The 49,701-nt window shown below is 64.3% G+C and carries 89 protein-coding genes (1 of these 89 cut by a window edge); 78 read left to right on the top strand and 11 right to left on the bottom strand.

Annotation, left to right across the window (positions count from 1 at the left end):
- The first annotated feature begins 37 nt into the window (after positions 1–37).
- On the top strand, positions 38–817 hold the full coding sequence (locus tag HMI59_RS23875) for a hypothetical protein (protein ID WP_227471688.1): 780 nt from the start codon (positions 38–40) through the stop codon (positions 815–817).
- Positions 814–969, top strand: coding sequence for a hypothetical protein (locus HMI59_RS23870; protein WP_193594070.1), 156 nt, complete (start codon positions 814–816; stop codon positions 967–969). The genes HMI59_RS23875 and HMI59_RS23870 overlap by 4 nt, the downstream gene beginning before the upstream one ends.
- 4 nt (positions 970–973) lie before the next feature.
- Here the strand turns inward: HMI59_RS23870 and HMI59_RS23865 are convergent, their stop codons facing one another.
- Complete coding sequence (locus tag HMI59_RS23865) at positions 974–1,300, bottom strand: hypothetical protein (protein ID WP_193594069.1); 327 nt, start codon at positions 1,298–1,300, stop codon at positions 974–976.
- Between the two features lie 70 nt (positions 1,301–1,370).
- Positions 1,371–2,153, bottom strand: a complete 783-nt coding sequence (locus HMI59_RS23860) for an MBL fold metallo-hydrolase (RefSeq protein WP_193594068.1) — start codon at positions 2,151–2,153, stop codon at positions 1,371–1,373.
- A 314-nt stretch (positions 2,154–2,467) separates the two neighbouring features.
- On the opposite strand from HMI59_RS23860, the gene HMI59_RS23855 reads away from it, so the two are divergent.
- Together HMI59_RS23855 and HMI59_RS23850 are read left to right on the top strand one after the other, a co-directional pair.
- Positions 2,468–3,544, top strand: coding sequence for a hypothetical protein (locus HMI59_RS23855; RefSeq protein WP_193594067.1), 1,077 nt, complete (start codon positions 2,468–2,470; stop codon positions 3,542–3,544).
- 89 nt (positions 3,545–3,633) lie between these two features.
- Positions 3,634–3,876, top strand: a complete 243-nt coding sequence (locus tag HMI59_RS23850; RefSeq protein WP_193594066.1) for a hypothetical protein — start codon at positions 3,634–3,636, stop codon at positions 3,874–3,876.
- A gap of 77 nt (positions 3,877–3,953) precedes the next feature.
- On the opposite strand, the gene HMI59_RS23845 is transcribed toward HMI59_RS23850, so the two are convergent.
- Positions 3,954–4,304 (bottom strand): hypothetical protein, encoded by a 351-nt coding sequence (locus tag HMI59_RS23845; protein WP_193594065.1) that lies wholly within the window; start codon positions 4,302–4,304, stop codon positions 3,954–3,956.
- 172 nt (positions 4,305–4,476) lie between these two features.
- On the opposite strand from HMI59_RS23845, the gene HMI59_RS23840 reads away from it, so the two are divergent.
- From HMI59_RS23840 to HMI59_RS23745, 20 genes are all read left to right on the top strand, one after another.
- Positions 4,477–6,792 carry a penicillin-binding protein gene (locus HMI59_RS23840; RefSeq protein ID WP_193594064.1) on the top strand — a complete coding sequence of 772 codons (2,316 nt, stop codon included), beginning with the start codon at positions 4,477–4,479 and terminating at the stop codon, positions 6,790–6,792.
- A 4-nt stretch (positions 6,793–6,796) separates the two neighbouring features.
- Entirely contained in the window at positions 6,797–8,404 is a 1,608-nt protein-coding gene (locus tag HMI59_RS23835; RefSeq protein ID WP_193594063.1) for a hypothetical protein, read from the top strand.
- 64 nt (positions 8,405–8,468) lie between these two features.
- Complete coding sequence (locus HMI59_RS23830; RefSeq protein ID WP_193594062.1) at positions 8,469–9,017, top strand: hypothetical protein; 549 nt, start codon at positions 8,469–8,471, stop codon at positions 9,015–9,017.
- Between the two features lie 39 nt (positions 9,018–9,056).
- A complete protein-coding gene (locus HMI59_RS23825; protein ID WP_227471687.1) occupies positions 9,057–9,563 on the top strand; it encodes a hypothetical protein in 507 nt (168 codons plus the stop codon).
- A complete protein-coding gene (locus HMI59_RS23820; RefSeq protein ID WP_193594060.1) occupies positions 9,560–9,904 on the top strand; it encodes a hypothetical protein in 345 nt (114 codons plus the stop codon). The genes HMI59_RS23825 and HMI59_RS23820 overlap by 4 nt, the downstream gene beginning before the upstream one ends.
- Before the next feature lie 28 nt (positions 9,905–9,932).
- The gene (locus HMI59_RS23815; protein ID WP_193594059.1) at positions 9,933–10,334 is read left to right on the top strand and encodes a hypothetical protein; all 402 of its coding nucleotides are present in this window, start codon (positions 9,933–9,935) and stop codon (positions 10,332–10,334) included.
- Between the two features lie 325 nt (positions 10,335–10,659).
- Positions 10,660–10,893, top strand: coding sequence for a hypothetical protein (locus HMI59_RS23810; RefSeq protein WP_193594058.1), 234 nt, complete (start codon positions 10,660–10,662; stop codon positions 10,891–10,893).
- Positions 10,890–11,093, top strand: coding sequence for a hypothetical protein (locus HMI59_RS23805; protein WP_193594057.1), 204 nt, complete (start codon positions 10,890–10,892; stop codon positions 11,091–11,093). The genes HMI59_RS23810 and HMI59_RS23805 overlap by 4 nt, the downstream gene beginning before the upstream one ends.
- Before the next feature lie 131 nt (positions 11,094–11,224).
- Entirely contained in the window at positions 11,225–11,734 is a 510-nt protein-coding gene (locus tag HMI59_RS23800; RefSeq protein ID WP_193594056.1) for a hypothetical protein, read from the top strand.
- 97 nt (positions 11,735–11,831) lie between these two features.
- Positions 11,832–12,227 (top strand): hypothetical protein, encoded by a 396-nt coding sequence (locus HMI59_RS23795; protein ID WP_193594055.1) that lies wholly within the window; start codon positions 11,832–11,834, stop codon positions 12,225–12,227.
- A gap of 39 nt (positions 12,228–12,266) precedes the next feature.
- Entirely contained in the window at positions 12,267–12,626 is a 360-nt protein-coding gene (locus tag HMI59_RS23790; protein WP_193594054.1) for a hypothetical protein, read from the top strand.
- Positions 12,623–13,213 carry a metallophosphoesterase gene (locus HMI59_RS23785; protein ID WP_193594053.1) on the top strand — a complete coding sequence of 197 codons (591 nt, stop codon included), beginning with the start codon at positions 12,623–12,625 and terminating at the stop codon, positions 13,211–13,213. The genes HMI59_RS23790 and HMI59_RS23785 overlap by 4 nt, the downstream gene beginning before the upstream one ends.
- Complete coding sequence (locus HMI59_RS23780) at positions 13,210–13,860, top strand: hypothetical protein (protein WP_193594052.1); 651 nt, start codon at positions 13,210–13,212, stop codon at positions 13,858–13,860. The genes HMI59_RS23785 and HMI59_RS23780 overlap by 4 nt, the downstream gene beginning before the upstream one ends.
- Positions 13,853–13,990 carry a hypothetical protein gene (locus tag HMI59_RS23775; protein ID WP_193594051.1) on the top strand — a complete coding sequence of 46 codons (138 nt, stop codon included), beginning with the start codon at positions 13,853–13,855 and terminating at the stop codon, positions 13,988–13,990. Before HMI59_RS23780 ends, HMI59_RS23775 begins: the two co-directional genes overlap by 8 nt.
- A complete protein-coding gene (locus HMI59_RS23770; RefSeq protein ID WP_193594050.1) occupies positions 13,983–14,363 on the top strand; it encodes a hypothetical protein in 381 nt (126 codons plus the stop codon). The genes HMI59_RS23775 and HMI59_RS23770 overlap by 8 nt, the downstream gene beginning before the upstream one ends.
- A gap of 40 nt (positions 14,364–14,403) precedes the next feature.
- The gene (locus tag HMI59_RS23765; RefSeq protein ID WP_227471686.1) at positions 14,404–14,712 is read left to right on the top strand and encodes a hypothetical protein; all 309 of its coding nucleotides are present in this window, start codon (positions 14,404–14,406) and stop codon (positions 14,710–14,712) included.
- A 25-nt stretch (positions 14,713–14,737) separates the two neighbouring features.
- Complete coding sequence (locus tag HMI59_RS23760; protein WP_193594049.1) at positions 14,738–15,244, top strand: hypothetical protein; 507 nt, start codon at positions 14,738–14,740, stop codon at positions 15,242–15,244.
- Between the two features lie 30 nt (positions 15,245–15,274).
- On the top strand, positions 15,275–15,595 hold the full coding sequence (locus tag HMI59_RS23755; protein WP_193594387.1) for a hypothetical protein: 321 nt from the start codon (positions 15,275–15,277) through the stop codon (positions 15,593–15,595).
- Between the two features lie 3 nt (positions 15,596–15,598).
- Entirely contained in the window at positions 15,599–15,889 is a 291-nt protein-coding gene (locus HMI59_RS23750) for a hypothetical protein (protein WP_193594048.1), read from the top strand.
- A 28-nt stretch (positions 15,890–15,917) separates the two neighbouring features.
- Positions 15,918–16,187, top strand: coding sequence for a hypothetical protein (locus tag HMI59_RS23745; protein ID WP_193594047.1), 270 nt, complete (start codon positions 15,918–15,920; stop codon positions 16,185–16,187).
- A gap of 63 nt (positions 16,188–16,250) precedes the next feature.
- Here HMI59_RS23745 and HMI59_RS23740 read toward each other — a convergent pair whose 3' ends face one another.
- Positions 16,251–16,751, bottom strand: a complete 501-nt coding sequence (locus HMI59_RS23740; protein ID WP_193594046.1) for a hypothetical protein — start codon at positions 16,749–16,751, stop codon at positions 16,251–16,253.
- Between the two features lie 200 nt (positions 16,752–16,951).
- Here HMI59_RS23740 and HMI59_RS23735 point away from each other — a divergent pair, with 200 nt between their 5' ends.
- Positions 16,952–17,089: a hypothetical protein gene (locus tag HMI59_RS23735; RefSeq protein WP_193594045.1), complete on the top strand. Its 138-nt coding sequence runs from the start codon at positions 16,952–16,954 to the stop codon at positions 17,087–17,089.
- 2 nt (positions 17,090–17,091) lie between these two features.
- Here the strand turns inward: HMI59_RS23735 and HMI59_RS23730 are convergent, their stop codons facing one another.
- On the bottom strand, positions 17,092–17,568 hold the full coding sequence (locus tag HMI59_RS23730; protein WP_193594044.1) for a hypothetical protein: 477 nt from the start codon (positions 17,566–17,568) through the stop codon (positions 17,092–17,094).
- 81 nt (positions 17,569–17,649) lie between these two features.
- Here HMI59_RS23730 and HMI59_RS23725 point away from each other — a divergent pair, with 81 nt between their 5' ends.
- The 4 genes from HMI59_RS23725 to HMI59_RS23710 all read left to right on the top strand — a co-directional run bounded on the left by HMI59_RS23725 (position 17,650) and on the right by HMI59_RS23710 (position 19,676).
- Positions 17,650–18,354 carry a hypothetical protein gene (locus HMI59_RS23725; RefSeq protein WP_193594043.1) on the top strand — a complete coding sequence of 235 codons (705 nt, stop codon included), beginning with the start codon at positions 17,650–17,652 and terminating at the stop codon, positions 18,352–18,354.
- Positions 18,355–18,439: 85 nt separating this feature from the next.
- Complete coding sequence (locus HMI59_RS23720; protein WP_193594042.1) at positions 18,440–18,715, top strand: hypothetical protein; 276 nt, start codon at positions 18,440–18,442, stop codon at positions 18,713–18,715.
- Between the two features lie 7 nt (positions 18,716–18,722).
- Positions 18,723–19,067, top strand: a complete 345-nt coding sequence (locus tag HMI59_RS23715) for a hypothetical protein (protein WP_193594041.1) — start codon at positions 18,723–18,725, stop codon at positions 19,065–19,067.
- Between the two features lie 114 nt (positions 19,068–19,181).
- Positions 19,182–19,676: a hypothetical protein gene (locus HMI59_RS23710; protein WP_193594040.1), complete on the top strand. Its 495-nt coding sequence runs from the start codon at positions 19,182–19,184 to the stop codon at positions 19,674–19,676.
- 64 nt (positions 19,677–19,740) lie between these two features.
- Here HMI59_RS23710 and HMI59_RS23705 read toward each other — a convergent pair whose 3' ends face one another.
- Entirely contained in the window at positions 19,741–20,700 is a 960-nt protein-coding gene (locus HMI59_RS23705; RefSeq protein ID WP_193594039.1) for a cation diffusion facilitator family transporter, read from the bottom strand.
- Between the two features lie 209 nt (positions 20,701–20,909).
- Here HMI59_RS23705 and ligA point away from each other — a divergent pair, with 209 nt between their 5' ends.
- Positions 20,910–23,018, top strand: a complete 2,109-nt coding sequence (gene ligA / locus HMI59_RS23700) for an NAD-dependent DNA ligase LigA (protein ID WP_193594038.1) — start codon at positions 20,910–20,912, stop codon at positions 23,016–23,018.
- A 128-nt stretch (positions 23,019–23,146) separates the two neighbouring features.
- Here ligA and HMI59_RS23695 read toward each other — a convergent pair whose 3' ends face one another.
- Positions 23,147–23,677, bottom strand: a complete 531-nt coding sequence (locus HMI59_RS23695) for a hypothetical protein (RefSeq protein ID WP_193594037.1) — start codon at positions 23,675–23,677, stop codon at positions 23,147–23,149.
- Positions 23,678–24,200: 523 nt separating this feature from the next.
- On the opposite strand from HMI59_RS23695, the gene HMI59_RS23690 reads away from it, so the two are divergent.
- Positions 24,201–24,632: a hypothetical protein gene (locus HMI59_RS23690; protein ID WP_193594036.1), complete on the top strand. Its 432-nt coding sequence runs from the start codon at positions 24,201–24,203 to the stop codon at positions 24,630–24,632.
- Complete coding sequence (locus HMI59_RS23685; RefSeq protein WP_193594035.1) at positions 24,629–25,309, top strand: hypothetical protein; 681 nt, start codon at positions 24,629–24,631, stop codon at positions 25,307–25,309. The genes HMI59_RS23690 and HMI59_RS23685 overlap by 4 nt, the downstream gene beginning before the upstream one ends.
- A 37-nt stretch (positions 25,310–25,346) precedes the next feature.
- Here the strand turns inward: HMI59_RS23685 and HMI59_RS23680 are convergent, their stop codons facing one another.
- Positions 25,347–26,291 (bottom strand): hypothetical protein, encoded by a 945-nt coding sequence (locus HMI59_RS23680; protein ID WP_193594034.1) that lies wholly within the window; start codon positions 26,289–26,291, stop codon positions 25,347–25,349.
- Positions 26,292–26,478: 187 nt separating this feature from the next.
- On the opposite strand from HMI59_RS23680, the gene HMI59_RS23675 reads away from it, so the two are divergent.
- The 20 genes from HMI59_RS23675 (at position 26,479) to HMI59_RS23580 (ending at position 34,707) form a co-directional block, all read left to right on the top strand.
- Entirely contained in the window at positions 26,479–27,027 is a 549-nt protein-coding gene (locus HMI59_RS23675; protein WP_193594033.1) for a hypothetical protein, read from the top strand.
- Positions 27,028–27,114: 87 nt separating this feature from the next.
- Positions 27,115–27,354, top strand: coding sequence for a hypothetical protein (locus tag HMI59_RS23670; RefSeq protein ID WP_193594032.1), 240 nt, complete (start codon positions 27,115–27,117; stop codon positions 27,352–27,354).
- 52 nt (positions 27,355–27,406) lie between these two features.
- Entirely contained in the window at positions 27,407–27,652 is a 246-nt protein-coding gene (locus tag HMI59_RS23665) for a hypothetical protein (protein ID WP_193594031.1), read from the top strand.
- Positions 27,653–27,663: 11 nt separating this feature from the next.
- Positions 27,664–28,344, top strand: a complete 681-nt coding sequence (locus HMI59_RS23660) for a Panacea domain-containing protein (protein WP_227471685.1) — start codon at positions 27,664–27,666, stop codon at positions 28,342–28,344.
- Between the two features lie 43 nt (positions 28,345–28,387).
- Positions 28,388–29,425: an RNA ligase family protein gene (locus HMI59_RS23650; protein ID WP_227471684.1), complete on the top strand. Its 1,038-nt coding sequence runs from the start codon at positions 28,388–28,390 to the stop codon at positions 29,423–29,425.
- Between the two features lie 32 nt (positions 29,426–29,457).
- Positions 29,458–29,589, top strand: a complete 132-nt coding sequence (locus HMI59_RS26010; protein ID WP_255527686.1) for a hypothetical protein — start codon at positions 29,458–29,460, stop codon at positions 29,587–29,589.
- Positions 29,582–29,956: a hypothetical protein gene (locus HMI59_RS23645; RefSeq protein WP_193594030.1), complete on the top strand. Its 375-nt coding sequence runs from the start codon at positions 29,582–29,584 to the stop codon at positions 29,954–29,956. The genes HMI59_RS26010 and HMI59_RS23645 overlap by 8 nt, the downstream gene beginning before the upstream one ends.
- Positions 29,957–29,970: 14 nt before the next feature.
- Positions 29,971–30,207 carry a hypothetical protein gene (locus tag HMI59_RS23640; RefSeq protein ID WP_193594029.1) on the top strand — a complete coding sequence of 79 codons (237 nt, stop codon included), beginning with the start codon at positions 29,971–29,973 and terminating at the stop codon, positions 30,205–30,207.
- A gap of 77 nt (positions 30,208–30,284) precedes the next feature.
- On the top strand, positions 30,285–30,500 hold the full coding sequence (locus HMI59_RS23635) for a hypothetical protein (protein WP_193594028.1): 216 nt from the start codon (positions 30,285–30,287) through the stop codon (positions 30,498–30,500).
- Positions 30,497–30,751, top strand: coding sequence for a hypothetical protein (locus HMI59_RS23630; RefSeq protein ID WP_193594027.1), 255 nt, complete (start codon positions 30,497–30,499; stop codon positions 30,749–30,751). The genes HMI59_RS23635 and HMI59_RS23630 overlap by 4 nt, the downstream gene beginning before the upstream one ends.
- Positions 30,748–30,960: a hypothetical protein gene (locus tag HMI59_RS23625; protein WP_193594026.1), complete on the top strand. Its 213-nt coding sequence runs from the start codon at positions 30,748–30,750 to the stop codon at positions 30,958–30,960. Before HMI59_RS23630 ends, HMI59_RS23625 begins: the two co-directional genes overlap by 4 nt.
- Before the next feature lie 32 nt (positions 30,961–30,992).
- Positions 30,993–31,217: a hypothetical protein gene (locus HMI59_RS23620; protein ID WP_193594025.1), complete on the top strand. Its 225-nt coding sequence runs from the start codon at positions 30,993–30,995 to the stop codon at positions 31,215–31,217.
- A complete protein-coding gene (locus HMI59_RS23615; RefSeq protein WP_193594024.1) occupies positions 31,214–31,609 on the top strand; it encodes a hypothetical protein in 396 nt (131 codons plus the stop codon). Before HMI59_RS23620 ends, HMI59_RS23615 begins: the two co-directional genes overlap by 4 nt.
- Positions 31,606–32,034 (top strand): hypothetical protein, encoded by a 429-nt coding sequence (locus tag HMI59_RS23610; RefSeq protein WP_193594023.1) that lies wholly within the window; start codon positions 31,606–31,608, stop codon positions 32,032–32,034. Before HMI59_RS23615 ends, HMI59_RS23610 begins: the two co-directional genes overlap by 4 nt.
- Before the next feature lie 59 nt (positions 32,035–32,093).
- On the top strand, positions 32,094–32,378 hold the full coding sequence (locus HMI59_RS23605; protein WP_227471683.1) for a hypothetical protein: 285 nt from the start codon (positions 32,094–32,096) through the stop codon (positions 32,376–32,378).
- Complete coding sequence (locus HMI59_RS23600; protein WP_193594022.1) at positions 32,371–32,565, top strand: hypothetical protein; 195 nt, start codon at positions 32,371–32,373, stop codon at positions 32,563–32,565. Before HMI59_RS23605 ends, HMI59_RS23600 begins: the two co-directional genes overlap by 8 nt.
- 9 nt (positions 32,566–32,574) lie before the next feature.
- Complete coding sequence (gene orn, locus HMI59_RS23595) at positions 32,575–33,174, top strand: oligoribonuclease (RefSeq protein WP_193594021.1); 600 nt, start codon at positions 32,575–32,577, stop codon at positions 33,172–33,174.
- Positions 33,175–33,255: 81 nt separating this feature from the next.
- Positions 33,256–33,969, top strand: coding sequence for a hypothetical protein (locus HMI59_RS23590; RefSeq protein ID WP_227471682.1), 714 nt, complete (start codon positions 33,256–33,258; stop codon positions 33,967–33,969).
- Positions 33,959–34,468, top strand: coding sequence for a hypothetical protein (locus HMI59_RS23585; protein WP_193594020.1), 510 nt, complete (start codon positions 33,959–33,961; stop codon positions 34,466–34,468). Before HMI59_RS23590 ends, HMI59_RS23585 begins: the two co-directional genes overlap by 11 nt.
- 68 nt (positions 34,469–34,536) lie before the next feature.
- Positions 34,537–34,707, top strand: a complete 171-nt coding sequence (locus HMI59_RS23580; protein WP_193594019.1) for a hypothetical protein — start codon at positions 34,537–34,539, stop codon at positions 34,705–34,707.
- Positions 34,708–34,718: 11 nt separating this feature from the next.
- Here the strand turns inward: HMI59_RS23580 and HMI59_RS23575 are convergent, their stop codons facing one another.
- From HMI59_RS23575 to HMI59_RS23565, 3 genes are all read right to left on the bottom strand, one after another.
- Positions 34,719–35,276 (bottom strand): hypothetical protein, encoded by a 558-nt coding sequence (locus HMI59_RS23575; RefSeq protein ID WP_193594018.1) that lies wholly within the window; start codon positions 35,274–35,276, stop codon positions 34,719–34,721.
- 95 nt (positions 35,277–35,371) lie between these two features.
- Positions 35,372–36,664 carry a Y-family DNA polymerase gene (locus HMI59_RS23570; protein WP_193594017.1) on the bottom strand — a complete coding sequence of 431 codons (1,293 nt, stop codon included), beginning with the start codon at positions 36,662–36,664 and terminating at the stop codon, positions 35,372–35,374.
- Positions 36,657–37,094 carry a LexA family transcriptional regulator gene (locus tag HMI59_RS23565; protein ID WP_193594016.1) on the bottom strand — a complete coding sequence of 146 codons (438 nt, stop codon included), beginning with the start codon at positions 37,092–37,094 and terminating at the stop codon, positions 36,657–36,659. The genes HMI59_RS23570 and HMI59_RS23565 overlap by 8 nt, the downstream gene beginning before the upstream one ends.
- A gap of 117 nt (positions 37,095–37,211) precedes the next feature.
- On the opposite strand from HMI59_RS23565, the gene HMI59_RS23560 reads away from it, so the two are divergent.
- The 26 genes from HMI59_RS23560 to HMI59_RS23435 all read left to right on the top strand — a co-directional run.
- Entirely contained in the window at positions 37,212–37,508 is a 297-nt protein-coding gene (locus HMI59_RS23560; RefSeq protein WP_193594015.1) for a hypothetical protein, read from the top strand.
- 58 nt (positions 37,509–37,566) lie between these two features.
- Positions 37,567–37,782, top strand: coding sequence for a hypothetical protein (locus HMI59_RS23555; RefSeq protein WP_193594014.1), 216 nt, complete (start codon positions 37,567–37,569; stop codon positions 37,780–37,782).
- A gap of 38 nt (positions 37,783–37,820) precedes the next feature.
- A complete protein-coding gene (locus HMI59_RS23550; RefSeq protein WP_227471681.1) occupies positions 37,821–38,099 on the top strand; it encodes a hypothetical protein in 279 nt (92 codons plus the stop codon).
- Positions 38,096–38,266 (top strand): hypothetical protein, encoded by a 171-nt coding sequence (locus HMI59_RS23545; protein ID WP_193594012.1) that lies wholly within the window; start codon positions 38,096–38,098, stop codon positions 38,264–38,266. The genes HMI59_RS23550 and HMI59_RS23545 overlap by 4 nt, the downstream gene beginning before the upstream one ends.
- The gene (locus tag HMI59_RS23540) at positions 38,263–39,117 is read left to right on the top strand and encodes an ATP-grasp domain-containing protein (protein ID WP_193594011.1); all 855 of its coding nucleotides are present in this window, start codon (positions 38,263–38,265) and stop codon (positions 39,115–39,117) included. The genes HMI59_RS23545 and HMI59_RS23540 overlap by 4 nt, the downstream gene beginning before the upstream one ends.
- Positions 39,118–39,273: 156 nt before the next feature.
- Positions 39,274–40,467: a Fic family protein gene (locus HMI59_RS23535; protein ID WP_193594010.1), complete on the top strand. Its 1,194-nt coding sequence runs from the start codon at positions 39,274–39,276 to the stop codon at positions 40,465–40,467.
- A 308-nt stretch (positions 40,468–40,775) separates the two neighbouring features.
- Complete coding sequence (locus HMI59_RS25855; RefSeq protein ID WP_227471680.1) at positions 40,776–41,348, top strand: hypothetical protein; 573 nt, start codon at positions 40,776–40,778, stop codon at positions 41,346–41,348.
- Positions 41,345–41,590, top strand: a complete 246-nt coding sequence (locus HMI59_RS23525) for a hypothetical protein (protein ID WP_193594009.1) — start codon at positions 41,345–41,347, stop codon at positions 41,588–41,590. Before HMI59_RS25855 ends, HMI59_RS23525 begins: the two co-directional genes overlap by 4 nt.
- A gap of 46 nt (positions 41,591–41,636) precedes the next feature.
- Complete coding sequence (locus tag HMI59_RS23520) at positions 41,637–41,927, top strand: hypothetical protein (protein WP_227471679.1); 291 nt, start codon at positions 41,637–41,639, stop codon at positions 41,925–41,927.
- Complete coding sequence (locus HMI59_RS23515) at positions 41,920–42,405, top strand: hypothetical protein (protein WP_193594007.1); 486 nt, start codon at positions 41,920–41,922, stop codon at positions 42,403–42,405. Before HMI59_RS23520 ends, HMI59_RS23515 begins: the two co-directional genes overlap by 8 nt.
- A 220-nt stretch (positions 42,406–42,625) precedes the next feature.
- A complete protein-coding gene (locus HMI59_RS23510) occupies positions 42,626–42,871 on the top strand; it encodes a hypothetical protein (protein ID WP_193594006.1) in 246 nt (81 codons plus the stop codon).
- A gap of 53 nt (positions 42,872–42,924) precedes the next feature.
- Positions 42,925–43,458, top strand: a complete 534-nt coding sequence (locus HMI59_RS23505; protein ID WP_193594005.1) for a hypothetical protein — start codon at positions 42,925–42,927, stop codon at positions 43,456–43,458.
- A complete protein-coding gene (locus HMI59_RS23500) occupies positions 43,451–43,897 on the top strand; it encodes a hypothetical protein (protein WP_227471678.1) in 447 nt (148 codons plus the stop codon). Before HMI59_RS23505 ends, HMI59_RS23500 begins: the two co-directional genes overlap by 8 nt.
- A gap of 82 nt (positions 43,898–43,979) precedes the next feature.
- On the top strand, positions 43,980–44,297 hold the full coding sequence (locus HMI59_RS23495; RefSeq protein ID WP_193594004.1) for a hypothetical protein: 318 nt from the start codon (positions 43,980–43,982) through the stop codon (positions 44,295–44,297).
- 89 nt (positions 44,298–44,386) lie between these two features.
- Positions 44,387–45,112: a hypothetical protein gene (locus HMI59_RS23490; RefSeq protein WP_227471677.1), complete on the top strand. Its 726-nt coding sequence runs from the start codon at positions 44,387–44,389 to the stop codon at positions 45,110–45,112.
- 39 nt (positions 45,113–45,151) lie between these two features.
- Positions 45,152–45,862 carry a hypothetical protein gene (locus HMI59_RS23485; RefSeq protein WP_227471676.1) on the top strand — a complete coding sequence of 237 codons (711 nt, stop codon included), beginning with the start codon at positions 45,152–45,154 and terminating at the stop codon, positions 45,860–45,862.
- Between the two features lie 39 nt (positions 45,863–45,901).
- A complete protein-coding gene (locus HMI59_RS23480) occupies positions 45,902–46,102 on the top strand; it encodes a hypothetical protein (RefSeq protein ID WP_193594002.1) in 201 nt (66 codons plus the stop codon).
- On the top strand, positions 46,095–46,274 hold the full coding sequence (locus HMI59_RS23475; RefSeq protein WP_193594001.1) for a hypothetical protein: 180 nt from the start codon (positions 46,095–46,097) through the stop codon (positions 46,272–46,274). The genes HMI59_RS23480 and HMI59_RS23475 overlap by 8 nt, the downstream gene beginning before the upstream one ends.
- Positions 46,265–46,669: a hypothetical protein gene (locus HMI59_RS23470; protein ID WP_193594000.1), complete on the top strand. Its 405-nt coding sequence runs from the start codon at positions 46,265–46,267 to the stop codon at positions 46,667–46,669. Before HMI59_RS23475 ends, HMI59_RS23470 begins: the two co-directional genes overlap by 10 nt.
- A 32-nt stretch (positions 46,670–46,701) precedes the next feature.
- Positions 46,702–46,854: a hypothetical protein gene (locus HMI59_RS23465; RefSeq protein ID WP_193593999.1), complete on the top strand. Its 153-nt coding sequence runs from the start codon at positions 46,702–46,704 to the stop codon at positions 46,852–46,854.
- Positions 46,851–47,609 carry a hypothetical protein gene (locus tag HMI59_RS23460; RefSeq protein WP_193593998.1) on the top strand — a complete coding sequence of 253 codons (759 nt, stop codon included), beginning with the start codon at positions 46,851–46,853 and terminating at the stop codon, positions 47,607–47,609. Before HMI59_RS23465 ends, HMI59_RS23460 begins: the two co-directional genes overlap by 4 nt.
- On the top strand, positions 47,609–48,001 hold the full coding sequence (locus HMI59_RS23455) for a hypothetical protein (RefSeq protein ID WP_193593997.1): 393 nt from the start codon (positions 47,609–47,611) through the stop codon (positions 47,999–48,001). The genes HMI59_RS23460 and HMI59_RS23455 overlap by 1 nt, the downstream gene beginning before the upstream one ends.
- Before the next feature lie 158 nt (positions 48,002–48,159).
- On the top strand, positions 48,160–48,468 hold the full coding sequence (locus HMI59_RS23450) for a hypothetical protein (protein ID WP_193593996.1): 309 nt from the start codon (positions 48,160–48,162) through the stop codon (positions 48,466–48,468).
- An 81-nt stretch (positions 48,469–48,549) separates the two neighbouring features.
- The gene (locus tag HMI59_RS23445; RefSeq protein WP_193593995.1) at positions 48,550–48,759 is read left to right on the top strand and encodes a hypothetical protein; all 210 of its coding nucleotides are present in this window, start codon (positions 48,550–48,552) and stop codon (positions 48,757–48,759) included.
- Entirely contained in the window at positions 48,749–49,366 is a 618-nt protein-coding gene (locus HMI59_RS23440; protein ID WP_193593994.1) for a hypothetical protein, read from the top strand. The genes HMI59_RS23445 and HMI59_RS23440 overlap by 11 nt, the downstream gene beginning before the upstream one ends.
- Positions 49,363–49,701 carry the 5' portion of a hypothetical protein gene (locus tag HMI59_RS23435; RefSeq protein WP_193593993.1) on the top strand. The gene runs 72 nt beyond the window's last position, so only the first 339 of its 411 coding nucleotides appear in the window; its start codon is at positions 49,363–49,365; the stop codon falls past the right edge of the window. Before HMI59_RS23440 ends, HMI59_RS23435 begins: the two co-directional genes overlap by 4 nt.

Genomic DNA, 49,701 nt, shown 5'->3' with positions numbered 1-49,701 from the left:
GGTGACGTGGTGCCCGATGTCCGTACACATAGCCGGCATGACGACCACACTCTTTGCCAGAGTCCCGCTCAAGGACATGGACCCCTCTGCCCTGACAATGGCCATTTTCGCCGAGATCAAGGACATGCCCGACATCGACGGGGTCAAGGTGTCGACAGCGATCTCGGCCGCTTCGTTCTTCCACCTGAACCAGACCCGGGCCAACCGCAAGGGCTTTTCCAGGACCTCCTACATCGAGCATCCGCTGAGGAACGCGCTTCGCGTGCTGCGGTGGGGTGTCGCCTCCGAAGCCATCCTCATCTCCGTCATTCTGCACGACACTGTGGAGGATTGCCTGGACAGGATTTTGGCGTCCTTCGTTCCGGGCTGCCATGCCGGAATCGGTGTGGCAACGCAGCGGGAGCTGGCCTTCGAATGGATCGCGCGGGAGTTCGGAGAGGAAGCCTCCAGCCTCGTCAGGTCATTGACCAACCCTGTGTCCACGGGAACACAACTCACCAAGGCGCAGAAGCGCGAGAAGTATGCTGCGGACGTCGCCGGGAAGATTCGGGGCAACGCCTCCGCCTTCATCGGCAAGTTCACCGACTTCATGGATAACGCCGGCGGCCTGCACCACAACGCCGTCGGCGGGAATGAACGGATGGTCGCCCACCTGGCCGCCAAGTACCACCCGGTGGTGGCCATCTTTCAGGACGAGCTCGCCGCGAACTACGAAGCGATCCGCGTGCTGGTCTCCGACGCAGGCATGGCCGAAATCGAACTCAAGCTCTCCCTGCTGTCGGACCGCCTGGGTGCCCTGGCCGGGGCGACGGCATGAACACGGGAGCCGGGCCCCTTGGGTCGGGCACCTTGGTCGGTGTGGACGGCTCCGCTGCCGTGACCGACCTGACGCCCATGGACCGGCTCGTCATTGCCCGGCTCCAGGACATCGAGGACCACCCGGACCTTCTCCGGGACGAGGCGGCCTGACGGCTCAGGCGTAAGCAGGTGTCCGGCGGCGCTCGGCGTTGACCTGGGCGCACCAGGTCGACGCGCCTGCGCCCGCCTCGAGCACCATCACCGCAGGAACGGTATCGGCGAAACGGACTTCCGGCGCGGCCGGCTCCGGCTCATCAGCCACCGGCAGTTTGCTGCATTCCGGGCACAACGTTTCGAGCCACACGGTCCAGCCGGACTGCTTGGCGAGCCGGATCGCAACGGACTGTGGGTGCTGATATTCGATGGTGGTGCTGTCGGGGCATCCGGCGCCGTCGCGTCCGTCGCATTCGATAGTGGTTACAACTATGGCAAGGATTGGCACTTTTTGGTCTTTCGAAAGGGGTGGCACCTGGGCGTGGTACCGGTGTCAAGAAAGAGAGGGGTGCTGAAGTTTAGGAGCTTCGCAGGGACGCCAGCGCGTCTTTGAGCGACATCTGCAGTGCCGGGCCGTGGCCGGGCAGGATGATGGACGCATCAACGTCATCGAGGGTGTGGGTAGCAGCCAGGGCCTCGTCGGCGTCTGTATGGTACATACGGTCAAGCATCTGCGGACCGGTGTGACGGCTGAGCGAATGCCCGGTGATGAGGGCGTCACCGGTGACGACCGCATCTGCATCCTGAAGGAGGATGACGGCGTGCCCGGGGGTATGACCGGGAACATTGATTGCCTTGGGACGTCCGGGCAGGGCTTCCAGGCGCCCGGCTGTCCAGGCTTCCGCTGACGGCACAGGGTTCGGGGACAAGGCCCCGGCAGAGATGGCGTGCTTGAGCCATGAGAAAACCCCCGGGCGCCATGCATTGAGAACGCAGGTTGCCAAGGTGACCTGGTGCTTCACTTCGCCCTGCACATGGGAGAGCTCTTCGGGGCTGGTCAGGACAGGAGTCCCGAATGCCTCAACAAACCGTGAGGCCGAACCCAGGTGGTCGACGTGCCCATGCGTAATGAGGACCGCTTTGGCGTCACCGGGCTTGAGGCCGACGTGCCAGATGGAGTCCAGGACGATGGAAACGTCCTTTGGGTACCCGCTGTCGATCAGAATGTAGCCACTGTCGTCGCTGACGATAATCCAGTTGGATGCAGGGCCCTCTACGAAGAAAACACCGGGCTTCGGCTCGCTGACTCGCGAGGAAAAGTCGAACGGATTTTTTTCGGGACGCGCTGAAATGGGTGACAAAAGGCTGTACTCCTGAAGTGGATCAGATGATGATTCGTACAGCCTGCCGGGCGTCCGCCAGTCGGGCTTAGGATGCACACTCTATCCATCAAGATTGCCTCAAGGCAAATTGGAAGTTCGCTGAGAGTGCCGCCCGGAGATCAAGTCATATGACAGGGAAGAATGTGTTTCATGACACATGTGACAAACTCTGTTGAAGGGTGACAAAATGTCCGAGTCCCATAGGGGGGGGCTTGCCCTGTTGGGGGGTGCTTGGGGGGGCTACGAGTTGGGGGCAGAAGGTCTGCCGCCACAAAGTTTTATGGGGCTCAGACATGAACGCAGGCAGTGAAACACGCAGCAACACGGAGAACCGTTGGGTGCTGGTTGATTTTCTCAACAGCGAGCAGCCGGGCCTCCTGAGTATCGGCGCAGTCAACTACTCCGGCGCAAGCGTTCGCAAAAACCTCGACGTGGTCGGACGCGAGCTTCTTGTGGACAGGATCCGCCTCGTGGCCGAAACCGGCCAGGAAACCGATGAAGTCGTCAACCTCCGCGGCATCGACTACCGCGTCCTGACGATGCCGCTGCGCGGACCGGCCACAAATACCGTCCTTGCAGTCACTGCGATCTACAAAAGGGTCGAGGACGAACTGCCGGAACGGCCGCCAATCGGGGTCCTGGAGTGGAAGATTTCCTTCGACGGCCACATCGAAACCGCCTGGAACGACGACCTGTTCCGGATCTACGAGATCGAGCGGACCGGCACCTCCACCAGTCCTACCGGGGACATGAACCAGTGGGTCAGCGAGCTCATCTCCCCGGAGGACCGGACCCGGATGAAGGTGACCATCGACGCGGCAATCAGGTCGGGAAACGCCCAGCGGTATCTTGTCCCCTACAAGGTCATCACCCGGTCAAACACGGACAACCCTGGCGTCAAGAACCTGGAAGTTTCCGGCCGGGTTCTTCCCGACGAGACCTTCGAGGGCAAGTGGCTGCGCGCCATCACGCGTGAGGTGCAGGAGATCACGCCGTCCCCGATCACCCCGGGCTTCGGTGACTTCCAGTCCAGCAGCCTCCTGCGGGCGGTTTTCGACCTCGCCTCGGACCAGGTTCTGATGGCCGTCGACACGAGCTGCTGGCAGACGTTCATGACGTCCCCCACGTGGCACAAGTTCGGCATCCGGACGCCACGGTTCGGCTACCTGCCGCACGTCGTCCACCCCGATGACTACCGTGCCTTCAGGGAAATCGTTGAGGAATCACGTCCGGCCACCGCTGCGATCGTACGTTTGCAGCACACCGACGGCAGCTACAACCCCTATAACGTGGCTGCCAGCAGCGCCCCTGACGATAACGGCACCACCGGCAGGTACTCGGTCGTCAGGATGTCGCCGGCACCGGTGTGACAGCGGCGGGGAAGGAACGCAGCGGCTCCGCACACATGTGAGGCATCGGGCCCGGATACACCGGGCCGACGACCACGCAGGAGCTTTCCGTGAACCTTTACACCCTCTTCCCTGGCGACACCCTTCTGGTGATCGCGATCGCCGCCTTCATCATCGGCGGCGGCCTGCTGCTCTCCCTTTTCCTCCGGGCCGGAGCCAGACGTCAGGACCCGGCGCTTGCCTCGATCCTGAACCAGGTTGCCTCCGCTCCTTCCGGCCCGCTGCGTGAAAGCTACATCGCCGACATCGTGGATGCACCGTCGTCGGCGGGACCACGGGCCCTGACCCGCTGACCGAAACCACAGCCGAAACAGACGCAAAAGAGCCGGTGCGGACCTACCGCACCGGCTCTTTTGCTGCGCCCGGGCGTCTAATGCACGCCGGAGATCCCGGCCGCGATGATGACAAACAGGAACGCCACCAGGCCCATCGCCGAGAGAATTGTGGAGATCCACCCCAGGACCTTGCCGGCGGTGGCCGGGTGGCCCATCCGTTCGGCCTTGTTCGCGTTGATGATGGCCAGCGGCCCGAAGACGAGCCCCAGGATGAACAGGCCAATAATGCCGAAGATCAAGGCGGTGTCACTAGCCTTCTTGCCTTCGATGTTTTCCGGCGAGTAGCCCATGGCGTGCATCGGCGGGTAGGCCGGAGTGCTGCACTGCTGCGGGGCTGCCGCGTATGGCTGCTGGTACTGGGTGGGGTCGTATCCTGGCTGGCTCATGGTGCCTTTCGGTCTGATCTTGCTGTCACCGTAAACCATGCGTAGACCGGCTCTGCTGCGGCGCGGCAGGGCCCGGCGGGCACGGTTTTTGCCTTCTCCGCACACATGCCTTGCATTGTCGATCCACCGCGACCCCCGGGCCGCCCCCATGCACCGCCAGGAGATTCCACCCTTGAGACGCGCACACACCGAGCTGGCCAGCGTCGAGCAACTGCTCGAAACGTCCATGCACGAAGAGCAGCCCGACAACCGCCCGTTCTCGGTCCGCCTCACCGGCTTCGTCGCCTCCGTGCTCCTGGTGTCCCTTACCGGCCTCCTCGCGGCCCCGGTCGGCATGTTCGCCGCCGGCGGCGTCGGCACTGCCATTGACTACTGGGACAAACTCCCTTCGGAGATCCCTCTGGACGTTGCGCTTCCCCAGCACACCGTCCTGCTGGACAAGAACGGCAAGGAATTCGCCCGCTTCTTCAGCGAGAACCGCATCGACGTCAAACTCGCTGACATCTCCCCGACGTTCACGGACGCCCTGCTGGCCACCGAGGACGCCCGGTTCTACACGAACGGGCCCATTGACCTTGTCGGCACTGTCCGGGCCACGATCAACAACGCCCGCTCATCCCAGGCCCAGGGGGCTTCGGGCATCACCCAGCAGCTGGTCAAAAACCTTCTCGTCGCCCAGTCCGGCGAGACCGCACCCCCGTCCCGCGACCTGGGCACCAAACTCCAGGAACTCAAGTATGCCGCCGGGCTGGAGCAAAAGCTCACCAAGGACCAAATCCTTGAGATGTACTCGAACACCGTCTACTTCGGCAACGGGGCCTACGGCATCCAGGCCGCCGCCAAGGTGTACTTCGACACGACAGCCAAGAACCTCACCCGCGCCCAGGGTGCCACCCTGGCAGGCATCCTCAAGGGCCCGGCCCTCTACGATCCGTTCACCAACCCCGACGGCGCCCGCGGCCGCCGCGACACCGCGCTGTCCCGATTGGAAGTCACCGGCAAGATCACCGAAGCTGAGGCGTCTGCTGCCGCGGCCGAACCCATTGGCATCAAGAAGGGGACCCTCGCCAATGGCTGCGCCAGCTCTGCCTACCCTTACTACTGCTCGCTGGTCCGCGACGAGATCCTCACCGACCCCGCATTCGGTGCCACCGCAGAGGCCCGCGCCGAAAAGCTCTCCCGCGGCGGCATGACCCTGACGACTGCTCTGGACCCGGAGGCGATGGCGGCGACGCAGAACGCTGTCACCGGCGCCCTCGGCAACGACAACCGGGCTGCCCTGGCCACCGCGGTGATCAGGCCCGGCACCGGCCAGATCGCTGCCATCGCCCAGAACCGCACCTGGGGCAACGGCCCCGGACAGACCGAGATGCTCTACGCGAAGTCCCCGTTCCAGGTCGGTTCTTCCATGAAGCCGATCACCCTCGCGACCGCGCTCGAACAGGGAATCCCGGCGACCACCCGGTTCAACGCCGACAGCCCGTACACGTCCCCGACGCTCGACTCCCCGCAGGGCGGCTTCATCAACTACGGCAACGTCAGCTGGGGCACCGTGGACGCCCGCCGCGCCATCCAGCTGTCCCTGAACGTCTACTTCATCCGGCTCATCGAACGCACCGGGGTCCTGCCCGTGGCTGACATGGCCGCGCGCCTCGGTATCACCTCGCTGCCGCGGACCGGCCCCAACGCGATCAAAGGCCAGGAGGCGTCCCTGACCCTGGGCGCTTACGAGGTCTCCCCACTGGAAATGGCGAACGCCTATGCCGTGTTCGCCGGCGACGGTGTCGCCTGCCGCCCGGTTGCCATCACCGCCGGGACCCGCGCCGACACGGGCGCCAAGATCGCCGTTCCCAATCCGGACTGCCACCAGGCCATCGCCCCGGCGGTAGCGCACACGGTCGCGGACGTCCTCAAGATGCCATTCAGCGGGCCCGACGGAACCCTGTCCCAGATGGGTGGCCTGCCTGGCCGCGAGGCGGGCGCCAAGACCGGTACGACCAATGACTTCGCCGCCAACTGGATTGTCGGTCTCGTTCCCCAGTACGCCACTGCCGTGTGGCTTGGTGATCCGCGTGGCGGCACCCAGTACCCGCTGAACATGGTCCGCGCCTACGGCCGCGACTACTTCAACCTCACGGGTTCCGAGGTTGCCGGCCCGGTCTGGAAGGACATCATGACCCACCTGACCGCCGGGCTGCCCGCGGTCCCGCTGCCCAAGGCCGACGATGTCGCCACCAGCTCCAGCACCGCCCGGACCGTCCCGGACGTCCGGGGGCTCCCTGTCAGCGAGGCGGCAACCCTGCTGCTGCAGAACAACCTGACCCCGGACATTGCCGAGAAGACCGCGGAGGCGAACCCGCTGCTCGCCAAGGACATCGTTACCGCCCAGACCCCTGCCGCCGGGAGCACCTTCTCCTACCGGGAAAAGGTCACCATCACCCTCAGCCAGGGCAGCGACACCACCATCAAGCTCCCGGAACAGAAGTAGGACCATGGGAATCAAGCGACTCACCGAGAAATCGTCGACGGCCGTCCTGGCCGGCACCGGCATCGTCACCGCAATCGCCGGCCTGACCACCCTGGCGATGGTGCTGATCGGCATGCCGCCGGCGGCTGATCCGACCCCACGGGCGGCAGCGGATCCGACCATCATCACTGCCGACTGGAAGCAGTCCCCCGCCACCGGGGTGCTCACCGATGCGCTGAACAACCCGCCGTCGGGCTGGTCCAAGCAGGGCGACCTGCAGCAGCTCGTCACCGCGCCGCTGCCGTACTCGTGCCCGCAGCCAGGGCTGGCTCCGTCCGTCTCCTTGGCCAGGACCTACACCTCCGGCAGCTCACGCTTCCAGGTCGTCACCCTCGCCTACACGGCGGGGATCGGCGCCGAAGCCATGAACCGACAGGGGGCAAACGCGTACATCTGCGCCGGCCCGGAGACAGGCCTGAGCCTGTGGGGAGTGGACGGACCCGGATCCGACGCGAAACAGGCGGTCACGACCCGCGGAGGAGTCCGGGCCTCCGTGCTCTCGTTTCGCCGCGGAGACGTCATCACCTACGTCACCGGCTCCCCGAACGACCCGCTGCAGAACCTCGCGAAAGCCTTCGATGACAACCTGACCCGCAGGCTCGGACCGGTTTGCGCAAACCCGGAGTCCACCGTTGCTGACGCCGCCCGCTCCCCGTGGTCAGCGGGCGGTTACAAACCGTACACCGAGGATGCCACGGTGGCGATCGCCGACGTTCCCCTCCCATCCACAGAGCCGACAACCGCACCGACAGGCCCGGCCCCGTCTCCCCCAGCAACCCCCGCCCCGTCCCCGGCGGCGACCCTCGAGCGGGTATCCCTGCCGGCACCGGACCTCGTGGACCACACAGCTGCACCGATGTCCCGTCCGGCGTTCCCGGTGGCCCCTGCCATGCCAGCTCCCGTCACTGAACCGGAGCCGCCGGCCGCTCCCGCGCCCAAGGCCACCCTCGGCACAACAGTCCAGGTGGCTGCCAACGACACCACAGGTCCCGGATGCGGCTGGGCATTCACCGGCATGAAGCCCTTGGCCTTTGACGACGAGGCGGCAGCTAAAACCAGGACGGCGCTCCTGGCCGAGACGAAAGCGAGGCTGGAGTCGGATGCCAAGGCTTGGCAGGCCAGCGTACTGGCCTACTGGAGGTCCTACGCCACGTACAAGGACCAGGCCAAGGCCTACAACGCCTACGCGGCCAGGGTTGACGAGGTCAACAAGGCATGGACCGTCATCGCCGATTCCTGGGACAGGTACGACCAGGCAGTGAGGGACCGGGACCGGAAGGTTGCGCAGCGGGCAGACTTCATCGCCCGGCAGGACACTGCCCGGAAGGACTATGAGGCGAAGATGGCCCAGTGCGCGGCTGTTCCGGCTCCGTCGCCGTCTGCAAGTCCTACACCTTCGCCCACGCCTGTGCCCACTCCGTCTCCGACGCCATCACCGTCACCCTCCGCGACACCGTCCCCGAGCCCCAGTGTCCCGCCGGGGTGCCCGCCGGAACGGCCCGCCATCCTGGATCAGCAGGCCCCGGACGTTCCGTCCGAACCGGCCAAACCAGCCCCGCCTGGCCAGGGCTAGGGCGGGGAGGGAATTCGCATCATCTACGCATGTGTCCGGTTGAACGACTAGGAGAAAACGGACCATGAGCCTACCCACCGCACAGGACCCCTCAAAGGCCTTCGATTACGCCAGCCTGACAGAGGTTCACAACACCGCGTACGACAGCCTTGGCGGGATCATCCTCTCCGGCGGGTGGTTCCTGGCACTGGCCGCCGGCATCGTCATCCTGGTGGTCCGGCGGGTGGACAAGTCAAAGCTTTCCGCGGTCTGGGCGACTCGCTCCTTCTGGGCTGCGGCATTGCTGCTCATCTTGCCGGTCCTGGGTTCGGGCGTCATGGAGTTCACGTCCCGGTCCGGGGACACGGTGCCCAACTTTATCGGCCTGGCCAAGGGTGCAACCGTCTCTGACAAGAACGGCGAATTTACCGCCTGGGCGAAGGACCGCTACAACGTCGAACTGTCCGGCGTCCAGGCCACCGAACTGCAGAAACTGACGAACAAGGGCTTCATGGTGACCTCAAACGAGACCAACCCGGTCATCTTCAACGGCTCCCTGATCCATGGGACGTCTGCTGCCGGCCAGATCATCCTGGTCGACAAGGACTCCAAGGAAATGCCTGTCCGGAAGTAAACGGAGAGCGGCGCCGCCGTTTCCGCACACATGAGGCTCATGACTGAGCAGCCTCCTGTACTGGCCGTCACCGGCATCGGTGCTTACCGCATCCGGGTCCGGCTGGAACCCGTACCCCACCTGCGGCACGGACGCGGCTGGCCCGAGGCCATCAGCGCGGCCACCCTGACCGGGGCGGACTTCAACGCAGACCATGACCGCGGCCTCTCCCGTTTCGAGGCCAGGATTTACGCTCCGCCCGGCTTCGAGGACTCGGACAGGGACCGTTGCACGCTGGCGAGCTTCGAGTTCCACCACATGGTCCTGGACTCCGCCCGCGGCGGCATCATGGATTTCACCGGAGTTCTCGTCGGCGCCCTCGCCTACCCGCAGAATGTCTACGACCGCTTGGCGGCGGGAACACCGCTGACCGACATCGACGAAGCCCGCGGCAACTGGCCGGGCGATGTCCGCTACCTTCCGCACCCCCACACAAACCTGGAGAGGTACCTCGGGTGGCGGGCGAAGCTCACCATCTCTCCTCTCCGCAGGCAGGACGACCAGTGACAAACAGCGAGCTGCTTCCATACGCGACCGAATTCGTCTTCACCCCGGCCGGCACGGACCGAAAAGACCCCGACACCCGGCACTTCAGGGTCACCGTTACTTGGCGAGGTGAAGACACCTGGGCGGTGACATGGATGGGCGAATGCTGGAACGGCACCGAGTGGGAGTGGGAGCCCTCCCCGTCCAGCCGGGAAGAAGACTTCCTGGCCCGCTGCCGCTTCACCCTCGAAGAAGCCTGCACCCACGCCCGGGCCCTAGCGGACACCGTCATGCCGAATGGCGCCACCTTCGCGCAATGGCAGGCCCGCCGCGCCGCGATGCAAGAAGCCGGCGGGCAGTAGCACCGGCTCTGCCGCACACATGAGGCGCATGACTGAAAATGCCGCGGCTCCCGTTGCCCCACGTCTTGACCTGGACGCCCTCGAAGCGACCGCCCGGGCCGCCGCCACATTGGCCCCTGGGGACTGGTTCTGGCGCGGGAACACCGATTACGAAGAGCCGTCTCTGAACTGCATGGTGTCATCCAAAGGCCGGGTGGAAATTCTCGGCCATATCCCCGTGGACCGTGAAGCCGATTCCTTTGAAGCCGACCTGCACCTGCGCCAGTTCAAAGACCTCTTCTCGCTCTCGACGACGGATGAGGACGCCAGGCGGCACATGGACGAGTGGCTGTGGGCTGACCAGGCCTACGAGGTGCCGAACACCGATTCACGGCTGTCCATCACGGATGAGCGCAACGTCAAGCAGCCGGTCAGAGACCTCGCCGTTTAAGAGGTTGCCCGCCACCGCGGCCTGCCAGACGACACCCCCAGAACACACGAAGGGATCCACCGGGGCGAGATCGTTGACGTCCGCAACCCCGTAGCACGGCATCTTGCCGCCGCCAGCGCAGACACCGTCCTGGCCCTGATCGGCCGGATCCGGCAGCTGTCCTCAGCCACCGAGAAGGTCCTGAAGCTGCACGACACCATTTGGTACGACCAGTGGAAGCACGAGTTCCACTCCGACCAGGGCTACGGCGGCCGTTGCTGCCTGTGTTTGGTATTCGACGGCGCAGCCTGCGACACCGTCCTCTCCCTGGGAGGGTTCCCCGACGATGAATAGCCGCCTCCCGTCAACCGGCGGCAACCCCATGCTGGACAATCGCCGCCGCCTCCAGGAGCGGAAACTGGACCGGCTCGCCGTGATCCGCGTCAGGACTCCCCGCGGCCGCCGGCGAAAGAAGTACATCACGAAAGTCGAGACGGCCAGATACAAGGACCTGATCATCGCCGTCGCCCTCGAGCTGAGGAACCGGAACCAGGTCACGACAGAAAGCAGAACTACATGAACCCGCCCCTCGTCTCCATCTTCTGCGGCGCCGCGTGGCTTATCGCGGCCTTCTTCGCTTGGGCGTTTGTTCACGGCGCCCAGATCCTCCGCAGGCAAGAAGTAGCTGACATCGCGGACTCCGCACGCGGGCTTGAACCAGGCCTCGACACCGTCCAGCCAAACGAACCGGCAACTGGCCAGCTTCCGGCTGCTGCCTGAGGACCCGGCTGTACCGGAGTCCCAAGATTCCCAGCACATTTTCAGCCTTCGGGCGCCGATTGATGCTAGATGTGTGAGTAGTCCGGCGCTGCCGGAACCGGGACCACCCACGGCTACAAGGAGACGATTCGTTGTCACGCAGGAAGAACATCACGCTGGCCGCCTCGGCCACGGCACTGGCATTGGCGCTCGGCATTGGCGCCACGACCATGGCATCGGCAACCACTACGCCGACGCCGTCTCCCAGCAACGTCGCAGGTGATGCAACTGATGGCCACCAAGACAGGGGCGGCCACGGCAAGGGTGGCGACCGGATCGCCGCGGACCTCGCCGCCAAGCTCGGTGTCGACCAGGCGAAGGTGGCCGATGCGCTGAAGAGCTTCCGTGACGCGAGGAAAGCGGACCGGTCCTCTAAGGAGGCAGCGCTGGCGAAGTCCCTGGCGGACTCGCTAGGCATCGACGAAGCGAAGGTCACTGCCGCCATCAACGAGCTGCGCTCCAACCAGCAGAAGCCCGACCGCGGCGAGGTGTTGAAGTCGAGGCTGGACAAGGCTGTTGCTGCCGGGACGCTGACCCAGGCTGAAGCGGATGCCGTGACGAAGGCCGTCGAAAAAGGCGTCCTCGGCGGAGGCAAGCACTAACATCGCGCCGCATAACCAATGAAACTCCCCGGAGGCCGTCTCCGGGGAGTTTCGTTTGCCGGGCAAGGGGATCCCCTGTTCCGCACACATTGTGCCCATGGATATTGATTTCTGGACGCGCTTCGCAGACACACCGCTTAAGTCCGGCCTGGGCTGGGCCATTGCCTTGGTCTACGTCGTCTATGCCATCAACCTCTCCTTCAACCGGCGTGCGGTGTCAGGGACCTACCGCTCCTACCGCAGCGCCACGATCATCAAGACGCTGATCTGGCCGCTCTTCGCCGGGTATTTCTTCTTCGCCGCGATAGACCTGCTCACCCGCGAATGGTTCGGGGCCCTCCTTGACGCCACCATCTGCGTGTTCCTGCTGCGGGACTGGGAACGGTACAAGGACAGCGATGACTGGTGGAAGGGCAAAGGCAAGAAGCTGAAGAAGAAGCTGCGGTCCATGTTCACCGCGTCGTCTCCAGCCATGGCCGGCGCCGGGGCCTGACCGGGCAGGGAAAGCTCCCGATCCGCACACATGAGGGCCATGAGCGACTCCCTGCAGACCATCATCGACCTCCATGCCGCGGCCACCCCTGGCCCGCACCAGGTTGAGGTCATCGACGACCATTCAGGCCGCCACGACAGCAAAAACTGGGTGATCACCGGACTTGCCCGGGAACGGTACGGCAACAACTCCGTCAGCTTCGGTGAAGACGAGAGGACCGCCCGCTTCGTCGCCGCCGCGTTCACCGACGTCCCGGCCATGGCCGCACGGCTGCAGAAGGCAGAGCAGGTCCTCGCCTACATGGAGAACCTCATTGCCCGCTCCGCTGTCATCCCTGGCGACCTCGCCCTCGTGGCTGAAGACTTGCGGGAGGCTTTGACGCTGGACCGTGCCGAATGACGGCCGTCCTAACAACGAGCGACCCCCACGTCGGACACGCCCTGGTGGCCGCGGATCGGGGTTTCTCCAGCACGAACGACCACGACGATTTCTTCGCCCAGCAATGGGTGGAGAACGTGACCAAGAAGGACTCTGTCTGGGTCCTGGGCGATCTCGCCTCGTCCAACCCGAAGCCTGCCTTGGAGCTGCTCAAAAAGCTGCCCGGCACCAAGCACCTGGTCGCCGGCAACCATGACCCCGTCCACCCGCTCTACCCGGATGCGCACCGGCAGTTCCGCAAATACCTCGACGTCTTCGCCTCCGTGCAGATGGCGGCCAGCCGGCGCATCGGGGATCGCACCGTGATGCTCTCGCACTTCCCCTATGAGGGGGACGGCGTCGACCGGGCGGACCGCTACAGCCAGTGGCGTTTGCGGGACGAAGGTCTCTGGCTGGTCCACGGGCACGTCCACAAAGCCTGGAAGGTGAAGGGCCGCCAGCTCAACGCCGGCTTCGACGCCTGGCAGCGCCCGGTGTCCTTCGATGAGCTGGGCAGCTTCATCGACGCATGTGAAGAAGTAGACCTCGAAATGATCGGAGCACAATGACCGACAGCCCCTCCGCTGCCCTACACACCACCCTGCCCTGCGGCGTCTGCCGCCAGCCGCTGGAGCGCGTCGACGGGGAACCGAACGTCCCTTACGACGCCAACATCTTCGCCACCCACGGCCACTACGGATCCACCTCCTTCGACCCGGTGTTCGGAGGCGAGCACCTCGCGCTGCATATCTGCACGGGCTGCCTGACGACCATGCGGGAGAATGCCACCATCCACCGAGTCCTCACTGCGACCGAGGCAACCCCAGAGCAGACGGTCATCTGGGGCTCACCGGAGGACCCCCAGGACGACAACCCCTGGAACAAGCAGCGGCTGCGGAACGACTTCGCCATGGAGGACTTCTTCGAGAAGGCGCCAGGGATGACGCAGGAGGGGGCGAAGCTGATCTTTGACGCCTGCCAGGCAGCGTCCAGGGCCGGGAAGATCTTCGACCCGGCAGCCGTCCCGGCACCTGACCAGACGGACAGTGCCAGGATCATCGCCGCGGCCCAGGCGAAAGTCGACTTCTACGACGACCTTCGCGGCCACCCCTCCGAATGGACCGAGATCGACTACGCCGAAGCGGAGGCCGCATTGAAGGCAGCCGACGCACACGACGCAGCGAACGGTATCTGCAGGGTCCGCGCCGATGCTTGAGTTGCTGGCCGTTTACCTCAGCGTCGACCACCTCGGTTCCGTCCTGCTGCTTCTGATCGTGGGCGCTGTCTTTGCAGCCGTCCGGCATTCCGAGCGGATCAAGCCCGTCAGGGTTCCCCGCGATGGGTAGACCCGGCCCGCGGGAGCGCCGCGCGGGGTACCACCGCGCCCGGCCAACCCCGGAGCCCATCGTCTTCACCTTGAACGGCCACGTCTTCGAGACGGACGGCAAGCACCTCTGGGTTACTCCCCCGGGCTCAGAGCGGCTCGACCGCATCAAGGTCAGCCGCTACTCCGGCGACCGCTCCGCCCGCCGCGGCTATCCCCGTGAACTCATTCGCCCCGAACCCCTGACCGACGACTGGGTGCACACGGCTGCAGCTTTCTGGCTGGACTGGTCAGTGACGGCCGACGCGGCGGCATTCCCCCCTGTGTTCCTGGACCATTACGTTCGCCAGCTGGAGGCGGGCACCGTGCTTGCTGCTGCCGCACACATGGCGTGAAGAAACCGGCGGCCGCCGGCCCGAGCAGGAGGAAAATCCGTTGAACACCACTCCCGACAAGCCACTGGGCTACGTCACCATCCGCATCCCGATCCGCTCCGTCACCGAGCGAGAGTCCTGGGAGATCCCCGAGGAGTACACCTACCTGGAACCCGGCGAGGCCGAACTGATCTCGCACGACATGCCCGCCGGCTGGCACGAGAGCCTCCGCGAACAGCTGATCGAATCAGGCATTTACCTGGCCCAGTGGACAGCTGAGGAAGTCGCCGCTGCCTGCACCCGGCCGGCCGAACCGCCGAAACCGGTTCGAACCCTGGACTTGTTCGGTTTCCAGACCGCCGCCAAGTAATGGGCACGCCGCACACACCAGAAGCATGAGCACATCGACAACGCGTCAGCCCAAGGGCATTCCCGCTGGCGGCCAGTTCGCCGCCACCATCCATACAGAACCTGACACCGTCCACCTCCTCGGCAGACCGGATGACGACTTCGAGGACGCGGTCCAGAAGATCGGCTTCCACGTGATGGCCGCGAACCGCTGGAAAGACGAAGCCATGGACGGACTCATGGGCCGCGGCAGCTTCGACCACAGCCAACTTTGCATCACGGCCTGGCGTGCCGTGGACCGAGCCGGACTGCGGGAGCTCGAGAAGGCAAAGCTCCACCCGGAGATGTACGAATTCCGTGACCGGGGCATGGACCGGTATGAAAAGCACCTCCCGGCAGCCCTGGACATGGTGGAGGGCAAGTACCGCGAGGCCCTGGGCAAGGTGGGTAACGGCGGGCTCCTGGACGCCACCGAACTCGACGTGACCCGCAAGGCGCTCCGCTACGAGATCGATCAGCTGCAGGTACGGCCGGACGAACCGGCCCAAGGCTGAGCGGAGAGCCGGCCGGTGGCCTCCGCACACATGGTGTCCGTGAAGATCCTGAACATCAACTGCCGCTACACCACCGACACCAACGTCGCTCTGCCCTTCGACACGGACGCCCAGGTGCTGGCCGCCTGGGACTACATCATGGCCAACGGTCGCGCTGACAGCTTCCGGTACGACCCGGAGGTCGAGGGCGAAGACCCTGACCGCGCCTGGATGGACCAATTCCTGACGAACCGCTGGGCCGGCAACCCGCAGCCTGCCTTCGATGCCGACCAGGTACGCCGCACCATCCCCAAAATCTGGGGTGCGGAGATGAACTACGACATCCGCGAACTCCTGGGCGTGGAAGCCTGACCCATGGCGAAGGTGAAAGCACTCAACATCTCCCGCCGGGAGTTCCGTGGCCTCCTGGCCGAGAACTACGGCAAGCCCGGTGAACCCGGCGGGCAGCCCTGGTTCGGTGAAGGCCGGTTCGTCCAGCACCTGGCCGTGGACATCAACGTCATGGTCGCGTTCTGCGGCCGTGACATCAGCAGCACCAACAGTCACCCGATCAGGTCGCTCATCGGCATCACCTGTCCAGGCTGTGTGCGCGTGCTGAAGCGGATCAACCGCCGCATCACAGCGGAGAACAAAGCAGCTGAATAAACCCGAACTGCAAGGGAAGGTCACTGACATGGAAGCCCCGAACGCACCCATCATGGCCCGCTCATCGCTGCGCGCCACAGGCAACTATAAGGTCGCCATTGCGTTCCTGTACTTCGCTGTAACGTCAATGTTCCTGGCCATGGGCACCCTCGCCGGTGCACAGTTCAATGGAGTCTTCTGGGTTCTGCCGCTGGTCCTTCCGCTGGCCATGGGCATCAAGGGCTGGAGCACCAGCGCTAAGTTGACCGGCGAAGCGGCCAGGCAGCAGGCCGACATCTCCCGCTGGGATGTGGCCTGACAAGTGCACCGTTGGGCCGGTGTTCGCACACGCCATGGAGTCCTGCACTTGCTGGAGCTGACCTCAGAGGTTGTGGGCCATGGCGTAGTTCGTCATGGCCTCGTAAAGCTCATTCACAGCTCTCGTTGAGTGAAGCCCTGGACTCCCAGAGACCCTTCCGTCGGCAAGGACGAGATGTTCTCGGGTGAACTTGTCGCCTTCAACCGTGAAGGTCCGTTTCGTTCGAACGAACGACACCCGGTGCCCTTCCGACTCCCACGCCAACCGCATCTCGTTGCTGGCGTTCGCTAAGTCCAGCAACCTATCCTCTGTCATTAAGACCCCAGGAGCCATCTGAAGGTATTCATCGCTGTACTTCGGCCCAGGCAGAACCAAGCCTGCTTCAAGGTGCCCCTGCGGCACCATTTTCAGGAACGCGGCAACGGAGGCGCTGATGTCCGGGGCACCACTTACGTCCCATACGCTGTATCCGGCCACCACGTGCGCTTGGGCCCAGTCCGAGTGCGCCTTCAAGTAATCGGTCTTTTGACGCTCGGCTGCGAGTCGGTTCAGGAACTCATTCATAGGCTGACCTTCCAATGCAGGTGTTAGTTCGAGAGTAGCTGACGGTCGGTGGATAGTGCGCGTAACCGGTCTGTACATAGAGCTGGCATGTAACTTCGCCTGCACAAAGCCCTGGGCTACGCACTCACGGAAGCCTCGTCGGCAACGACCCGCGCATCAACCAGGATTCATCCCTGCTGTTCTGGGCCCGCTTCGAGGATGTGGACGAGAACTTCATGGTCCCGACCCTGGACAACTACGCAACCTGGCTGGAGGAAAAGGCTGCCGAAGGCGAAGGTGGCTTTGGAACACCGCACCCAGGCCAAGCTGATCCAAAAGTCCGGCGCTACTGGAGCTGACCCTACAGACCGTTGTCCACGACGAATTTAGCCATAGCCTCATACAGATACGGCCCCGGCTGACGATTGATTCGGCCGTCTTGGAGGATGATATAGACGTCTCGGGCCGGGAAGCCATCGTCGGTATAGGTTCGTTCCACATGGAGATAGCCCACCTCGAACGCATCGCGCCGCCACGCGGCCAATGCCTCGACGGTCGCTCTATCAGGAACGAGGATCCGCATGCCTGTCCCAGCCAATCCAGGATCCATGCGACCGACCTCGTAGGGTGCCTCTGGGCCAGCCAGAACAAGCGCGGTCTTGTATCGATCGCTGGGCACCATTGCCAGAAAAGAAGAGACAGCTTCACGAGCTGCCGGGTCCACTATCTCGAAGAGCCTTTGACCCTCGGAGACGTGTGCGGCCCTCCAGGCATCCCAGTCACCCCTTGATTGAGCATCTCGGCGCTGCGCGGCGAGTCGGTTGAGAAAGTCATTCATCGGCTGGCCCTTTCAATTCCTCACGTACAGCGAGGATAACCGCTGGTGAGGTGCCCGCGGCGGTCCGCACACATAGGGAGCATGTCACTCCGCATCCGAAAAGTCCTGGGTTACGCACTGACCGACGTCGTTCCTTCCGACCCGCGCATCAACTGGAATTCGCCTCTGCTCGACCTGATGGGTGTCACGCCGACTTTCGGCGACTTCGTGCGCCATCTGGAAGCCGCCGGGCCTTTCGAAGACCCAGAGCTGGAGTACGTTGACATGGTGCAGGCCGGGATCGGCGAAAGGACTGCCTACCGCCTCGGCTCCTGCGTGGTGCACTCCTTCGATTACGGACTACCCAACGTCATGGTCTTGGTCCCGCCGTCCTACGCGTCTACCTGGATCCAGGACGACAACATCTTCGATTACGTCGAAGCCCACCTCGGCGGCGAAGCCGACACCGAGCCTGCTCTGTATGACGTCCCGGGCATCGACCCTTTCGACGGCCGCTGGATGGACAAGAACACCGGTCTGGAGCTGAACCACAACTACGTCCGCGGCTACCGCCGCGCCCTTGAACTCAACGACACCAAGCAGCAGGACAGCGCCGCCCGGCGCATCTCCGTTGCCGGGCGCCCCCGACCGGAGACGCCCCTCTTCACTGACGCAGCGACGGTCGCCGAGCGGCTGACCCGTCTGGTCCCGGGTGAGATCCGGGAGCTGGCCGCGTATGGCGCCCTGTTCACCGCCCCGGGCACCTGGACGTCGCTCAAACCAGTTCTCTACACGTACTGGTCGTAGGCGTCCGGGGAGGGAAGACAGGACTCCCGGACACATAGGACGGGAGCGCAGCAAGCGCCAGCCGACCTACACCAGGAGTCCTGCCATGTACGCCCTCAAACTCAGCTTCGTCCTCCGCTACCAGAAGGATGTCCCGCGCAGCGTCGTCGTTCCGCTGGAGAAGCTGGCCGGCATCAACCTGGCCGACGAGAACATTGCAGACCACCTGCTGGCCTCAATCCTCGGCGACGACGACCTCATGCGCGAGCTCTTCGGCAACTACATGCACCAGTACCGGGAAATGGTCGATCACACGGACATCTACTGGAAAGACCTGATGCGCTTCCAGGAGGAAGTCATCCTTGTCCTGGTCGAGGCCTAGGCAATCGATGAACCCTGACCTGCTGGCGCACGCCACCGAATTCGCCTTCGACCCCGAAGGCGCCTCTTTCGGCGACAAGGAAGTCCACCACTTCACCGTCACCGTAGCGCGCCGCTCCGCGGATAAGTGGGCGGTTCTCTGGATGAACCGCTGCTGGAACAAAAGGACCCAGTCCTGGGAGTACGAATCGCTCCCGTCCAGCCGCACCAAGAAGTTCCTCCGGAATGCCCGCTGCAGCCCCGACGAGGCGGTGTGGATCGCTGCCGGCAAGCCGGACACTCTGGCTGTCATGGACAAGACGTGGCTGGACTTCAGGGCCATCCATGCCCTCCAGGACGCGAATCAGCAGTAGCGCGAACCCGTGTGGCGCAGATGGGCCGGACTCCCCATGTGTTTACTCCAGTCACTGTGCTTTCATGGTGGTGCCCGCGAAGCGGTCCACCAGCCATCACAAAGGGGAGAAATCATGAGGCTTAGGCGTCCGACATGGAAACGAGGATTCACGCTGCTTGCCGCGGCCGCTCTTGCGGGCGGTGCGTCCATCGTCGCTGTCACTCCCGCGACCGCAGCCGGGCCGTGCGGAACCGGCTACGCATACATCGGCTCGCATCCCATCACCGTGCCGAGCTACAGCAAGGATCTGCGCTACGGAAAGCCAGGCACGAAGACCGGATCCATTGATGTGTACTGGAATTCCTCGCTGCGCAAGAACTGCTCGGTGGCATACGCTTACGGCCCCACGTACGGGGTCAAGATGTACCGCGAGAACGCGATAGGCAATTACCCCTCATATGGCCCGGACGACCTGTCAGAGGGCTACTACTCCTATTACGCGGGCCCGGTGTACACGAACGCTCAGAAGGTCGGCGGCCAGTGCATCACGCTGGACGCCAGCTTTGGCCCAAAGGCAACCGACCACTTCAGCTGGGGTGCTGCGTTCTACAGCCCGGTCCACTGCTGACTTGGCGGGACACCATACGCGAAAAAGGCCACCCCGATGGGAGTGGCTTTTCTCGTTTCGGCGTCTAAGGGTGGCCGATGTTAACGGCTTCCCGCTGAGCCCGGCTGCCGGCGGCGGAGTAGAGGTCCGGCTCCAGGTAGATCAGGTTCGCGATCCGCACGACGGCCCGGACGCGCTTCTCGGCGGCGTCGATGGCCTCGGTGATGTCCTCGCCCGTGGCGTCCTTCGAGACGGCGATCTTGGCGGCGACGAGGAGCTCCTCGGGTGCCAGGTGCATGGTCTTGAGGTGAATCACACCCTCCACGCCGGGGCCAACGAGTGCTGAGGCGATCGCCTCGATGTCGGTCGGGTCGGCGGCTTCACCGATCAGCATGGACTTGGTCTCCACGACCAGGACTACGGAGACCGCGACCAGCAGCAGGCCGATCAGGGCTGTGCCTGCGGCGTCCCAGAGCCCGTTGCCGGTAAGGATCGTCATGCCGACGCCGAACAGGGCGAAGACCAGGCCGGTGAGGGCTGCAGAGTCCTCCAGCAGCACAACGGGCAGCTCCGGGGCCTTGGCAGTCCGGATGAACTGCGCCCAGGTGTTCTTGCCACGGGTGTGGTTGGATTCCTTGACCGCAGTAATGAACGAATAGCCTTCCAGAATGATAGAACCGACCAGGACGGTCAGGGGCACCCAGGCCCAGGTGATGTCGAGGGCGTGCGGGTGCTGGAACTTTTCGATCGCCTCATTGAGCGCGAAGAGTCCGCCGAGGCTGAAGATCACGATGCTGACGACGAAGGCGTATATGTAGCGCTCCCGGCCGTAGCCGAAGGGGTGCTCGGTGGTGGCTTTGCGGCGGGCGCGTTTGCCGCCGAACATCAGCAACATCTGGTTCGCCGAGTCAGCAGCAGAGTGAATTGCTTCGGCGAGCATGGACGCGGACCCGCTAAGGGCGAAGGCGACGACCTTCAAGGCTGCGATGGACAGGTTGGCGCCGAGCGCAGCGACGATCGCTTTGTTTCCGGCATGGGCAGACATGGATAGCGCTCCAGAGGTAGTCGGTTGTTTCGACCGCTATGTGTGCGGGAGGGCGGCTGACGCTCACCGACAGCAAAGATTGAAAGAGACGTGGGATGCGAAAAGATACGCCCTATTCGGCCCGACCTGCCCTCGCGGTTTGGGCATTTCCGCGTTGTTCGCCGCACACATGAAGGTGTAAGGAAGTTCAAAGCAACCAGAGGAAGACCATGAGCCCAACACCCCAGAACCGGCAGCCCAAGGGCATCCCTGTCGGCGGCGAATTCGCCGCCACCACCCATGCAGAACCGAACCTCGGGTTGGCCAATTTCGCCAGTAAAGAAGAGTACGACGCAGCAGTCACCGACGCACTCTCGGCGGCCCGGGCCTACGAGACGACCGACGTCGAGGAAATGACCGACGCTGACTTTGACCGGCTTTTGTCCCGGATCGCTTCTTACGAGGAAGCCAACGGCATCGAACCGGAGCACGACCTGCACGACACCATTGGTCACGGCGGTGCGGCCGGCGGAGACGTCGAGCACGCCACCCCGATGAAGTCTCTGGAGAAGCCGGGCGAGGAAGCCGTCATCGAGTTCGCGACCAAGCACCCGAACGCCGTCATTGAGCCCAAGATCGACGGACTGGCCATCAGTGTCCGGTACGAGGACGGCAAGATGGTCCGCGCGGCCCGCCGAGGTGACGGCTATACCGGCGAGGACGTCACTGACCGCGTCCGCGGCGTCGAGGGCCTGCCTGAGGTGGCTGGCGAGGGTGACTTCGAAGTCCGCGGCGAGCTGTACCTGAACGACGAGAACAAGGCCAAGGCCAACGCCATCCGCCAGGCATCGGGCAAGGCGCCGTTCGCCAACGCCCGCAACGGCGTCGCCGGGATGCTCAACAAGCAGGACGGCACCTACGCTGGCCTGTTCTCCTTCGCCGCCTACTCAACAACCATCGACGAGAAGGCCAACCACCTCGAGAACATGGAGAAGCTGGAAGGCATGGGCTTCACCACAGCCCGGTCACTGCTTCCCCAATCCGTCCTGGAGGCGGAAGACCCGATGGCTGCGATCGCTGCCCTGGGCGCCGAACGCAAGGGCCTCGGCTTCCTCATGGACGGGGCCGTTCTGAAGGTCAACACCGCGGCCGAGCGCGCCGAGCTGGGCGAAGGCTCCCGGGCGCCGAAGTGGGCAGTGGCCTACAAGTACCCCGCCGTTGAAGAACCGACCGTGATCGAGGACATCGAGTACAACATCGGCAAGACCGGTCGGCTGTCCATCCGAGCCAGGCTCACGCCCGTTGAGGTGGATGGATCTGTCGTCGAATACGCCTCGCTCCACAACGTAGGGCACCTCCAGGCTGCCGACATGCGTATCGGCGACACCGTGAGCGCGTTCCGCGCCAACGACGTGATCCCCCAAGTGCATCTGCCACGCACCGACCTGCGCCCGGCCGACTCCCAGCCATGGCAGCCGCCGGCAGTCTGCCCGCAATGTGGAGAGCCCTTCGACAAGTCCACGGAACTCTGGCGCTGCCACACCCCGGAATGCTCCGTCTCGGGCCGCATTGCCTACGCCGCCTCGCGCGACGCCGGCTTCGACATCGAGGGCCTCGGTGGCTCGATCGGCGACGCCCTGATTGAGAAAGACCTGGTCAAGGACGTCGGGGACCTGTTCTCCCTCACCGAGGACCAGCTCGCGGACCTGGACATGGGTGAGACCTCTACCGGCGCATCCCGTGCCCTGGGCCAGAAGAACGCGGCCAAGATCATGGCCGAGATCGAGAAGGCCAAGTCCCAGCCGCTGAACCGGGTCATCACGTCACTGTCCATGCGGTTCACGGGCCGCACCTTCGGCCGGCGCCTGGCTGCCCAGTTCGAGACTATGGAAGCCCTCCAGGCCGCCACCATCTCCCAGCTGGCCAACGTCGAAGGTATCGGCCAGAAGAAGGCAGAGGTCATCCACGAGCAGCTGAAGAAGAACGAGCCGGTCATCGCGAAGCTCCGTGCAGCCGGTGTGAACATGGGAGCTCCTAAGCCGAAGCCAGCAGCAGGAGCAAAGGGCCCGAAGCTGGCCAAACCGGGCGGGCAGCCGCTTTCTGTGGTCGTCACCGGCAGCGTCAAGGGCGCGCCAACCCTGGCATCACTGTCCCGTAGCGGGGTTCAAGAGCTCATCGAAGCCAACGGTGGCAAGGCCTCCGGCTCGGTCTCCAAGACCACAGACCTGTTGGTGTGCGGCGAGCCCGGGAGCTCCAAATGGGCCAAGGCTCAAGAGCTCGGCATTCGGATCGTCACCCCTGAGGAGTTCGCCCAGATGCTGGAGGACGGCGAGGCGTAGCAGCATCAAGCCCATCGAGGGGTCTTCCTATTCACGGGAAGACCCCTCTTGCTGTTAGCGCACATTAACTGGGTCACATCAGAACTCGTTTCGGCTCCGCCACGCGGCTCTAATACGAGCAGGAAAACCTAGTTCGTCCCTGGGTATCCCACTAAACACCCTTTAGGATTTTCGTTTAGGTCAGCTGCGCCGCTCACCGTGCATGAAGTGAACTGCATATTAGGGCGGATGGCCACTTTAGTTAAGTCCCACTCATATTTCCCGTTCGGGGCATTGGGTGTTTTTGGTGAAGGATAAACAACTAGAATCCGATTAGATTTCGACGCCTTATTGGATGAAGAAGTCGGAAGCGTTAGCAGGGTGCTCTGAGGATCACCGACTCCCTCTCCGCAGAACTGCCCCTTCCCCTCCAGCGCCAAGCCAATTGCACGACTACTGGGCCAGACTATGCCGTTCACTGTCGGATAATCGACACGAACATCTACAGCGACGGCCTTGTATGCATATTCGGAGGCTTCCGAGGAATTCTTTATGTTGAATGACATCAGGCAGGTCTTGCCCAAATCTGTCGCCGAGACATCGGCAACGGCGTGCCAAACGAGGGATATATCTGCCCGGAAGCCATCGTCGTGCGTCAGGTGCAGGGTTGCGTCGCCCACACGTTGACTGGAGTCCGAGGTCTGCGGGGAGGCGCTACTGGGTGAGGGCTGTTGACTGGACGACGCCTGCGCGGCGGGTGGTTGGCTGGCAGTCTGGCGGGGTTCCCCTGCATTAGTAGGACCCGTTGCACCGCACGCAGCCAGGGAGAGTGCTGCTCCCGTCAGGGTCAAAATCCTAATTATCTGCAATGCTCGCCTCCGAAGCTTCGTGGTTACAAGAGGTTCAACCCTTTCTCGAAACAAAGTACAGTAGCGATTCGCGTCATGCCGATAGGCGGGCCGTAAATAGGGTCGGGCCTTGTAGGTGTAGTTCTGAAAAGTGCAGTGCTGCTACTCCCGCAGTCACAGCCCGCACGCAGCCAATTTTGAAAGCGGTCTACAGCACCCTCCGCTTCAGGACGGTGATGCATAGCCAGCCGATGGCAGCGGGTCTTCTTGCTTCGACGTGGCGAACCCCCGAGGACCTGACCCGGGGCCTCTGGCACTGGGCACCGATCCACGCCCGTCCGCACACATGGCGGGCATGGAATCCACTGTCACCGTCTCAACGGACCTCGAAGCTGTCACCGACCTGGTGTTGAAGCGCCAACTGATCGGCGTTGAGCGCGACCACGTCATGGCCCTTGTGAAGATGGCGCTGGACTGCGCCTCGGAGGCGGCTGGCCCCGTCGACCCCGTCTACAGACCAAGGGTTCGTCGGATCAGCGCAGTCATCAAGGCTGTTGACCTTTACCCGACCGCTCACGGGTTCTGCGATCACATCAGCTACAGCTGTGGCGGCAAGGCACCGCGCGGCAGTGCTTTTGGTCCGCCTCGCAACGATCCCTCCCCGACCGCATTGACCCGCCAGCTCCACGCCCTGGTCGGCCATGATATTGCCCTTTGGGTCACCGACGACCCGTTCTTTGCTTTCCCGACGATCGTCCAGTTCAACGACCTCGGGAAGGCGTCGTGAAGCGGGCGCTGAAGAAGATCACCCAGAGCCGTTCACTGCAGCGCCGCTGGGCACTCACCGACGCCGAACCGGTCCGCTCCTATCTGGACCGGGACCGGACGTTCGTGCCGGCCGACCTTCGGATATGGTGGTGCGCCGATGCCGAGCAACCAGTCAAAGACCACAGCCTTCACATCTATGCCTGGCCCGCGGACAGAAACGACAACCTCTCAGCCCACTGGACCAACGGCTACAACCATGACCCGATCCCAGAGTGGATCCGGGAATTGTCCGAGGTCGTCCATGAAGACCTGATGGCTAACGCCACGAGCACCAACACCGGAATCGAAGACCTCTGGACCTATGCGGTGGACCGCGACTGGATCCTGGAGGACGCTCCTGCTGTCCCCTCCATCCACAACCCCTCTATGTCGTTTCGGCCCGCGACGTTGAGCATCTGGCACACCTTCAACCCGAAGGACCCCTACCGCCATGACCGACATCGGATCACCGCCCATCACGCTGACTGGAACAGCATCCCGCGGGTGTTCGCAGACTGGGGCGGGGGCGCCGACTGGCAGGGGAATCCCCGGTACAGCCACGACCTGCCGGCGTGGATCGGAAAGATGGCCGACGAGCAGCACGCCCAGCTGGTTGCCTTCGCAACCAAGCATGAATCAGGGCGCAGGACACGATGACTTCCGCTCCATCCCATGGATTCCCTTGTCCTAGGGCCTAGCAGAGGGCCCCCTTCACTATGCAGGCTGAGCCCGTGACGAGTGTGATCTGATCCGGCGAGGAAAAGGCTGCGCGGAGCTGCTCTACCGAAGACTCATCCACGGAAATCGCAAGGTTGAGACCTGATGCTGCACGGTATGTAACTGAACCACCGTCGGGAATCTGTTTTGCATCGATCCCGACCTGAAAGGCACGACCACAGGCGCCGTCCGGCAGCCCACTGCTGTTGTCATCTGACTTCGAGAACAGGGTGTCGCAGGCGATTCCGCCCCTCCACGCTGTCATGAATTTCAGGTCTTCGGGTACCGGCGCGTTGCGCCCAGGGGTCAGGTTGTAAATCGTCCCGGTCGTCGCGTGCATGAAGGAGACGATGGCCTTGCCGGGCAAGGCGTTTTTGATGTCCGAAGTGAATTTGTAGTCGACCGGTCCATTGATGACAATGCGGTATTTGTAGCCGTTGCGGTCAGTCCAAACGCCCTCGGCGGCAACTTTCGTGGCCGTAGGTGTCGGCTGCGCAGTGGGCTGCACGCCCAGCGGTGCGTATTCAGCGCCGCAGTGAGCAGCGATGTACGCATTGACCCTCGAAACCGAGCCGGAATTGAGGAGAGCGTTCCCGAGGGCCTCAATCTTGTTGCCGCTGATTCCTGCCGATTCGGCCTTGGACCAAGCATCCCGGGCGGCCACTGCGTCGGTCTTAATCTCAGGGGGTGCCACTGCAGCAATGTCCGTCCACATCAGCTTCAGGTCTCCTACTGCCGAAAGCGTCGTGACGAGCTTCGCCAGGTCACTCCCCGACGGCTGGTTCATCGTTTGCAGATAGCGGTCCCGATGCGTGCTCACGGTGCCGCAAAAGTCGGCCGACTGAGCGGCCGGAGATGCCGTTGTTGTGGTGGTCGCGGGTGCAGAGCAACCAACCAGACCAGCAGCGATTACGAACGCCACCCCTGCAGCGGCCAATGAATGTCGAATCATGGTGCCTCCCATCCCCTGCACCGGACGGGTGCGCTGTGTGGTCTGATCCTAAGACAGCCAGACAGGCCAAGGCATTGACGCGGGTAAAACTCCCGGATTGTGTCAGTGGCGGGCACAGGTGGGCAGCGCAAGACAGCTCTCCGCACACATGAGTTCCATGAGAACCCTTGATCGTAAGTACCTGGCCGAAAACCCCGCCGGCGACGAGAAGGCTGTCATCAGCCTCAGCATCCCAGTCACGGACGCAGTGGACGTACCCGCCAACCCCGACGGCACCCGCCCCCGCGTGGCTTTGAAGGCCACCGGCGACACCTACGCCCTGGTCCTGGCCGCCCTCCAATTCCTCCACGATGATGAAGGCGCCGAAGTCTTCGAGGCCCTGCTCAACGACGTCGTCACAGAGGAAGAGATGGAAGCTTTCAGCTCGCTGGCGGAAGCCGCACCGCTGCTGAAGGAGCGGGCCCACGCCATCTCCAATCCCTTCCGTACCTTTATGTGGGGAGCAGACATGACTGTCGAAGCGGCCGGACAGCAGACCAAACAGCTGGTTGAGTTCGAGATGACTACCCCGTCCCTTGTTGTCGGTATCCCGGCCATCACCGCCATGACCAAGCCCCAGCTGCTGACCAACGTCGCAATCAGCTTCAGCCCCGTGCTCGATGATGACGAAGAGTACGGCAGCAACGAGGTCCTGGTCGTTTCCTGACCCGTCACTGAAGCCCGTCCGCCCTCCTATGGGCGGCGGGTTTTCAGGCGTGTCCAAAAGGGGAGAGACATCAGAATCGCCGCACACATGAGGAGCATGGCAAACACCAACGCTCCCAAAGACCTCCGCAACCTAGTCAAGCTGGCTGAATCCCAAGGATGGGAATTCGGCCGCACCAACAGCGGGCATGTGAAGTTCTGCAGCCCGTACACCACGGTCCAGCCGGTCTTCTACTCCGGGACCCCGGGCGACCACCGCGCCCAGAAGAACCTCGTCGCCAAGCTCCGCCGGGCCGGACTCGAAATCCCCCGCTCGTTCGCTTCCTAGCAGAGGCCCGGGCGCGGAGAGCCTGGCTCCCGCGTCCGCACACATGGCTGTCATGAAGACCTCTTCGGCACTGACCGCTGCCACCCTCCTCTCCGTGCTGCTCCTCACCGGCTGCGGCGAAGGGCGCTCCCCTGCTCCGGCCCCGACTCCCGAGCCCTCAACCGTGTCCAGCACCGACACCGGCGGCTGGTTCGGGCCCACCATCGGCCTCAACGGCAAGGTCGGTGTCGGCTCCGACCTCGGCGGCGGCCTCGTCATGTCCCCGGGCGGCAATGTCAGCTTCGGCGTCGGATTCTAAGGAGCCCCCTCATGACCACCGTCCACGACGCAGTCGCGTTCCTGCTCGCCCGTAAAGGCGGCCACGCAAGCACCTCATCCCTGCACAAGATGGCCTACTTCGCCCAAGGCTGGCACCTGGCCTGGGCCGGGGCTCCCCTCTTCGACGAGGAGATCCGCACCCGCAAGGGTGGCCCGTTCATCCCCGCGATGTTCCCACACCAGACAGACGGGGCCACGGAGTCCTCGTGGCTGGCCGGCAACGCCGCAGCAGTCACCGATGACCAGGCCAGGGTGCTGGAGGCGGTCTTCAACCACTACGGTGACCTGTCCGGCATCACGTTGGCCAAATTCGCGAACGCCCAGGCCCCATGTCTGCTGGCAATGACGCGGGCCACCGAACAGGACCCCAGCCCGGCCATCGACTTGTCCGAGCTCAAAGCTTTCTTCAAGGCCCTCGACGACTCACCAGAAGATCGGACAGCGTACGCCAACCGGTTCATGGACAAGTACGCCGACGAGCCAGCGCCGGAAACCCGGCCGCTTGAGCACACGATCATTGGCCCCAGCCGTGCGTCCACTTATGTGGGGGACGACCACCACGAGGGCTGGTACTGGAAGTGCAGCTGTGGCGTCAAAGCGGCCAGCTTCATCGGGAACTGGCCCGAATCCGAGGCTGAAGCCCGGGAAGAGTGGCGGCTGCACCAGGAGTAGCCGCCCGGTGAGCTATCCGGCCACTGCCCCACACATGAGCCGCATGGAAACTCTTGAAGCCGTCCGCGCACTCGTCACCGTCGAAACCGTCACTTCCCTCACGCCCATCGAAAACGCCGATTTCGTCGCCGTCGCCAGGGTCCGCGGATGGAACCTGGTTGTGAAGAAGGAAGAGGTTTCTGTCGGCGACGCCGTCGTCTACTTCGAGATCGACTCCCATCTTCCCCTGGATGACCCGCGGTTCGCATTCCTGGAACCCCGCGGCGCCAAGGTCTACAACGGAGTCCGAGGCCACGTCCTCAAATCCGCCCGAATGCGCGGCGTCTACTCCCAGGGCCTGGCTATCCCGGCCCGCGTCTTCCCGGAACTGAACGAACTCACCAGCGGCGAAGACCTCGCCACAGTCCTCGGCGTCACCAAGTACGAGGAAGAAATCCCCGAGGAGATGGCCGGTCTGGCCTCCGGAGCGTTCCCGACCCGGTTCGCACCCAAGACCGGCGCCGAGCGCGTCCAGAACCTCACAGACGTTTTCGCCCGGCTCCGCGAAGAGTACGACTGGTTCGCCACGGAGAAGGTCGATGGCACGTCCACGACCTACATCAACGACGGCGGAGTCCTGCGCGTCGCCGGCCGCGGATGGGAGTACGCGGCCCCGGCTAGCACCGCCGAGGCCACCGCCCCGTGGAAGATCGCCGCTGAGTACGACATCCTGAACCGCCTGCCGGTTGGCTACACCGTCCAGGGCGAGCTGTACGGCTCCGGGGTCCTGGCCAAGAACACGCTCAAGGAAACCGGCAAGAAGTTCCTCGCGTTCAACGTCCTCCGCGAGGGCGTCTTCGTGCCCCGTTCCGAATGGCCGGCCGCCATCGAGGAGATCGGCACCCCGGTCCTCGACCTCGAACTGCCCGCCACTGTCGAGGAAGCCCTCGCCCAGGTCGAAGGCATGAAGTCTGTGCTGAACCCTGCCGTCATGGCCGAAGGCATCGTCTGGCACAACACCGCCGGTGCCCGCATTCCCGAACTTCAGGGCCGCACTGGCATGAAGGCCATCAACAACAAGTGGCTCGTCAAGCACTCCTGAGCCGCTCCAAACCAGACCAAGGAGTACCAACCATGGGCTACCTGTCCGACTACTACGCCGCCAAGGACGCCGAACGCGAGGACGGCTCCACCGACTGGTCCCAAGTGCCGGTCCGCAACGGCGGAACACTCAACACGGGCCACCCGGAGGACCAGGATGACTGAGCCGGACGAGCTGATCGACGACGACGGCTACCCCACGGACGAAGCGCTCAACCACCTCCGCACGTTCAATGGCACCGCGGAGGAGATGGTCGCCTATGTGCGGTCCCTCATGCACAACGGCCGTTCCATGCTGGAGGACTACACCAATGACTACGGCCGGCCCGAGAAGCGCCTGACCCTGATCACAGGCGGCTGGTCCGGCTGCGAATCGGTCATCGGCACGCTGAGCGAAACGATGTTCCATCTCATGTTCTGGGAATCCTCCCATCGCGGCGGCAAGCATACGTTCAACTTTAGCCAAGCCCAATGGGAGATGTCCCTCCACTGGGGCATCGCTGCGCCTCCGGCGCCCGCTCAGACTTCGTGACGAAAGGCACTGCCATGTCCCAACACAAAGTCACCACTGAAACTTCGGGCGAGTCCACCCAGGTCACCGTTCACGGCGTCCTCTGGATGAGCATCGTAGACGGGCTCGTCACCATCCGGCTGGCCAACGACGGCGTCTACGTGGAGCGGGACGAGTCGGTCAACGGCATGACGATCGCTCCCTTTCACCCGAGGCTCGCCTATGTCGCGCCCGAGCACCGCACGGCCGTGCGCCGGGAGTTGGGGCTCTAAGCCGAGCCGGGGAGAGGCGCCGGGTCCTCCGCACACATGACCGGCAGAACAACTCTCCCGATACGGAAGGCACCACCATGACACACCCGCAGCTCACCGTTGAGACGGTCGGCGGCTCCACCCAGGCAACCGTCGAAGGCCTCCTTCAGCTGACCGTCATGCCCGACGGCTCAGTCGAGATCCAACTTGCCGGCAAGCACGTCGAAGTTGAGCGGAACGGCCTGCGCTACGTGGTCCGCCACGAAACCGACTCGGCGCGCTTTGGTGCTGCCTCGGGTGTGGTGCCGGCATGATCATCACCCTCATCCTCGCCACCACGATCCCCACTGCCCTCCTGACCTGGTTCCTTGCAACCCGGCGCCAGACGCTCTCACCCACCTACGGCGCCCTGGCCCCGGTCTGGCGTGAAGGCTACCTGACAGGCGTCGCTGACGAACGGACTGCGGCTGCCTGGGACGTACCCGGCTATGGCGCGAACCGGTGCAATCCGTACCGCGGTGACGAGGGCAGCTGGCGGGAGTCCCTGAAGGAGTATGGCTCGTGAGCAGCGGCAAGGAACCCTTGAAGACTGTCATCAACTACGAAACTGTGCCGCATTCCGGCCTCGTTCGCTGGAATCTGAAGTACGAGGACGGGTCCGGCATCCATATCTTCGTGGCCCAGGAGAACGGCAGTGCGTCCAACAAAGCGAAGGCGAAGAAGGCCGCTGAGCACGCCAAGCGGCTCGCCGACGCGGCCCTGGCGAAGCGGTGACCTCTGGCGCCGGGTCCGTACACATGATGCCCATGACATCCGCACCAGCTTCGACCGCCTCTCCCGTTGACCTCTTCCAGTTCACCTCCGACTCCGAGGACTACGAGTCGCCGACCAACAGTGAAGCCGTGGTGGCCCTCCTTGGAACGGCTCTTCTCGCGGTTCCCGTAGGCATCGCCGCCCTCGCCGTCGCCCCGTTCGTCCTCGGCGCCCGGGCCGTCCGCGGCCTGGCTGCTGTCCGACAGGGCCGGAAATGAGCTTCGGTAGCGGGTCGGTGGTTGCCATCGACGAGAAGGGCGCCAAGTACGAAGCCGTCTGCGACCTCGGCTGCCCGCACACCGTCACCCCGGTGACTCGCCGCCCCATCACCATCGTCGAAGAAAAGCAGGTCCGCGACCTGTTCTCCGAGGGCTGGGGAAACACAGGGCCGAAGCCCCCAAGCCTGCCCGCCTACCGTGCCGTGGACGCAGACGGGACCGAATGGCTCCGCGACTGGGATGGCTGGGTCAACGATGTTCCCGGCCCTTGGACGACCGCTGACGGCCGCCGCGCCCAGACCGCATCCCCGATTGATCCCGCACGCCAGTACGCATCCCGTCCCTCGGACGCCTACAAGTTCACCGACCTGACAGCCGCAACGGAGGCATGATGCGCACCATGACCGGGGGACCCCACGACCGCCCACAGTCACAGCCAACCAGAGCCGCCGGCAGGGACATCATCGCCGGCATCCTGGTCAGCCACTGGCCCAACCCGACAGTCGTCGATGGTCGGCCCGTCATCATCGACTGCATGGGTGAAGGGTGCGGCTTTCAGTCCAGTCACGCAGACCTGGTAGGCGAAGACGCCATCTGGACCGAACATGCCCACCACATCGCTGACCTGCTGGAGACGGCTGGCATCGCCGAAACCGCCGGTGTCGCAAAGGCCGAGCGGCTGCGCCTGGCCGACAAACTGGAGGAAGAAGCCGCCACCCGCAGCGCCATGCACTGGCTCCGCTGGAGCGATGAGACCAACCTCGGCTGGATCCAGGCCTCAAACCACCTCCGCCACCCCACCGCCACGAACGACTGACCCCTGTCCCCGGCCGCGCGTCGGGGAGCCGAACCAGCTGAGCCGCACACATGATGGCCATGAACACGACCCTGCATCAGGCACTCCAGGCCGCCATCAACGCACCCGGCACCGTCACTAAGACACAGCTGGTGGCCCTGCTGAAGAAGCACCCTGCGCCGGAGGCTCCTGCCGAGAGCGACCTGGTCATTCGGGACGGCATCCTCTCAGTGGACCTCCGCGAATGCACCTGCGCGGCCTCCAGTCTGAGCGCCCCACAAAGCTGCTCCCACGAGCACCACTGCGGACTGGAACCGCTGCTGGACATCAGTCTCGCCCTGCAACGGAGCGGCTACCGTGCCTGAACCCGCGGAGCTGTCCGCCGCCTGGATAGCCGGCGCTGAAATCCCCACCGACATCTTCGGGGACGTGGACGCCTCCGATTGCCCGTACGATGACCCCGAACTTGCCGCCGCCTGGCGTGACGGCACCCAGGCCCTCCGCGACTGGGACGGCCGCGCCGACCTGACCGCCAACCCCCATAACGACTGAAGGACCCCCATGACGATCACTCCCAGCGCCGACAACATCCTGTGGGTCGACTATGAGGCCACCGGCCTGATGAGCGACCCGTTCACCGTCCCGCTCGAAGGCGCCGCCATCATTACCGACGGCGAACTCAACGAACTCGCCGTCCTCGAAGGCATCGTCATCAATGCCACCGAGGAGGAGCTGTCCCACATGGGAGACTTCGTTCGGGACATGCACACCAAGACCGGGCTGCTGGAGAAGGTCCGAGCATCGACCACGACCCGCGGACAGTTCGACGAGGCCCTGGCAACATTCGCCGCACCGTACTTCCCGATCAAGGGCGATGTGCTCCCTGACGACACCAAGTACCGCGGCATGGTCATCGGCGGGAACTCGGTGAAGTACGACTTCGACGTCACCGAGAAGTTTTTCCCGCAGACGCGCAAGAACATGGACTACCGCGTCATCGACATCTCCGGGCTGGGAGAACTCTTCCGCCGTTGGGCCTATGACTACTGGAAGGCGATGCCGCCCAAGCTCAGCGACCACACCGCTCTGACCGACATCCGCGCCGGCGTCAACGAGCTGCGCTACTACCGGGCCGGGATGCACCTGCTCGCACCGAAGTAAGACCTGCCGCCGGCTCTCCCCGGCGACATCCGAAAGGCTGTCCCGGTGAGCTGGGGCGGCCTTTCCGCACACATGGGCTCCATGGAACCCCAGCAACTCACCCTCGGTGGTCTCGTGGAAGCGCTCGATGCGGTCCCCCGTGACGCCCAGCTCTACGTGTCAGGTTTCGGCAGTACCAAGCGGCTCAACGGGCTGTTCCGCCACCGCCCCTTTGCTGACGGCCTCGCCCTCGACCCGTCGCTGCACGAACATGACGACTCCGCCACAGCAGGGGCTTATGTCGAATACCTCCGCCGGGTCGCGTTCGGCATGGCCTACAGGTTCACCGACCATCGGGAGGACCAGTTCCTTACCGGCTGGGACACACCCGTCTGGGTTTCCACCCGCCATGACCTGAGCTTCAACGCCGTCACCGGCGTCGAAATGGTCAACGGCTTCGCCATCATCCGGACCACCAACCTCGCCCCGGAGCAAGGCCCGTCGATTCAGCGCATATCAGACAAGGAATCCATTCGCAGGATGCGGGTCGAGCATCTGCAGCGCACCGGTGAGGACACCGTCTTCGCACCGAATGTAGAACGGCACCTGCTCCACATGCTTCCGGGCGAGCGGAGCCGGGGCCTGCAGGACCTCGACGAAGCCCGAGCCGACCTGGCCGATTTCGAAGCCAGCCTCCAGGCGAAGAAGGACCGGGTGGCCAAGCTCGAACAGGACGCCATCCGGAATGACTACCTGCTTGGGATCCGGGATGACCTTCCCGGCATCACATCTGAAAGGCAGCACCATGAACACTAACGAGAGCACCTTCACTCCTTTGACCATCACCGGTGACGGCTTCTATGACGCCTACATCAACATCGAGCCGAGTCCACACGCCCGCGTCCCCCGGTACGAACACGACGACCTCCTCCGCTCCCCCGTGACACTCAAAGGAGCCGACCTGGAGGGCGGCCTTCGCCACGGCCGGAGCATCTTCGAGCTCAACTCCTACGCCCCGCCTGGCACCGTCGAAGATGACGGCGACCGCTGCCTGCTGGCCAGCCTCGAATTCCTCTCCGTGAACCTGGAATCGTCCAGCGGCGGCCGGCTGTACTTCACGGGGCTGTTGACTGGGGCCGAGACCTACCCGCAGGAGGTGCACGATCGCATAGCCGCTGGCGTCCCGCTGATGGAGATCACTGAGTTGCAGGGCGACTACGACAGCATCCGCTATCTGCCCCCGCGGTACGAGCCGCTGAGGGATTACTTCGGCTGGGAAGCCAAGGTCCGCCTCATCCCGCACAACGGGGACTGACTGCGAAGCGACCTTCTACTGGCATACCCCGAAGTCAAGAACCGGACTACGAAAGCAGAGGACTGACTATGTCAATGATGATTTCCATAACCTGTGACGGGTGCGACCTCACGGAGGATACGAGCACGTCGTTTGAGGCTGGTACCAACGAGATCGAGGCCCAGTTGGATGAGGGCTGGGTCCACACTTCACACTCCGACTACTGCCCCGACTGCGTCAAGAACGGCCTGGCCGACTAGTCGCCGTAGGGCTAAGTGCTGTCTGGCCCCGAGTGTGCGCTGTAGAGGTGCGCCAGATCGTTAAGCGTGCGAAGGGTCATGTCCTGCGCCTGCGAGATGAGGTCCCGCCGCGCATCAATATCCAGCCCGTCGTCGATGCCTCCTTGCAGGAGGGTGGCACTGAACTCCTGGTCCCTTTTCAGGTCGTTCAGGTGTTCCAGTTGCAGACGGTCGCGAACAGCATGGGCTTTGAAGTAGACAGTCATCACAGCCAGGAGCGCGTAGGCAACGCTCTTCCGCTCCCAAAAGAGGCCAGCCCTTCTGGCGAGTCTGAAGAAGTCCTTGGCTTCGTGGGCGCCTGGCGCTGACGCGGTCCCCAGGTAGACCTCGGCGTGAGTAAGACCCTTCTCTGAGGTCACCCAGCGGTAGCCGATCGGCATGAGTCGCCCCCGGCGGGTCCGGTACCTGGCGGAGACGCTCAGGAACGTGCTTCCGATGCCTGAATACGCCACTTCGACGTCGGCCAGCTTGTCATGCTTACAAGCGTCGATGAACTCTTGAACGTCTTTGTCCCAAAGGCGATCTGTCACGCCATTTTCCATAGTTCGCCACCCCCCTCCTTGAACGATACAGGCCCGTCAATCCCAGCAGCAGACACCACACGGCGAGGCGATACCAGGGTGCCTCAACAAGCCTTCACCACTGGCAGCTCTGCCCATTCGGTGGTGTACCGCGGCGACAGCGCCCGGCGCTTCATCGACCAGTCAGGCTCGGTGACGAGCCCCGCTACCCCGAGCCCGATGGATCCTGACCCGAAACGGTCCAGGACGTCCCCAAGGAGAGCGCCAATTCGCTTCTCCTCGTGGGCCGTCGCAAACGCCGGCAGCTGCGGGGCGGCGCCGGCCGGTGAGAGGTCCATGAGCATGACGCCCGCCCGCGCGTATGGGACCCCGTCCACCAGGCGGCCCTCCAGTGCACCTGTAGCGGCCTTGGTGAGAATCACCGGGTCTGCGGTGGGTGCTGGCAGTTTGACTGTCGCCGACGGGAACGATGCGGCGGTGGGGTTGAAGTGAGAGGTGCCGGCAAAGCAGGTCATGATCCTGGCCTGCTGGTTTTCCTTGGCCAGGCGGATGGCAGCCCTCTGTGCATAAATGGCCATTACCTCGTGCATCCTGGCCGAGGATGTGACGGGAGTAGAGAAGGACCTCGAGAAGATCAGTTGCTGTTTCGCCGCGACCTCGGTCTCCAGGGGGATGCAGGCGATCTCGTTGAGTTCAAGAATGGTGCGCTGCATCAGCACCGAGAACCGCTTCCGCATGGCGACTGGATCCGCCGCCTTCAGGTCGGCAATCGTGAAGATTCCCATGCCGTTAAGTCTTTTGCCGAGCCGGCCGGCGATTCCCCAGATGCCCGTGACGGGAACCCTGGACATGATGTGGTCCCGGTGCGCGGCCGGCAGGGTGTCGTAGCTGCAGACGCCGCCGAGGGCAGGGTTCTGCTTGGCGACGCGGTTGGAAAATTTTGCCAGGGTCTTGGTGGGTGCGATGCCCACGCAGACCGGCAGGCCGACATGCTTAGCGACGGCTGCTTTGATTTCGCGCCCAGTCTTCACTAGCTCCTCCGGGGTACCGCGGAGCCTAAGGAAGGCCTCGTCGACCGAATACACTTCGACCGCGTAACTGAAGCGTCCCAGCAGCTCCATGACGCGGCTCGAAAGATCGCCGTACAGCTCGTAGTTGCTGGACAGGGCTTGGACGCTGGCGAACTTCGGGTCCGCCTTCAGCTTGAACCAGGGGTCACCATTTTCGATGCCGAGAGCCTTCGCTTCGTTGGAGCGCGCGACCACGCAACCGTCATTATTGCTCAAAACGACAGCGGGTCTACCCTCCAGGCTAGGGTCGAACGCGCGCTCACACGAGACGTACATCGAGTTCACGTCCACGAGGGCAAAGCGCTCCGAGGTCGCGAGGTCAGACATGGTGCAGGCAGCGGGTGGCGACACCCCAGATGCTCAGCTCGGCCAGCTCCGGCACGATGATGTCCGGGTAGTCAGGGTTCTCGGCTACCAACCGGACTGTACCGTGTTCGATCCGGAGCCGCTTGATGGTCAATTCCCCGTCGAGGACTGCGACGACGACGTTCCCGTCCGCCGGCGTCAGCGACCGGTCCACGACCAACTCGTCCCCGTTCGAGATGCCGGCTCCTGTCATCGAATACCCGGACACACGGACAAGGAAGGTGCTCGTGACGTCCCTAATGAGGTGCTTGTTTAGGTCAACCCGTCCGTCGAAGTATCCTTCTGCGGGACTAGGGAACCCGGCAGGCACGGCCGCCGCGGTGATGAGCGGACCGGCCGGCCCAGCCGGGTCGAGGTCGTATTCGAGGACGGCGATGACGACGGCACCCATGACCCTCCCTTTTCCACATTCGAAGACGTGTTCTCCACAGACTTATCCCCATGTGAACGTGTATTCGATTGTACGCTCCGGGAAGCGGTGTGGAACCGTCCGTACACATGGCCTCACATGAAGCATTTCCTTGCGCGCACTGCCTCCGCACTGATCCTCGCGGGCGGTGCACTGCTGCTGACCGGCTGCCAAAGCCCAGGGACCGACTTCGACCGTGCGCTGGACGTGACGCCCGCCCACGAGACGGCCGCACCTACGCCAGCTCCAGAGGCAGCGAAGCCGTCCACGCCGTCGGCCGGCCTGGATCTGCATTTCGGCCCTGCCTCATTTGGGATCAGCTGCGTCACCGATTCCGCAGGGGACGGCACGAGCGGGACCGCAGCCCTGATGTGCAGCTGGAAGACCGGGCGCTGATTGTTGCCGTCCCGCGGCCGCGTGGAGGTGAACCATCCTTTCCGCACACATCTGGGACATGCTCTTTACCTACCTCTTCCATGCCTACGCCGCCTGGCTCTTTGCCAGCGCCATGTTCATCTGGCTGGGCTTCGTCCTGTACCGCACCACACGGAACACGCTGGCAGAATCGTCCGGTCCGGCCCAGCAGGGGGTCGGAGCTCCGACCCCCCTCGTGCGGATCCCGCCCCGACCAGCCCGCAAGCCCCGGGTCCCGCTGACCAACGCCGCGTAACGGTGAGCACAACAAGGACTTCCGCACACATGAGTCCCATGACTACGACCCTGACCCGCCCCCGCCGTCCCCAGGCACTGCCGCTGACCGTCGAGACCACTCAGGTCTGGGGTGCGTTGCTGTCCTCCTATTCCGAAGACACCGGATCCGTTTCCGTCTGGTCCACTGAAGACGGAGCGCTCCGCTACGCCGAACGAGTGCTGGCCGCCCAGCCGGGCATCGAGTTCGAGCTGATGACCTGCACCGGCAACGACACCTGGCGCTCCGTTGCCGAAGGTGACGGCATCCGGCAGGTCATCGCCCGCCGCTGGTCATGAGCGGCACAGACCGGGACCAGCGCGCCCGCCCGCACTCGGGAAAGAACTGTCCCGAGTCCGCCAACGGCGGCTGCGTCTACTGCCACACCGGGAACCAGAAGCCCACACTCCGGCGCCGCGCCCGCCGCGCAGGCAAACGCCTCACCCGCACCGAGGATCGCGATTGACCTACGACAAGCTCTTGGTCACCACCAGCCCCGCATGGGTTGCTGAGGACCTGCGCAAGGCCGGCACGATCGCCGTCGAACACACCGTGGGCCTGGACGCTCCTGCCCTGGACGGCCGCACCGCACTTTGGTGTTCCTGGACGTGGGCTATGCGCCTGGCCAGGACCGGCATCAAGCACACCTTCCTCTCCCCCGGACCGGACTGGATCACCAAGGTTCCCGAAGAGTTCCTGGGCCGGAAGGTGTGGGCCGGACGCATAGCAGACATGCCCTACATGGGCACGGATCCGATGTTCTACAAACTGGCTGAGCACAAGCACTCCGGCATCCCCGCGGGACTCCACATCGGCCGCGGCCACTTCCAGCGCCTGGTCGGCAGCACCTTCAACTTCACACCAGGCTACGAGGACCTGCACTACATCGGCTCCGAGCCGGTGGCTTATTCCCGCGAATACCACTGCTTCATCGCGCACGGGAAGGTCACCGCTTCGTCCTTCTACCTGTCCACCGTTTCGGACATTCACGGCAAAGACGTCACCATCACCTGGGACGCCTACGAGGCGGACCGCTGCCCCGATTCACTGGCGGCCGCCGCGTTCGCCCAGGAGGTCGTGGACGCCATGGGAGCCAATCAACCGCCCGGGTACGTGCTGGACGTCGGCGAGGATGCAGAGGGCCGCTTCTCATTGATTGAGGCCAACGCCGCTTGGAGCAGCAACATCTACCACGCTGCCCCTCTCGCTGGGGTCGTCGAATCCATCCTGGCCAGCCAGGAAGCCGGACCTTCGGAGTGGACTTGGGCGCCGGACGCTTTGTTCCTTAGTCGGGCACGGCCGCTGCCGTCGCGGTGACCGCCGTCGTCACCATCGTCGTCGTCGTGCTGCTGCTGCTTGCTGCTCGTGGAGTTGCCGAGCACGGCTCGCAAACGAGCAATAACTGCCACGCTATTTAGATTTGATGGCTAAAATCTAAATAACTTCATCCTTATTTAGACTTTCGGGGACACTATGACTGACGCCTGGCCGCCGCACGGTTCCACGACCATGCCTTGGAAGTCCTCCGGGAGGGCGCCCCGCGAAGACCGTGAGTTCACCGAAGTTGAGGTCTCACTCCCGCCCGCCATTGCCGGCCTATGGTACAGCCCAAGCCGGGAAACCATCGTCGCGCTGGAGAAAGCGGCAGTTTCCGTCGCTTCCCTGGATGTCACGGCTGGTACACGGATGGCAGCCATCAGCGGGTTCCTGCTGAGGAGCGAGGCGGTATCGTCCTCCAAGATCGAGCATGTCGATGCGAACCGGAACGACTACGCCAAGGCCATGATCGGGCTGAAAGCCAGCGAGAACGCTCGGTCGATGGTCGCGGCCGCCGACGCGGTGCAGTTCATGATCGACGACGCCGGAAAGAGCGGCATCGTGCGGATGGAGGCACTGCTCAAGGCGCATCACACCCTGATGAAGGACGACCCACTGGACGGTCCGTATGCCGGGAAGATCCGGGACGTGCAGAACTGGATCGGCGGCAGCGACCACTCGCCCCGCGGCGCCATCCACGTCCCGCCCCCTGCGGACCTGGTGCCCGGCCTGCTGGAGGACCTCATGGCGTTCTGCAACCGCGACGATGTGCCGATCATGGCGCAGGCCGCGATTGCCCACGCCCAGTTCGAATCCATCCACCCCTTCACCGACGGCAACGGCCGCATCGGACGCGCCCTGATCGGCGCTATCTCCCGCCGGCGCGGCCTGACGAAAAACACCGTTACGCCCATTGCCTCGGCGATGGTCGCCGACGTGCAGCGGTATTTCACCTTGGTCAACAACTACCGGACCGGCGACGTCGACCCGTTCGTGCTCTACCTGGCCAACTCGGCCCTGCACGCCGCGGATGCCGCAAGGGAAAGTGTCACCGCCCTGGATGCCCTGCCGGCGCTGTGGCTGGAAATGTCCAAGCCGCGCAAAGGCTCCGCTGAGGAGAAGATCATCCCGTGGCTTTTGGAGCGCCCCGTCTTCGAGGCACACCACGCCGCGCACATCGCCGGGGTAGCCGAGACCTCCGTCTACGGGGCACTGGACAGACTCACGACCGCGGGAGTCATCACGCCCATCACCCAGAGCAAGCGCAGCAAGGCCTGGGCCGCCACGGAAGTCCTCGACGAGGTTGACCGGCTCAACACCCGGCTGGCCAAGGTGGAAGCGGCAGCCTGACGAGGTTGTTGGTCGCATGAGGAAGAGCGAAGGCACCTCCGCACACCATTAGGTTGGACAAGGACACCTGTCATCGATTCGACCAGGATGGGGAACACCATGGACAGTGAAACCACTGAAGCCGGTGAAGTCATCGGCAATGACGTCGAGAAGGGACCGATCGCCAAAGCCCTCAAGGTCCACTGGTCCCTGGGCTAGGCCGACAAGCTACATCCGCCGAAGGCCCGCTCCCACCTCGGGGGCGGGCCTTCCTGCGTCCGGCGCCGCCACTGAGGAGCCGAACGCGCCATTCCGCACACATGGGGCCCATGGACAACCTCTCCCCTGCCCTGGCCGCGCTGGCGGCACGCCATGAAGCTTCCCTGGATAAGGACTTCGACGCCCTCCTCGCGGAGGTGAAGCAGTTGGCCGGGCACCCGCCGGCCACCGGGTACGAGTACCGGCACAACCTGGGCTGGGACCGAACCTGGATGGAGCTGGACGAGTCGCAGGTCGACATCGTCCTCGAACGGGGGCACCCGGTCCAGCGCCGCCGCATCATGGGCGGCTGGGAGGACTACACCGGAGGTCAGAAATTGCCCGAGCCGGAGATCGGCATGTTCCCTGTCGACGCCATGGCGCCCCGCCCCGAGACACCGCACGCCGAACGGATCTTCGCCGCCTCCAAAGATCTCTTCGATGCTTGGTCCCGCGGCGAATCATGGGCGCTGGAGAAGCCGCTGCACGAGGCGTACGTCATCTTCTTCCTGGAGACGATCAGCGACGCGATCAGCGATCTCTGCATGCGCTGGGATGCTGCTGGCCGACCCGGCAATTTTCCTGACTCCCTGGCAGTCCAGGAAGAACTGAAGCGGATCATCTGCCTGGAGGACCGGCCGTGAGCAAAGCACCAGGCACCGACCCGCTCGGCGCCCTGCACGCCGCGATGAGCTTCAGCTCGATGGACTGGGGCGCGTCCAAGGACACCGCTTGGATCTACGGCATCGCTGTCGGTTGGGACGGTCCTGCCATGAAGGATCTCGCCGCCAAGTTCGGCTGGTCCGAGCAGCAAGTGAAAAAGCTGCGGAAGCTGCGCCGCTATTTCAGGGCTGCAGAGCTGGCCGAGGAACGCCGCCGCACATAGCCCGTCCCCGGGGAGCCTTGAGGGTCTGTCCGCACACATGGGTCCCATGACCATTACTGCTACTGACGCCCGCGGAGCCACAATTACCATTGGCGACATCGTCACCTATGTCACCGGCGGCCGCTACCCCGAGATCATGACAGCCGAGGTTGTCGACCACAAGACCAAAGTGAAGCTGGGCAACATGGACCAGCTCAACAGGACCGGTTCCTGGCGGCGCTTCGCCAACCGCGACGACTCCAGGACTTCCTGGGTTGATGGGCACCGGGCAATCGTCGTGAAGTCCCTGCCTTTCGTTGAGGGACGCCAGAACACCGGGGAAGCTGCCGATGCCTGACGTCCCACGGACCATCCTCGCCGGGGAGCTCTCGTCTGAGCACCGCGGCCACTACTTTCGGTCCCACACCTACCGGGACGCGAACAAGACCTCCCGCCCCGGCCAGCGCCTGGCCACGTTCCAAGCCGACACCATCCACCACCTCAAAAACGGTGCCATCCTGGTCAACGGCTCCCACCCGTACCTGCGGCCGGACACCGTGCTGACGTTCTGGGACCCGGTTGCGGATGTTCCAGAGGTCGTCCATGACGGCGTCTGGACCACCGAGGCGGAACTGGACGCGCTGCCGCTGCTGGCGATGATCATGAACCCGGACGGCAACCCGCACGCCTACCAGAAGCGCAATCTGCTCTTCAACGGTCGCTATGAACAGCGCTGGTTCTGCACCACAGACGCCGACTGGGGCGACACGTCAGCACAGCTGCTGCGCGACGGCAATTCCTTCATCACTCTCTGGCTTCCGAAAGGCACGTCTTGACCTTCACCCGGCTCCTCGTCCTCAGCGACACGCACCCGCCTGCAGCGGCCGCCAGGCACCTGGCATCCTCCGGTATGCTCCCCGTCGAGACCGGCACCAGCAACGTCGTCCCCGACACCCTGGACGGCGCTTCGACCCCACCCACAAGCCGGGCAAGCGCACCGACGTCTACGAGGGTGACGATGAGGACCGCGCCGGAGCTGCCCTGCACTTCGCCCAGATGGTCCTGGACGGCACCGTCTGGCACCGGCCCCCGGGTTTCGTCATCGAGGTTGGCCTCACTGCGGAGGGGTCGTGGCAGCTGATCGGCGCCGGGCCGTCGTGGGCCGCAGCGCACCACCTGGGAAACCCCTCCGGAGTTGTGGCCTCCATCCTGGCCGGGCAGGCACCCGACTACGACCAGTGGAAGTGGGTCCCGGACGAGCTGTTCCAGCGCCGCATTTTCCGTTCCTGGCTGACCGTCTGACGGACCTGCCCCGCCCGGAGAGGTTCCGCCGGGAGTCCGTACACATGGGATCCATGACTTCGATGAATACGATCCTTGGCACCGCCGGGCTCGACCGCGCCGACCTGACCGCCACGGTTGACGAGCACCGCAGCATGTCCATGAACCAGGAGATCGTGCCGGCCAGCCACTTCCCGGTTGAAGACCTCGCTTCCGGTATCGAGCAACTCGGCACCCGACTCCACAGGATTCTCGCCCTGACCCAAGACTTCCTCGGCCGCGATGACGAGGCCGGCGCCCTGGCACGGCACATCAATTCCACCGCCCTGACCGACGTGACCGGCGTAAAGGAATCACTCCGCAAGTACTTGGACCTGCCTGCCGTGAACCCGGACGGATCCGCCCCGCTGCTTAGCGACGTGCCCCTGTACGGCTACCCGGACCTCCGCTGCGTCACCCACGGCATCCTGGACCACACCCGCCGCACCTTCGTCCGCAACCACTACCTCGTCAGCGTCTCCAGCGGAGAAGCCACCCGCGTCCCGGACACAATGAACGTCTTCGAAACCGCTGCCCTTATCTCCGAAAAGGAGCCCGCTCATGTCTGAAACGCCACTTATTGAACCATCGGTGACCGGAATGCTCCCCGGCACGCCCATCGAATCGCTCGAGGAACTGGCAGCCCTTCCCCAGTACTCGGTGGTTCTCGTCCGCTCTGAAGTCCAGCCACACTTCCGCACCGCCTGGACCCTGTCCATCATCTACGGCGTCAGGACTTGGCACTCCTCATCCTGGCGGGCCGACCCCAGCGACCAGGAGCTCTTCGACGGCGCCAAAGAACCGATCATCCTGCTGTACAAGCCACTCGAGCAATTCGGCATCGGGTCGCTGTACGAGAAGGGCTGGCTGGACAGCCACAAGCCGGTCACCGTCCATGACAGTCTCCCGCAGGCCCTCGAAGCACTTGGTGCCGCGCTGGAGTCCGACCCGAACGCTGCCGTCACCCACCGCATCCACCCTGGACGCTGGCAGCTGCACGAAGCCTGACAGCTGCTTCGGTGACGTGATTGAGACGGGCCGCACACATAGCCGGCACAGGACAATCTGCGAGTATCCAGGAGCCGGACCCATGACCGTCGTCATCACTTTCCCAGCCAAGGGCACCACTGCGCTGGCACTGACTCCCCGTGAGGTCGCCGACGAGGTTCTCCACGAGCTGCTGCGGAAAGCTGTCGTCGCCCACCGCGCCGGAGAAGCGCGGGCCCAGGGTTCCCTCGGCCACCGCCACCACCTCGCAGTCTCCCTGGCGTTGCTGGACGCCATCCAGATCGTGATGGGAGTCAGCGACGTCGCCCAAGAGCTCGGGCGTTGCATGGAAGCCGGGATCACCGACATCAGGCAGCTGACCCGTATCGCCCGCGACTTTGACGGGCCCCAGTCAGCCTGACCGCCTCCGGTAATCTCCGGCGCCGATTCGGTGCCGGGGACTAGTCTTGTCCGGTGAGCTTTGACCCGGCATCCGCACACATAATCTTCATGCCCTCGAGCCCTTCCGCCACCACACCGACCGAACTGGCCGTCTGCGACTGCACCGAAGCCTGGGAGCCCCATGAGCACGGAACCCGCGGCATGTACGGCTATCACCGCTGTCGCTGCACGCCATGCTCTGAAGCCAACCGGGCGTATAACCGCGAGTACAACAAGCACCGCCCGCGCCGGGAAATGGTGGACGCGGACCTGGTGCGTGCACGCATCGGCAAGCTCCGGGCGGCCGGGCTGACCGTCGCGGAAATCGCGGACATGTGCGCCGTGAACGCCAAGGTGATCGACTTCGCGGTCAAGGGCCGCAACGGCAAGAAACCCAAGATGGTCCAGGCCAGCACCTTCCGTGCCCTGAACGCCATCGGGTTCAAGGACATCGCCTCTGTGGAAAAGCCTGCCGGCCGAAAAGTCGATGGCACGATCCCCCGCCTCCAGGTCCAGTCCCTGCACAGCTTCGGCTGGTGCGGCCGCGAGATCGCCAACCGGACCGGGATCAACCCTTCCACGATCAGCTCGCTCCTCGCCGGCAACAACATCACTGAGTCGGCGCGGGCTGGCATCGACGCGATCTTCGCCGAACTGCACGGAACCACCCCGCCGCTGGACACCGCAGCCCAACGGGGCCGGGCCACCGTCGCCCGGAACCGCGCCCTGGCCAACGGCTGGACCGCGGACACCGCGACCGACTACGAATACGCCAGGTACTCCCGCGCGCACTGACCGATGAGCCAAGACGGGCCGTCCGCACACATGAGCTCCATGCCCTCAAGCCTTACCGCTACCGAGCCGACAAACCTGGCCATCTGCGACTGCACCAAAGCCAGCCACGAGCACGGAACCCGGGACATGTACGGCTATCACAAGTGCAGATGCATCCCCTGTGGCACCGCAAACCGGGAGTATTACCGCTCCACCGCCCACCTGACCCGCACGAGGAAATGGGCCGACGCCGAGCTGGCCCGGAAACGAATATTCCAGCTGCGCGAAGCGGGCCTGACCATGGAAGCCATGGCGGATCTGAGTACCGTCAACATCGCCAACCTCCACTACATCCTCAGAGGCCCCGGCGGCCGGACGGTCAAGCGGGTCCTCACCAGCACGCTCGACGCTCTGAACGCCATCAGCTACAAAGACATCGCCGGCTGGGAACTCACCGGTGACACCCGGGTCGACGGGACGGTTCCCAGATTGCAGACCATGGCGCTCCAGGCTGCCGGCTGGTGCCCCGAGGACCTGTCCGAGCTCAGCGGTGTAGGGAGGCAGACCTTCAACAAGCTGCTGCGCGGCTTTGGCACGACCGAGGAAATGCGCCGCAGGATCGACAGCCTCTACACCGGACTGCGTCGCACCGCACCGCCCCAGGACACGCCGCTTCAACAGATGAGGGTCCGGCGGGCGCTGCGCAAAGCCGAAGCCAACGGATGGACCGTCGACATGGCCGACGACGCTGAGCACGCCCGGGCGGCCTGAGCGAAGAGGGCCCACCGAATGTCCGCACACATGACGGACATGACGACAACCGCCCCCGCACCCGCCGAAGCGACCTGCGACCGGGTCCGTGACCTGATGGTTGATGACCCAGAGCTGGCCGGAAAGATCATCCTGACCTGTGACAAGCCACTGAACCACGACCGCCGCGGCGGCCACCGAATGCGCAACGCCGAGGGCAAGACCACGTGCACCTGGACGGGCCCTGCAGACAATGACTGAGAGAACTGCCCTGGATCACGGTGTCGACTTTTGCGCCGCCGTCAAGGACCTGTTCGAAGCTGACCCGCAGAAGGCCGGAACGGTGATCCTGCGGTGCGAGGAGCCGCACCACCCCGACCGGCTCGCGCACCGGATGACGGGCGCCGAGGGACGGACCGTGACATGGCGTTGACCGCCCTGGACCTGGACTGCCTCGAATACCAGACCGGGTTCCTCTGCGGCATGGTTCAGGGCTCCTGGGGTGAGCCCGAGCAGTTGCACGTCTACGCCCGGAGGTACGCCTCAGTCCTTGCCCTGCTGGGCCGGACACGCGAGTACGAGTACTACACCCTTATTGCTGATACCGCCGCCGCCAGCATCGGCCGGGCCGCCCAGAAAGCCTGGGAGTCGAGGGGCTTCCGCCGGCGACTGCTCTCCCGCCGCGGCGGGCGCGCTCTGTGGACCAGTGCGTACACCGGCGCGCTGATCACCGAAGCTGAAGACCGGCTCCTCACCCTCCAAGAGGAGACAGCCGCCTACCGGGCCCAGGTCAAGCAATACTTCGATATTGCCGGGGAGGCGTGGTGAGCCGGAGCAGTATCTCCGCACACATGGTGCCCATGGAGAACTCTGACCCGCGCATTGACGCGATCTACGAAGCCGACCCCCTGCTGAAGCTGGTAGGCCCCGGCACCATCACCGACATCCTCAAGGCCGCCGACAAGGCCGGACTCATCACCACCGGCACTGCCTCCGAACGCAGGGCGGCGTGACCAGCGCCCGCATTGAGGCTGCGGCCCGCGCCGACTACAACCTCAGCCACGGCCTGGAAGCCGACGACGAGACCAGCTGGAACGAACTCGGCGGCCAGCCACGTGCGGCCGCCATCGCCCGGGCAACAGCTCTGGTCGCAGCAATCGACGCCGCCGATGACCGTGTCCGGCTCACCATGCCGGAGTTCAACGCCATCAAGGCAGACGCCATCTACGACGTGAACATGGCTCTGCTTATGAGCTGGGATGCCGAATCCCGGGCTGCCGCGGAAGCCGCCGGAGTGCCGGAATTCATCGACCAGTACCGTGCACGGCTCAGCGACGGCTACCTGGAACCGCTCAACCACGAAGCAGCGATGGCGTCCCTGGTCCGGGAACGGACTGCGGCGGCCATGCGCTCCCTCGCGGAATGGTTCGACAGTGCATCCTTGGAAGACATCACCGGTGCCATGGACCTTGACGCATCGGTGACTCCCCGGTTCAAGCGCATCATGATCCGCGGCTGCGCCGACTGGCTGCGGACCCGCGCCGACGACCTCGATTCGGGGAACCGCCGCGTCCCCTACTACCGGGTGAACACACGGGCCGTCATCGACCAGGACCAGCAGACCGCCCTTCTGCGCACTTTGGCGCAGGTCATCGACCGTTCGAAGCGGTTGGCCAGCACAGACCGCATCACCACGCCCTTCATCATGACCGACATGCTCGTCAATGCGATCGAATCGACCGGGGCAGTCCTCCCCGCGGAGAACTGATGGGCCGCTGGCCGTTCGGGCAGCGGGGCGGACTTACCGAAGCACCGTTCAGCTCGAACGATCCCGAAGTCTGCGCTCACCAGGCTCTGCGGCTGCAGGACATGTTGAGGGAGGCAGCTGGCCGCTACGCCCAGGCCTGGATGATCCTTGATCGCCTGGAAATCGTCTACCTGTGCGCCGGCCGGCGCGAAGACGCTGACCGCGCCTATCAGGACAAGTGTGCCCTGGTACGGCCCGCCAGCCCCGAAGAAGGCCGGGGCCTGTTCGGGCGGCTCAAATGGTGGTGGCAGACCAACCGGGAAGAAAAGCAGTACCGGCAGGGCCAGCGCGCGGTCCACCGCAACCTCGCCGCCTTGCACCGCGCGGCCCCCTGGAACACCTCTGCTAGATGACCGCTACGCGATGCCTGGCGGCGCCCTGAAAAGCAGCGCGAAGCAACTGCGCCTGGCCCTCTCCACGATGGACGGCAACCGTGGTCCCCGGCGTCGAGTGAGATATGTGATGCCGCACACATGATGGACAACAGGAACCGGCGACGAAGGCGTAGACCATGAGCATCGAAATTTCAGACCTCACCACCCTGGTAGGAGACACCGCAGTAGCAGAACTCGCGGCCAGGGAGGAGGCAGTCAGGGCCGCCGTCCGCCAGGTTGAGCACGAACACCCCGGCTACAGCTACTCGTACTCCACTGAGATCCGGTGCAATGCCTGGGGCTGTGGCAGGTACATGGACATCAAAGTCGGCAAAGGCCACCAGAACGCCGCCCCCGAGGCCTTCGCCGCCCACCGGGCTGAGCGGGTCGACGCCCTGCTCGCAGAATGGTTTCCCGCTCCGGAAAACGAGGACCTCGGCAACTGACCCGAACCGCGGCAGGGGAGGGCAATTCCCATGGCCGCACACATGGTGGTTTGACCCAGCCTCCCACCAAAGGAAGCCCTCATGAAAGCTTGGACGATTGCCATCGCGTCCATGATGCTCACCGCCTCAGCGCTGAGTATCGCCGCGGGTATCAACGCCCTCAGCGACGGCGCCAAAACCGCCACCCCGCCGCTCCTCCTCGCTTCGGTGGCTCTCATCCTGCTCGGCCTTACATTGGCCGTGGCCGCCAAATACCGGAACTCCAGGCCGAGGCACGAACGTGGCGACTGAACGGGACATGCTGAACCTGCTGCTGGAGCGATACACGGCAGTGCGCCGCGGCACCATCTCCGACCGTTGGGTCAGGGCCGAGCACGTGAAAAGCTCGATGGGCTACGCCGATGGTGACCGGATCGCAGACTTCGTGGCTGGCGACAAGTACGGTGGCGGTGCTGCTGGCGAGAAGCTGGCCCTGCACGGACACGAAGTGAAGGTTTCCCGGGCCGACTGGCTGACCGAGCTCCGCGACCCGTCCAAAGCGGAGGCCATCAAACAGTACATGCACCACTGGTGGCTGGTCGTTCCGGACGCTTCGATCGTCAAGCCGGGCGAATTGCCTGACGGTTGGGGGTTGCTGGCGCCCGACGGCAACGGCAAGCTCCGCGCCAAAAAGACGGCACCCCGGCTGACACCTGAGCCGCCGCCGCTGACGTTCATCATTTCCCTGATGGCCTCCGCTGCCCGGACCGCCCACCGCGAACCACTGCACAGGGACGCGCCCGTGACGTTCGGCCGCCGGTCCATCCGGCACTGCGGCGTCTGCATGACCATCTCGCCCTGCCCGATCCACCAGCCCCGCGCGGCCGCAGCGGCCCATGCACTGAAGGAAGCCTCATGACACCAGGCCCCATCAACCACTTCGGAATCCACATCGACGAGGACGAAGCTCTCGCCGAGCGGTTCCCGCAGGCAGCCGTCCGGGCCCGGCTCTACCGGCTGGAGGATGACGGTGCTGCCGATCTGGCCCACCGCAAACGGGCCGCCAAGGACTCCATCGCCACGCGCCGGGAACTGATCCGGCGCATCCAAGACCGCCAAGCTGGACTCACGGGCCATGAGCCGATGCCGCAGGAGCAGGCGGACCGGTTCATCGCCGGCCACCTTGAGGCGATCAGGAAACTGGAAGAAGCCAAGCCGGAGATCGGACCGGCCGTGAACATCATTGCCCCCATG

Origin of the sequence: Paenarthrobacter sp. YJN-5 (genome assembly GCF_015040095.1) — a bacterium.
Taxonomy (GTDB): domain Bacteria; phylum Actinomycetota; class Actinomycetes; order Actinomycetales; family Micrococcaceae; genus Arthrobacter; species Arthrobacter ureafaciens.
This window is presented reverse-complemented; position numbering and strand designations above follow the sequence as displayed.

Coding starts and splice junctions, on each gene's coding strand:
- HMI59_RS23875 (WP_227471688.1), top strand. CDS start 38: ATGACGACCACACTCTTTGCCAGAGTCCCGCTCAAGGACATGGACCCC.
- HMI59_RS23870 (WP_193594070.1), top strand. CDS start 814: ATGAACACGGGAGCCGGGCCCCTTGGGTCGGGCACCTTGGTCGGTGTG.
- HMI59_RS23855 (WP_193594067.1), top strand. CDS start 2,468: ATGAACGCAGGCAGTGAAACACGCAGCAACACGGAGAACCGTTGGGTG.
- HMI59_RS23845 (WP_193594065.1), bottom strand. CDS start 4,304: ATGAGCCAGCCAGGATACGACCCCACCCAGTACCAGCAGCCATACGCG.
- HMI59_RS23835 (WP_193594063.1), top strand. CDS start 6,797: ATGGGAATCAAGCGACTCACCGAGAAATCGTCGACGGCCGTCCTGGCC.
- HMI59_RS23830 (WP_193594062.1), top strand. CDS start 8,469: ATGAGCCTACCCACCGCACAGGACCCCTCAAAGGCCTTCGATTACGCC.
- HMI59_RS23825 (WP_227471687.1), top strand. CDS start 9,057: ATGACTGAGCAGCCTCCTGTACTGGCCGTCACCGGCATCGGTGCTTAC.
- HMI59_RS23815 (WP_193594059.1), top strand. CDS start 9,933: ATGACTGAAAATGCCGCGGCTCCCGTTGCCCCACGTCTTGACCTGGAC.
- HMI59_RS23810 (WP_193594058.1), top strand. CDS start 10,660: ATGAATAGCCGCCTCCCGTCAACCGGCGGCAACCCCATGCTGGACAAT.
- HMI59_RS23805 (WP_193594057.1), top strand. CDS start 10,890: ATGAACCCGCCCCTCGTCTCCATCTTCTGCGGCGCCGCGTGGCTTATC.
- HMI59_RS23795 (WP_193594055.1), top strand. CDS start 11,832: ATGGATATTGATTTCTGGACGCGCTTCGCAGACACACCGCTTAAGTCC.
- HMI59_RS23790 (WP_193594054.1), top strand. CDS start 12,267: ATGAGCGACTCCCTGCAGACCATCATCGACCTCCATGCCGCGGCCACC.
- HMI59_RS23785 (WP_193594053.1), top strand. CDS start 12,623: ATGACGGCCGTCCTAACAACGAGCGACCCCCACGTCGGACACGCCCTG.
- HMI59_RS23780 (WP_193594052.1), top strand. CDS start 13,210: ATGACCGACAGCCCCTCCGCTGCCCTACACACCACCCTGCCCTGCGGC.
- HMI59_RS23775 (WP_193594051.1), top strand. CDS start 13,853: ATGCTTGAGTTGCTGGCCGTTTACCTCAGCGTCGACCACCTCGGTTCC.
- HMI59_RS23770 (WP_193594050.1), top strand. CDS start 13,983: ATGGGTAGACCCGGCCCGCGGGAGCGCCGCGCGGGGTACCACCGCGCC.
- HMI59_RS23760 (WP_193594049.1), top strand. CDS start 14,738: ATGAGCACATCGACAACGCGTCAGCCCAAGGGCATTCCCGCTGGCGGC.
- HMI59_RS23755 (WP_193594387.1), top strand. CDS start 15,275: ATGGTGTCCGTGAAGATCCTGAACATCAACTGCCGCTACACCACCGAC.
- HMI59_RS23750 (WP_193594048.1), top strand. CDS start 15,599: ATGGCGAAGGTGAAAGCACTCAACATCTCCCGCCGGGAGTTCCGTGGC.
- HMI59_RS23745 (WP_193594047.1), top strand. CDS start 15,918: ATGGAAGCCCCGAACGCACCCATCATGGCCCGCTCATCGCTGCGCGCC.
- HMI59_RS23740 (WP_193594046.1), bottom strand. CDS start 16,751: ATGAATGAGTTCCTGAACCGACTCGCAGCCGAGCGTCAAAAGACCGAT.
- HMI59_RS23730 (WP_193594044.1), bottom strand. CDS start 17,568: ATGAATGACTTTCTCAACCGACTCGCCGCGCAGCGCCGAGATGCTCAA.
- HMI59_RS23725 (WP_193594043.1), top strand. CDS start 17,650: ATGTCACTCCGCATCCGAAAAGTCCTGGGTTACGCACTGACCGACGTC.
- HMI59_RS23720 (WP_193594042.1), top strand. CDS start 18,440: ATGTACGCCCTCAAACTCAGCTTCGTCCTCCGCTACCAGAAGGATGTC.
- HMI59_RS23715 (WP_193594041.1), top strand. CDS start 18,723: ATGAACCCTGACCTGCTGGCGCACGCCACCGAATTCGCCTTCGACCCC.
- HMI59_RS23710 (WP_193594040.1), top strand. CDS start 19,182: ATGAGGCTTAGGCGTCCGACATGGAAACGAGGATTCACGCTGCTTGCC.
- HMI59_RS23705 (WP_193594039.1), bottom strand. CDS start 20,700: ATGTCTGCCCATGCCGGAAACAAAGCGATCGTCGCTGCGCTCGGCGCC.
- ligA (WP_193594038.1), top strand. CDS start 20,910: ATGAGCCCAACACCCCAGAACCGGCAGCCCAAGGGCATCCCTGTCGGC.
- HMI59_RS23690 (WP_193594036.1), top strand. CDS start 24,201: ATGGAATCCACTGTCACCGTCTCAACGGACCTCGAAGCTGTCACCGAC.
- HMI59_RS23675 (WP_193594033.1), top strand. CDS start 26,479: ATGAGAACCCTTGATCGTAAGTACCTGGCCGAAAACCCCGCCGGCGAC.
- HMI59_RS23670 (WP_193594032.1), top strand. CDS start 27,115: ATGAGGAGCATGGCAAACACCAACGCTCCCAAAGACCTCCGCAACCTA.
- HMI59_RS23665 (WP_193594031.1), top strand. CDS start 27,407: ATGAAGACCTCTTCGGCACTGACCGCTGCCACCCTCCTCTCCGTGCTG.
- HMI59_RS23660 (WP_227471685.1), top strand. CDS start 27,664: ATGACCACCGTCCACGACGCAGTCGCGTTCCTGCTCGCCCGTAAAGGC.
- HMI59_RS23650 (WP_227471684.1), top strand. CDS start 28,388: ATGGAAACTCTTGAAGCCGTCCGCGCACTCGTCACCGTCGAAACCGTC.
- HMI59_RS26010 (WP_255527686.1), top strand. CDS start 29,458: ATGGGCTACCTGTCCGACTACTACGCCGCCAAGGACGCCGAACGCGAG.
- HMI59_RS23645 (WP_193594030.1), top strand. CDS start 29,582: ATGACTGAGCCGGACGAGCTGATCGACGACGACGGCTACCCCACGGAC.
- HMI59_RS23640 (WP_193594029.1), top strand. CDS start 29,971: ATGTCCCAACACAAAGTCACCACTGAAACTTCGGGCGAGTCCACCCAG.
- HMI59_RS23635 (WP_193594028.1), top strand. CDS start 30,285: ATGACACACCCGCAGCTCACCGTTGAGACGGTCGGCGGCTCCACCCAG.
- HMI59_RS23630 (WP_193594027.1), top strand. CDS start 30,497: ATGATCATCACCCTCATCCTCGCCACCACGATCCCCACTGCCCTCCTG.
- HMI59_RS23620 (WP_193594025.1), top strand. CDS start 30,993: ATGACATCCGCACCAGCTTCGACCGCCTCTCCCGTTGACCTCTTCCAG.
- HMI59_RS23615 (WP_193594024.1), top strand. CDS start 31,214: ATGAGCTTCGGTAGCGGGTCGGTGGTTGCCATCGACGAGAAGGGCGCC.
- HMI59_RS23610 (WP_193594023.1), top strand. CDS start 31,606: ATGATGCGCACCATGACCGGGGGACCCCACGACCGCCCACAGTCACAG.
- HMI59_RS23605 (WP_227471683.1), top strand. CDS start 32,094: ATGAACACGACCCTGCATCAGGCACTCCAGGCCGCCATCAACGCACCC.
- orn (WP_193594021.1), top strand. CDS start 32,575: ATGACGATCACTCCCAGCGCCGACAACATCCTGTGGGTCGACTATGAG.
- HMI59_RS23590 (WP_227471682.1), top strand. CDS start 33,256: ATGGAACCCCAGCAACTCACCCTCGGTGGTCTCGTGGAAGCGCTCGAT.
- HMI59_RS23585 (WP_193594020.1), top strand. CDS start 33,959: ATGAACACTAACGAGAGCACCTTCACTCCTTTGACCATCACCGGTGAC.
- HMI59_RS23580 (WP_193594019.1), top strand. CDS start 34,537: ATGTCAATGATGATTTCCATAACCTGTGACGGGTGCGACCTCACGGAG.
- HMI59_RS23570 (WP_193594017.1), bottom strand. CDS start 36,664: ATGTCTGACCTCGCGACCTCGGAGCGCTTTGCCCTCGTGGACGTGAAC.
- HMI59_RS23565 (WP_193594016.1), bottom strand. CDS start 37,094: ATGGGTGCCGTCGTCATCGCCGTCCTCGAATACGACCTCGACCCGGCT.
- HMI59_RS23560 (WP_193594015.1), top strand. CDS start 37,212: ATGAAGCATTTCCTTGCGCGCACTGCCTCCGCACTGATCCTCGCGGGC.
- HMI59_RS23555 (WP_193594014.1), top strand. CDS start 37,567: ATGCTCTTTACCTACCTCTTCCATGCCTACGCCGCCTGGCTCTTTGCC.
- HMI59_RS23550 (WP_227471681.1), top strand. CDS start 37,821: ATGACTACGACCCTGACCCGCCCCCGCCGTCCCCAGGCACTGCCGCTG.
- HMI59_RS23545 (WP_193594012.1), top strand. CDS start 38,096: ATGAGCGGCACAGACCGGGACCAGCGCGCCCGCCCGCACTCGGGAAAG.
- HMI59_RS23535 (WP_193594010.1), top strand. CDS start 39,274: ATGACTGACGCCTGGCCGCCGCACGGTTCCACGACCATGCCTTGGAAG.
- HMI59_RS25855 (WP_227471680.1), top strand. CDS start 40,776: ATGGACAACCTCTCCCCTGCCCTGGCCGCGCTGGCGGCACGCCATGAA.
- HMI59_RS23520 (WP_227471679.1), top strand. CDS start 41,637: ATGACCATTACTGCTACTGACGCCCGCGGAGCCACAATTACCATTGGC.
- HMI59_RS23515 (WP_193594007.1), top strand. CDS start 41,920: ATGCCTGACGTCCCACGGACCATCCTCGCCGGGGAGCTCTCGTCTGAG.
- HMI59_RS23510 (WP_193594006.1), top strand. CDS start 42,626: ATGGTCCTGGACGGCACCGTCTGGCACCGGCCCCCGGGTTTCGTCATC.
- HMI59_RS23505 (WP_193594005.1), top strand. CDS start 42,925: ATGACTTCGATGAATACGATCCTTGGCACCGCCGGGCTCGACCGCGCC.
- HMI59_RS23500 (WP_227471678.1), top strand. CDS start 43,451: ATGTCTGAAACGCCACTTATTGAACCATCGGTGACCGGAATGCTCCCC.
- HMI59_RS23495 (WP_193594004.1), top strand. CDS start 43,980: ATGACCGTCGTCATCACTTTCCCAGCCAAGGGCACCACTGCGCTGGCA.
- HMI59_RS23490 (WP_227471677.1), top strand. CDS start 44,387: ATGCCCTCGAGCCCTTCCGCCACCACACCGACCGAACTGGCCGTCTGC.
- HMI59_RS23485 (WP_227471676.1), top strand. CDS start 45,152: ATGCCCTCAAGCCTTACCGCTACCGAGCCGACAAACCTGGCCATCTGC.
- HMI59_RS23480 (WP_193594002.1), top strand. CDS start 45,902: ATGACGACAACCGCCCCCGCACCCGCCGAAGCGACCTGCGACCGGGTC.
- HMI59_RS23475 (WP_193594001.1), top strand. CDS start 46,095: ATGACTGAGAGAACTGCCCTGGATCACGGTGTCGACTTTTGCGCCGCC.
- HMI59_RS23470 (WP_193594000.1), top strand. CDS start 46,265: ATGGCGTTGACCGCCCTGGACCTGGACTGCCTCGAATACCAGACCGGG.
- HMI59_RS23465 (WP_193593999.1), top strand. CDS start 46,702: ATGGAGAACTCTGACCCGCGCATTGACGCGATCTACGAAGCCGACCCC.
- HMI59_RS23455 (WP_193593997.1), top strand. CDS start 47,609: ATGGGCCGCTGGCCGTTCGGGCAGCGGGGCGGACTTACCGAAGCACCG.
- HMI59_RS23450 (WP_193593996.1), top strand. CDS start 48,160: ATGAGCATCGAAATTTCAGACCTCACCACCCTGGTAGGAGACACCGCA.
- HMI59_RS23445 (WP_193593995.1), top strand. CDS start 48,550: ATGAAAGCTTGGACGATTGCCATCGCGTCCATGATGCTCACCGCCTCA.